The sequence below is a fragment of the Dinoroseobacter shibae DFL 12 = DSM 16493 genome (genome assembly GCF_000018145.1).
Classification (GTDB): domain Bacteria; phylum Pseudomonadota; class Alphaproteobacteria; order Rhodobacterales; family Rhodobacteraceae; genus Dinoroseobacter; species Dinoroseobacter shibae.
Genome location: NC_009952.1, coordinates 488,611 through 544,801, shown reverse-complemented (window position 1 = coordinate 544,801; position 56,191 = coordinate 488,611). Strand labels below are relative to the sequence as shown.

The window sequence follows — 56,191 nt, the reverse complement described above, 5'->3', positions numbered from 1 at the left end:
CACGGACACCCGGAGCCGGGCAATATCGGCCTCTTCGGGATAAACGAGGGTCACGGACTTTTCCTGTCCGGTCGCCTCATCGCGATAGGTCACCCTACTCCCCATACTCACGACATTTTTCGGCATCTTGGAGGGTGCCACGATACGCGCGCGCGCGATTTCGTCGAACAAACGGTCCGCAAGTGCGGGCTGACGCCGCATCATGCCGTCCGCCAGCCCCTCGAGATGCTCGAGATCATCCGCATTGATGACAATTTTCGGAGAACGTTTGGTCTGCTTTTTCGTAGCTTGAAGTGATGTAGACATCTGAAAATGTCCTTCTTGTTTAACTGTGGAATGTGGAGTCGGGGTTGAGGTCAGGTCGCGTGGTCAACTGCGATCACGGCAAGTCTGCCAATGCGACCATTCCCGAAGAGCAGAGGGGCACGCTGCCCCACCTGCATACCGATCAATGTAGCGCCCAAGAGCGACGCTACCGGAATGAGAGCACTCGTTGGCCCCTTGCGCACGCGGTGGACCAGTTGCCCCCTTAGGGGGTCACCACCATCGATCGCGTAGGTAACGCGAGATCCCCCAACCACGAGATCGCCCTGGTGCAGGTTTTCCGAGGGCCGTGTGTTCATCACCTTGTTGGCAAGCACGTAGACCAACAGTTCCGAGGCTGGCGGTATCGCGCACACACAACTTTCCAGATGCTCTTGCAACTGCCGGTAATCCGCCGCAGGCAAGCGGGTCCGTCTATCCTGCAAGGCGCCGGATGAAGGCTCAAGCTCTACTTCCGGGTGATCGAGATCGAACATGATTTCTCCTCGGGGCGAACGCCCGCTGTCACGATTTTTGCAAGTGAGGAGACCCCGGGAAGTGTGTTAGGCGCAGGCGCCTAGTCCCCCCGGGGAAGCGGGCGGTTCAGCAGTAGAAATCGGAAATGATCTACGTGTTCCAGCATGCATCGAACGTAGGGACTGGCATCGCTGTCGTCAATCTCGGTTGCTTTGCACCGGCACGTTTGCGCGGTCCTTGGCCAATGGCCCAGGATCCACACAAACCGCGGTAATTTTGGCAGCCCAAGCTCTGACAGGCGCCGAGTCCAGAGTCAGCCCGTTTGCACCATCCGCTTCGAAAATCATCCACCCGAAAGCCCGAGAGAGCACTTCATAGCGACCCTTGCCCGAAAGCGCATCATGATCGCTGGTAGGCTCTGCCGAAAAGGCTTGCAGGGAACCTCACTCGCGCCTGAAGACGACAGCCGTCAAGGTTTTGCGCTTGGCAACCGAGACCGGTACTGGCACTGGCGGCAGGAGCGTCAGACTGTTCAAACCGACCCCTTCGGCAAGGCCACCATGGCTTGTCGGACCGTTTGATCTGCCTTTTGCAGCATCTCGAAGGCCTCGAAACGTTTTTGATGCAGCGCCAAGATCTCGGCAGACGACGGGTCGAAGCGTGCTTTGACAGACGACATCGCGGACATTGCCGATTGGATTGTCGGATACGCCCCAGCCGCGACCGCTCCCAACATCGCGGCGCCAAGCAACACGGGTTCGGCCGAACGTGTCGACAGCACCGGAAAACCGCTCGAGTCCGCCAGAAGCTGCTTGATCGTATCGCTTTCCCCGGCACCGCCGCTGACCACGATGGTCGAAGGTCGCACTCCATGCTGGCCTTGCGCCTGCATGATCTGCCTCAGCCCGTATCCGACGCCGAGGACCGCGGCGACATACGTAGCAAGGAGGTCCTCGAAATCCGCAGACAGCGTCAGGCCCAAGATCGCGCCCGTGGCCCCCGGGTCTGCAAACGGGGCGCGGTTGCCGAGGAAATCCGGCACCACCACGCGCGCACCGGCGAGCAAAGCAACTTCGCTTTTTTCCGAGACGCGGCGGTCAACTTGGCGCAGGAGATAGGTTTGCAATGACAGCCCCTCGGCCCGGGCGGCTGCCTCGGCCTCGGCGCTGGCGGGATGGACGGTCACGAGATGCGCAATGGCTTCGCCCGCTGCGGATTGGCCCCCTTCGGACAACCACATGCCTGGCACCATGGCAGAGTAATAGGGCCCCCAGACACCGGGCACCCTGTGCGCTTCGGGCGATGTCGACATGGTGCAGGCCGAGGTGCCAAAGACGTAGGCCATCGTGGCCTCGGGACCGCGCTCGGGATCGGCACCGACCGTGCCGATCCCGCCCGCGTGCGCATCGATCAATCCCGCTGCAACAGGTATCCCGGCCAAAAGGCCCATCTGAGCGGCGGCGCCATGGCTCAGGCCTTGGGCCAACGCAGATCCAGGAGGCACTATCTCAGTCCCGATGCGGGAGAAGTTCTCCGACGCCAGTTCCCGCAAACCGATTTCTTCGAAATAGCTGTTATCCCATCGATCCTCATGCGCGAGGTAGGTCCATTTGCATGTCACCGTACAGCAAGAGCGTGCCAGTGACCCGGTTGCGGCCCAGGTAAGGTAGTCGACAAGATCAAAAAACTGCCCGGCAGCCGCGAAGCTCTCAGGCATGTTCTCCCGCAGCCAAAGCAGTTTCGGGGTCTGCATCTCCGGCGAGATCGCACCACCGACAAATTCCAAAACGGGATACTCCTTGGCGTTTATCCGAGCGGCTTGATCGGTGGCACGCTGGTCCATCCAGACGATGACATTGCGCGCGACATCGCCCGAGGCGCTGACACTGAGCGGGCGCATGTCGCCGTCCAAGGCAACCAGGGAACAGGCCGCGTCGAAGCCGATGCCGCGGACCTCTTGCGGAGAGATCCCCGCGTCGGAGATTGCCCCACGCACGCAGCTGCAGACCGCCTGCCAGATATCATCGGAGGACTGCTCTGCGATGTTGCCAAGTGCGCGCCACATCTGGATGTCGTGCTTCCTGCTGGCAAGAAGGGTCCCTTCGAGATCAAAAACCCCTGCGCGGGCGCTGCCCGTGCCGACATCGACACCGATAAAACAGGTCACAAGTCCACCGCGTTTGGCAAAAGGACGAGGTCGCGGATCGTCACGTTGGAAGGCCGCGTAAGCATGAAAACGACGCAGTCGGCAACGTCCTTGGGTTGCATGAGGCTGCCTTCGGCCAAGGCCTGTTCCATCTTGGGCTTGGGCCAGTCATCCAACAAGGCCGTCACGACCGGTCCGGGCAGTATCGCGCCGACGCGCACACCGTGTTTGGACATCTGCCGCCGGACGCTGTGGGTGAAGGCTTGCACGGCATGTTTGGAGGCGGTGTAAATCGGCTCCCACACTACGGGGATGACGCCTGCGACCGAACTCGTCAGGATGACGTCGCCCGAGCCCTGCTTCGCCAGGTGCGGCAAGACCGCATGCACAGATCGGAACGCGGCATTGATGTTGAGGTTCAGCACATGATCCCATTCGTCGGGATCCCCTGCGAGGACATCGCCACCGACATAGGCGCCCGCGTTGGCATGGAAAGCGTCCAACCGTCCGGCTTTGTCCAGAATTCGGGACAACATCTGCGCCACGCTCGCCTTGTCCATCAGGTCCGTCACGATCGGAACGGCCTGCGCGCCGAGCTCGGCGCGGACCTCTTCCAAAGCCGTTGCGTTTCGATCTATGATGGCAACCTTGGCCCCCGCGTCGATGCACGCACGCGCGCAAGCCAAACCGATCCCCGAGGCGCCCCCCGTGATTGCCACGACCTTTCCAGACAAATCCGTCATATCTGCGCCTTTCCGTTCAAACCTGGTTTCCGGGCTTACCCATAGAAGAGGTGCATACCCCGCCAAATGACTGCCGCCGGACTGCCCTGGATACTATCGGTATGCTCCAGCGAGTCATCGGCAGTCTCTTCCGCGCTCGGCCTTGTATCTACTGCGCATGGTTCAAAGGCGGCGAGAGTACATACCGAGTTGCCCAGTCTGACCGACCGAACGCTGCGCTGGCTAAGACCACCTGTCAGAGCCAGGACATCAGAACCAGCGACTTGCGCCACGGCGCTTATCCGGAATTCAGGCGGCATCGGGATTTCCTTGTGTCCAGGCCTGCTGGAACTGACCAGAAAAGCAAAAGATGGGCAGAATTGCGCACCAGCGGGATTTCCGCTTGAGACCCGCCGTTATGAAAGCGATTTCCAGCCAAACGCATTCACGGCAATGCCCCCCGTTCTGGTTTACCTTCGAGATGACGCGTTCCGCAGCCCGGCGCAGAGCGCAACTGCCCTTGTGGACGCAAGGGCTAGTCATATGCTGGAATACCCACCTTCGATCATCATGACCGCGCCATTGACCAGGTCCGAAGCGGGCGACGCCAAGTACAATGCCATATCCGCGATCTCGATCGGCTCCCCAAATCGCCCGAGTGGCGTGCGGGCAATGAAAGGGTCTTTTCTCTCCGGCGCCGACCACAGTTCCTTGCCCATTTCGGTCAGCACCACGGTGGGGCAGATGGCGTTGACCTGCACATTATGCGGGGCCGCCTCGGTCATCAGGGATTTGGTCAGGGCATTGAGCCCCCCCTTGGAGGTCGCGTAAGCCGCATGGTCTTTCAAGGCGATCACACCTGTCTGCGAGGATATGTTGATGATCTTGCCCTGTTTGCGCTGCATCATCCCGGGCATTACTGCCTTGGATAGAATGAATGGCGCGGTCAGGTTGACGGCCAGCGTGCGTTGCCAGTCGTCGAGATCATAGTTTGTCACCGGGCCGGTCACGGCAATGCCAGCCGAATTCACGAGAATGTCGATCTTGCCAAAAGCGGCAAGGGCTCGGTCCGCGACGTTCTGCGTTTGATCCGGATCGGCCAGATCGCCGGTGATCGCCGCGAACTGGCGCCCCGTGGTCTTGATCTGCGCGCCGAGATCCGTCAAGCGGTCCAAGTCACGTCCTTGGCCGACAATATCAGCGCCGGCATCGGCGAACACCTCGGCAATGGCTCTGCCGATCCCGGATGAGGCCCCGGTGACAAGGGCGGTCTTGTCTTGCAGGCTGAAGCGGTCTTGCCAAGGCATTGTCTATTCCAGGTTTGTGTGATTGGCGCGCATGGCCTCAGGCGCGACCTCCATAAGGGCACGCAAATCGAGCACGAGGATTTCGAAGAACAGAAACATGTATACCTCGTAGAGCGAGCCCATGGGCAGGATCGAGGTGGTCTTGTCTCCCTGATCTGCAGCCATCGTCTGAGCCGGCAAGGTCACACAAGCATCGACACTTCGCGGTACCGCACCGCCTGGTTCCGCGGTGATGCAAATGGTAGCGGCTCCGCTCAATCTGGCGACCTCGACCAGCGCTGCGACGGTCGCAAACTGGCCGGGACCGGCGCTGACGAACAACAGATCGCCCTGTCCCACCGGAGGCGCCGTCATGTCGCCAACGACATGTGCGTCGCAGCCCAGGTGATAAAGCCGCATGGCAAGCGCCTTCATCATCAGGCCTTCACGACCGACGCCGTAACACAAGATGCGCTTCGCACCTGCCAACGCCTGCGACAATGTCGCGACCTGCGCCAGCACCTCGGCCGAAAGACCGGGACGAAGCTCGTCCAGCAATCGATCTGCAAGCCCGTCGAGAGCCAAGGTCATGACGCCCCCATCTTGATCTGGATCTTGACATCGGTTGGTCGTGCTTCCACCGCTCGGTCAAAAGCCGCGATACTGTCTTCGAAGGGAAAGGTTGCAGAGATCAAGGGCTTCAGATCGACCTTGCCCGATGCCAACAGGGCGATGGCGCGGTCATACATGTTCGCATAGCGGAACACCGTTTCCATTCGCAGTTCCCTAGACTGGGCCAGAACGATGTCCACCGGCACCGGATCGACCGGCATCCCGACCCAGACAACGCAGCCGGCGGGCGCTGCGGCTTCCAACGCTGCCTGGATAGACGCGGCCGCACCCGCGCATTCAAAGACGACATCGGCCCCCCAACCCTCTGTCGCCTCTTGCAGAACCTCCGCCGGGTTGTCGCGAGGGATCAGGATCGGGTGGATATTGTCATAGCCCGCAGCAATCGCCAGCTTGTCTTCCACAAGATCGGATACGAACACCTTCGCACAACCACCGGCCAGAGCGGCAAGTGCGACCATCACGCCGATGGGCCCTGCACCGGTGACCAAGGCCACATCCCCGGGCTTGATCCGGGCCTTTGCAGCGGCCTGCATCCCAATGGCGAAAGGCTCGACCATCGCTCCTTCGGCAAAGCTCACGTGATCCGGCAGTTTGAATGTGAAGGCCGCGGGATGCACCACCGAGGGCGTCAGGCAACCGTGCACAGGCGGCGTTGCCCAGAACTGTACCGCGGGGTCCACGTTGTAGACGCCAAGCTTGGAGGCCTTGGAACTGCCATTGGGGATGCCGGGTTCCATACACACCCGGTCGCCCAACGCCAGATGCGTGACCGCCGCGCCAATTTCCGTGACAATGCCCGCCGCCTCATGACCAAGAACCATTGGTTGCTTCACAACGAAGGGGCCGATCTTGCCATGCGTGTAATAGTGCACGTCGCTGCCGCAGACCCCGACAGTATCAATCGCGATGCGGACATCCTCTGGACCAAGCTCGTCGGGAAGATCGATGTCGCGCAGCGCCAGCTTGCGCGCTGCTTCTAATACGAGTGCTCTGGCCATGTGCGCTCCTCCGTGTGGGTCATTTTGCGCGATCTTCCAGCAATGCGACGGCTGTGTATTCGTCGGTGACCAGCGTGTCGACAAAGCCACGGGTCAAAGCTGCGTTGATGACGGCAACCTTGTGCAAGCCACCCGCCGCGAGAATGACGTTGTCGATCTTCGCCATATCATCCAATGACATCCCGATGACGCGCTGGTTCAACGGGTGGTCGATCAATTCGCCCTTAGCATCCAGAATATGCCCGGTGATGTCCCCCACCCCGCCCAAGGCGCGCAACTCATCGGCTGTAATCCCGCTCGGCAAGGCATCCTGCACCAGCAGGGAGCTTTCCAGATCGCCGGTTGCGAGGGCAATGGCCTGGCAAGAGCGGATCTTCTCGAGCATGTCGCGGATCACGTCCTGTTCGACGAACAAGGTGCGGCTTTCCGCGCTGCCCGCGTATAGGGGTGCAGTGAAAAAGCTGTGTTCCGCATTGCAGAGATCCGCAAGGCGCGTCGTGATTTCGTATCCATTCACATCGGAGCCGCGCGACACGCCCCCCATGATCGACACGATCTCCAGATCAGGACGATCCAAGGGTTGCATGTGCCGGGTCGCCATATTGAGCGTGTTGCCCCACGACATGCCGAAATGCGTGATCTCTTTGTCGCGCAGCAACTCCCCCAGTAGTCCGCCAAGCCCTGCGCTGACCAACTGGGTCACCGAACGCGCATCCTGGGGGGACGGCACGACAACCGCCTGTTTCAATCTGAACCTGCGTTCCAGATTCCATTCCAGTTCGGCTGCTGCGGCGAAGACGGAGTCGATGTTGACGCGCAAGATGCCACGGCGACGTGCCTCGCTCAGTGCTCTGTTGACCCGAAGCCTCGTGACGTTGAATCGCTTGGCGGCTGCGGCCTGGGTCATGCCTTCGAATTCACACGCCCAAGCAAGGCGCACCAGGAGCTGCTCTTCCGGGTCGATCTGGTCCAGTTTGATCGTGCGTGACATGCGCTTCGCTTCTCTTGGCTACTCGTCGCCCAGGCGCGCAGCCAGAACAGGGAAAACCGATGTGAAGATCATTTGACCGCTCCCATCGTCAATCCGCGGACAAGTTGCTTGGATGCGATCAGCGCGAAGATCAGCACCGGGATGACGATCAAGGTGGAAGTCGCCATGATCTTTCCATAGGGCAGATTATAGCCCTCCATGAACGACACAGCCATGGCCGGGGCTGTCTTTGCCTCCGAGCGGGTCAGGATCAGCCCGAACATCAACTCGTTCCACGAGAAGATGAACGAAAAAATCGCGGATACCGCCACACCCGGCATGGCCAAAGGCAGGCAAATCTTCCGCATGATTGTGAACTGGCTCGCCCCTTCCAGTCGGGCGGCTTCGTCCAGATCATAGGGTATCCCGCGAAACTGGTCCGTGACGATCCAAATCACGATTGGCAGGTTGAAGGTGAGGTAGATCAGGATCAGCGTGATATGCTTGTCCAGAAGCCCGAGGTTCCGCGCGATCAGGAAGAATGGCAGCGCAAGAACGATGGGCGAAATCATCCGGTTGGTGATGAACCAGAACCACAAGTCCTTCTTGCCGCGAAACTCGAACCGCGCCAGAGCAAAGGCCGCGGGCACGCCAAGGACGAGCGCAAGAAACGTCGTGCTGATTGCGATGATCAACGAGTTGATCAACGTGCGCAGAACGCCGTCTTCGAACAGCGCTTCGCGGTAGTTGCTCAGCGTCGGCTCGAAGATCCAGACGGGCGGGGCTTCCAGGGCGACAATCTGGGTTTTCAGGGAGGTCGTGACCATCCAGTAGAACGGAAACACGCATACGGTGATGATCAACACCAGTAGCGCGATCTGCGAAAAGAGGGAGCGGGTCGATGTCATGGCTCAAACCTCCTTGTAGAAGACGCGGATGTAGATTTGCGCCAGCACGATAGTGATGATCAGCAGGATGATCGCCTGTGCCGAAGCGAGGCCCTGATCAAAACCGCGAAAGCCGACACGCTGGATCATCAGCGATATGAACTCGGTTGAGGACCCGGGCCCTCCGCGCGTGAGCGTGAAAACCATGTCGAACAGTTTCAAGGTATCCGCGGTGCGCAGGATCAGCACAGCAACAAGTCCTGGCAGCAAGAAGGGCAGCTGCACGTAGCGCAACACCGTCCATTTGGATTTTGTCTCTAGGCGCGCAGCCTCTTCGACCTCGCCCGGGACCATGGTCAGACCTGCGAGCAGAACGAGCGCCACAAAGGGGGTCCACTGCCAGACATCCCAGAAGATGATCATTGCAAAGGCGTTTTCCGGATCGCCAATCCAGTTGATGTCGGCGCCGCCCAGAAGTTGGTTGACGACTCCGAATTTCTGGTTGAACATCACTTGCCCCAAAAGCCCGACCACTGCATAGGTCGTCGCCATCGGCAGAACCAGGCTGAGCCGCGCCAGCGTTTTGACCAGGGTCAGACCGGGTTGATGGAGAACCAGCGCGATGCCAAGCCCGAGTGCGATCTGCAACGGAAGGGCCGTCCCGAGCAAAAAGAACGTGCGCCCCATCGCCTGCCAGAACACCTCATCCGTCAGGACCGTCCAATAGTTCTCCAGACCGATGAACTCGACCCGCCGCAGCTTGGTCAGGTTGTAGAAGTGTAGCGATGTCCAGAGGGCGTAGAGCAGCGGGGCAATCCCCACCAAGGCCAAGCCGATCACAGCGGGTCCGATAAATGCAAAAACAGTTTTGCGGGGGACTTGGCCGCTCATGCTCTTCTCCAGGGTTGGTGGGCCTATGGGATTTCGGGGCATCCCTCAGGATGCCCCGAAACGCGGTGTCGTGGTTACTGGGCGAGCGGCTTTTCGCCCGAGTAGTAGCCGGCGGCGTCAAGCACCTCTTCCATGCGGGTGCCGATTTCCTGCGCACCCTCTTCGGTGGTGACTTCGCCGAGCATCATCTTGGTGCCCCACTCCTGCACGATCTCGGTGATCTCAGGCCATTCCGCAAAGCGCGGGCGGAACTCAGGCACACCGTCCTGCCAGCTTTCCACCAGCGCCGGGACGAACTTGAACTCTTCCAGACCGTCTTGCTGATAAACGGACTGGCGGGCCGGAACGCCACCACGCTCAAGGTATTCGCGCGCGTTTGCCTTGGATGTTGCCCACTGAATGAACAGATATGCAGCAGCCTGCTCAGCCTCGTCCGCCTGCGAGGCCACCGCGAGAGAGAAGCCGCCCAGAGCCGGTTTGCGACCGGCAGGCCCCATCGGCTCGGGCGCGATCTCGACGCAATCCGCGACCCGCGATGTCTCGGGAGAAACGACCGAAGAGTAGAATGCAGACCATTCGGTGATCATCGCCACATCGCCCTGCGAGAACGCGTTCACCGTTTCCGCATGATCATAAGCGACGATGCCATCGGGCATGTACTCCATGAGCTCCTGGCGGAACTTCAGGCCCGCCTGGCTTCCTTCGCTCATAAGGTTGGACCGGAATTCCTCGTTCAGGAAGGAGCCGCCAAAGGGCCACAACATCCGTGCGAAGCTGTCTGCGGACTGGGTTTCATTCCGCTTGGACTGCAAGGCAAAAGCGTACTTTCCATCCTTGGTCAGCGCCGGGCCATAAACGTCCTTCAGTTCTTCCCATGTCGACGGCGGCCCGTCGAAACCTGCCTCTTCGAGCATGCAGCGGTTGTAGAACATCAAGCCCGAATAGTTGTCGAACGGCAGGCCATAGATGGTGTCGTTCCAGCCGCCAAAGGCGTTGAGCACAAGAGGAAAGAAGTCGTCGATATCCAGGTCCGGGTCAACCGCATCAGGGAACTTGGCCTGGACATCGGCCAGAGGCAGGATCCATTCGTTCTCAGCAAAGCTCCCGATCCAGACAAGATCGATCAGCGCGACATCAAGGTCGCCACCCGCCACAAAATCGCGGACTTGTTCGCCAAGCGCGTTCTCATAGGGGTGCTTGATCACGTTGACCTTGATGCCGGTCTCCTCTTCGAAGGCAGGCAACATCGCCTCGATCGCCTCGTAGCCGGGGCGCAACAGGAACACGACATCGACGGTCGTGCCCGCGTAAGGCGCGGCTGCGTCCTTCAAGCTCCAACCGTGGCCATCGGCCATGGCGCCGGATGCCATCACGCTCGCGACGGCGGCAGAGCACAACAGATTTCTCAGAGTTTTCATGAGTATGGATTCCTCCCTTGGCGGAACATTTGGATTGCCTTCCAAATGGATTTACGTGCTTACAAAAGTAACATTGCAGTTGCCTGTCAATACAAAAGTTTCTAGCCTGATACATATGATGGCGGGCTTCTCATGGCCCGGGGAGCAGGAGGTTCGCGCCGTGGCAGGCATCAAGATCGACAAAATCAATAAGTTCTACGGGACGACCCAGGCGCTTTTCGACATCAACCTCGACATAGAGGACGGTGAGTTCGTCGTCTTTGTCGGCCCGTCTGGCTGCGGCAAGTCCACGTTGCTGCGCACGCTGGCGGGACTGGAAGGCGTCAGCTCCGGCCGTATAGAGATTGGTGGGCGCGATGTCACGACGGTCGAGCCTGCCGATCGCGACCTTGCGATGGTATTCCAGTCCTACGCGCTCTATCCGCACATGACCGTGCGAGAGAACATGGAATTCGGGATGAAGGTCAACGGGTTCGAACCGGACCTGCGCAAGGAACGCATCGCGGAAGCCGCGCGCGTGTTGCAACTGGAAGATTATCTCGACCGCAAGCCCGGTCAGTTGTCCGGGGGGCAGCGCCAGCGGGTTGCGATCGGGCGCGCGATCGTGAAGAACCCCAGCGTTTTCTTGTTCGATGAGCCTCTTTCGAACCTAGATGCTAAGCTGAGGGTGCAGATGCGGGTGGAGCTTGAAGGACTCCACAAGCAGTTGGGCGCGACCATGATCTACGTCACACACGACCAGGTCGAAGCCATGACCATGGCCGACAAGATCGTGGTCTTAAACCGCGGCCGCATTGAACAGGTCGGTTCCCCCATGGACCTCTACCACAAGCCAAATTCTCGATTCGTCGCGGAGTTTATCGGCTCGCCAGCGATGAATGTCTTCTCTTCCGATGTGGGATTACAGGACATTTCTCTCGATGCATCGGCGGCCTTTGTGGGCTGCCGCCCCGAACATATCGAGATCGTTCCTGACGGCGATGGTCACATCGCCGCCACGGTGCATGTCAAGGAGCGCCTCGGGGGCGAGAGTCTGCTCTACCTCGGTTTGAAAGGTGGCGGCCAGATTGTCGCCCGCGTTGGTGGCGACGATGAAACAAAGGTTGGTGCAGCTGTCAGTTTGCGCTTCTCGCGACACAGGTTGCACCAGTTTGACGAGGCGGGCAGAGCCATTTAACAGCGCGCCATGAATACCCCGCGAAAGCTCCGCCTACCGCAGACCTGCACGGACCTGTTTGGCGATGTGGATCTGGTCATCTTCGACTTCGACGGAGTGATCGCTGACAGCGAGGTTATCTCCCTTGCCACTCTACAAGCGTCTCTAAAGGCCTTCGGGATGGACCTCACGATTGAAGAGATCCGCCAGAAGTTCCTGGGAAAATCACTCAAGACGATTTCGACCTATGTGGATCAACACAGCTCATCGCAGGCCGCAGCGGACTTTGGTAATGCCTGGCAGGCAGAGCTTTACAGCAGGTTCCGCGCAGAACTGAAGCCGCTGCCGCATCTTGAGAAGCTACTGTTCGAACTCGCCGAGACCGCCACGCGGTTCTGCATCGCGTCCAGCGGCACGTTCGAAAGGATCAATGTCGCCCTGTCTGCCATGAGCATGTCGGATTGCTTCGATCACGTCTTCAGTTCAGAACAAGTCTCGCGCGGCAAACCGGCGCCGGACCTGTTCCTCATGGCGGCCGAAGCGCTGGACGTAAGTCCGTCCAGGTGCCTGGTCATCGAAGACTCTCTCTACGGGATTCGCGCAGCCAAGGCCGCTGGCATGCGCGGGGTCGGCTTTCTCGGTGGCGCACACCTGCAAGGCATCGTCGAGCAACACGGGAAAACGTTACTGGAGAACGGCGCGGATATGATCCTCGCCTCCCATCAAGACATCGCGGCGCGCCTGGCACCCAAGCGCACGCAGCAGAACTGACTACCAGGCGATCAGGCAAAGCTGCTTACCGCAGCACAACAGCCAAAAACGCCTAGCCCAGTTCCTTCAGCAACCATTCAGCGCGTGCGATATGGGTCCGCGCGATCCCGAGCTTGCTTTCCAGCCGGGCCTTTTTCTTGGCCGAGCTGGCGGCCGCGATCTCGGCTTCCAGCTCGGTGGATTTCACGCGGAGCTTTCGCAGGACCTTTTCCACATGGCTGGGCGTGATCCTGCTGGCCTTTCCACTGTCGAGGCGGGCGTTATAGTCGGTTACCTTGTCGGCGAGTTTTTTCAGCCCCATCCTGTTTGCCCCTCTCTTCGCCACTCGGTCTTATCCTGCACGAAGTTCATGACTGCTCCGTGACACGGTCGTCTGCGCGTGACGCGATTGGGACCTCGCGGGGCGTGGTCATCGCCTCAGCCAACTCATCTTCGTCGAGCGACAGCAAACTTTCGACTTCGGCGACAGCACGATCGCGTTCCACGTAATAGCTGCGCGCAGCTTCGATCAGCGCACGCATCGCACTGAAGGCATATCCGGAGTCGTTCATGAAAGAGGTGGCAGCCGCCGGCGTGAGCACGCCCTTTCGGATCAGCGCATCGACGCGCCGCGACGTGGACAGCGCATCCTCTTCGATCCGGGCGCGCTCCTGTTCGAGCCAGAGTGTGCTGCGATCCTCCGGCGCGGCGCGGTCGAGTTTGCGGATTTCCACCGCGATCCGGGCGATCTGCGTGCGCAACTCGTCATAGAGTTCTGTCGTCGCCCCCTGGGGGCGGACTGTGTAGCGCAGGACGTTCTTGCGCAGGTGCTTGACCGCTTTCACCGCGCGCACGATCTCGGCAGACACGTCGCGCAGGGCATAGATGCGCTCGGCGATATCCGGGGGCGTTCGCTTGTCTCCGGCACGGGTGGTGTACTCGACAATCCCCGAATAGAGCGTTTTCACCCGGCGATCATAGCCCTCCGTCAGATCGAGATCGAGAGGTTTGCGGCACTTGCGAACCAAAGCGCCCACATCCTCGGCGGCGTATACCTCGTCGCGATGCAGGTTCAGTCCATGCAGGATCAACTCGGCGGCATTGTCATAGAGGTGCAAAACCTCCTTGCGCAGGGCGACCTCCAGCGTTTGGGGAAACTCATCCACCGCCTCGTTCAGGTAGCGCGGGAGGCTGATATCGGGCACCGGCTCGACGATGCGGCGTTCGAGAAAGGCGATGAGCCGCGACAGGAAAGGCAGCATCAGCACCACGCCGAGCACGTTGAATATCGTGTGAAACACCGCCAGCTTCATGGTGAAATCCGTGGCGGCGATACCCACAAGGTCACTGATCCAGTCAACGCTCTGGCGCAGAGGGTCGATGAGCACGAGCGCCACACCAGCGGTGACCAGGTTAAAGATCAGATGGGCCAGCGCAAGGCGCTTGCCTTGGTAGTTCGCACCGATCGCGCCGATCATCGCGGTGATCGTGGTGCCGATGTTCGCACCGATTGCCAGGGCCAGCGCGTTATCGTAGCTGATCTGTCCCGCGGCGAGAGCGGTCAGGATCAGCACCATCGTTGCGTGGCTCGACTGCATGACCACGGTGGCGGCGGTACCGATTAGGGAATAGACCGCAAGCCCCAACAGCCCGGACAACGCAAAACGCGTCAGGTCGATCTCATCCTTGAATGCATCGAACCCTTCTTTCATGTAGTGGATGCCAAGAAAAAGGAACCCCAACCCCCCAAGCGCGTAGCCGATCCCCCGCGCCACCTTGGACTTCTGGAACACCAGCACGATGCTTATGGCGATCATCGGCATGGCATAGGCCGCGATATCGACCTTCAGCCCGAGCCCGGCGACCAACCAGGCGCCGGTGGTGGTGCCGATATTGGCCCCGAAAATGATGCCCACCCCGCCGACGAGCGTGATCAGGCCCGCGCTCAGGAAGGAAATGGTGACGATGGACACCAGCGAGCTCGACTGCAGCAGCGTGGTGGCCACGATCCCGAACGACAGCGCCCGGGGCACCGAGTCGGTCGTGCGCTCCAGCAGTCGTTCTAGCGTACCACCGCCAAAAGACTTGAACCCATCCTCCAGCATCAGCATGCCGAAAAGGAAGATCGCGACGCCGGCCGCGATTTCCTGGGCGTCGGGGCTGACCCAGAAGGTCACCACGAGGGCCGCGATCACGAGCGGCAGGTAGAAGCGCTTCACGCTGGCGGCCTCCCTTCATCGCGTTGCAGCCTGGAAACATATCCTAACCCGAGGCACTCGCGTTGACCTGGGTCATATGCGCCGCCCCACCCTCAAGGAATATGGCGCCGCCGATCTTGCGCCAGAGGGGGCCTGCGCCGTGCTGCGAACCGACCATATCGAAAAAGCCGTTCAGCGAAACCGGGATGAAGTTTTCCGTTTCGGAACGGCCCTGATCTTCATCGTGGGCATCATGTTGTTTACCATCGTCCGGACCGAGGGCGGCACCGATGGCATCTTGATGGTCGCGGCCGCGATGATCGGTGGCTACATGGCCATGAATATCGGCGCGAATGACGTGGCCAACAATGTCGGACCCGCGGTCGGGTCCCACGCGATCACTCTGACCGGTGCCATCGTGATCGCCGCCTTTTTCGAGGCCGGGGGCGCCTTGATCGCCGGTGGTGACGTCGTAGGCACGATAAAGAGCGGGATCATCGACCCGGACCTGGTGGGCGACCGGGACACGTTCATCTGGCTGATGATGGCGGCCCTGCTGGCGGCGGCGGTCTGGCTGAACTGCGCAACGGCCATCGGAGCCCCTGTTTCTACCACCCATTCCATCGTCGGCGGCGTGCTCGGGGCGGGCATCGCCGCTTCGGGCTGGGGTATCGCGGACTGGTCCGTGGTGGGTCGGATCGCGGCGAGTTGGGTGATCTCTCCGGTGATGGGCGGGCTGGTCGCGGCCGGCTTTCTCTATGTCATCAAGCGGACGATTACCTACAAACGCGACGTGCTGGCAGCCGCAAACCGGATGGTTCCAATCCTGGTGGCCGGCATGGCGTGGGCCTTCGCGACCTACCTCATGCTGAAGGGCGTCAAGAAACTCATCGCGGTGCCATTGCCGCTGGCGGTCCTGATCGGGCTGGCGGTGGCAGCGGCGGTCTATGTCATCCTGCGCCCCCATATCGTCGCGCGGACGGCGGCCATGGAGAACCGCAAGGCGAGCGTCAACGAGCTTTTCACCGTGCCGCTCATATTCGCGGCGGCGCTGCTGAGTTTCGCCCATGGCGCGAACGACGTGGCCAACGCGGTCGGCCCACTGGCGGGGATCACCGAAGCCATTGCCGAGGGCGGTGTCTCGACAAGTGCGGGCATCCCGCTCTGGGTGATGGCGGTGGGCGCAATCGGGATCGCCCTGGGTCTCGCGCTTTATGGACCGAAGCTGATCCGTACCGTGGGCAGCGAGATCACCGAACTGGACAAGATGCGGGCCTTCTGCATCGCGATGGCGGCCGCGATCACAGTGATCATCGCCTCGCAATTGGGGCTGCCGGTCAGCTCCACCCATATCGCCGTGGGCGGGGTGTTCGGGGTGGGATTCCTGCGTGAATACATCAAGTCGAGCTACGCGCGGATGCTCGACGAGATCAGGGAGCACCACGCCGAGAGCGACCCGGAAGCGGTGGAGGCCTTCCTCGCGAAGTTCGAGGCCGCCGACGTTGCCGGAAAAGGCGAGATGCTGAGGGAAATGAAGGCCCAGGCCTCTGCTGATCGCCTTCTGAAGAAACGTGAACGGCGCGGACTGGGGCATGTGCACCGGGTCGAGCTGGTCAAGCGCACCCTGCTGCTGCGGATTGCGGCGGCCTGGATCATCACGGTCCCGATCGCAGCGCTGCTTGCGGCGATGTTCTTCTTCATGATCAGGGGCATGATGCTGCCTTGATGGCCTTCATGCGCATGTTGCGCCGGACTCAGGACAAGGCAGCCGCTGCTGCGGCCCGCACGTTAATCGTCGTGAAGAGTTTGCGCGTGGTGGTTGCAAGACGCCTCGTTAGTGCTCCGCAAGACGCGGGCAGCATGGCGTTGGGGCCGGAACGACCGGCGCGGCGCGGTCGATCGGTCTGATTTCCGGGCGCGCTTTCTTTATCAGATTGGCGGTCTGCCGAACCACTTAACACAGCCTAGCCGCCAGGTTTTTCCCCGAATTCGACATCACCAGCCCCCATGACACAAACGCTCCAGACTGGGCGGTTCAAGTGCAGAGCGATACAGTCGGCGTTCACGTCACGGGTTTTGAGCGCCCGCGACAATTGCCGTGGCGTCTTGTCGCCGTGAACCGTGACTTCGCCATGGTCGTCGCGCGTTACAACGCCACGGAATGGCGGGCCTTGGAAGCAGCGAAATAGCTATCGAATGCCGCTGCCACGACCCGTGCCAGCGGGGCGCCTTTGGAGGTCACGCGCAGGCCCGTCGCGCCGCATTGGACAAGTCCATCCCGCTCCATATCCCGCAGTGAATCACGCTCGGGTCCCCACCATCCGGCAGGCACCCCGTAGCGCGCACCAATAGCATCCGGGTCCACGTAACCGTCGCACATGATCCGTTCGATCACCGCGGCACGCATCAGGTCCTCGCCTGCGAAGGCGCGACCCTTGGCAACCGGTAGCGCACCGTTTTCGATGGCGCGCGCCCAAGCGCGGGTCTCAGGTTGGTTCTGGATATAGCCCTGCGGCGTCCGCCCGATAGAGGTCGCGCCCAGACCAACCAGGGTGGCCGCAGGATCGTCCGTGTAGCCTTGGAAATTGCGATAGAGCCGCCCTTCGGCCTGCGCCCGGGCGAGCCCGTCTTCGGGCTTGGCAAAATGATCGATGCCGATGGCGCGATACCCGGCCTCGGTCAGCGCACGCGCCGCAGCGGACGCTTGCGCCGCCCGCGCCCGTGCGTCCGGCAAGGACTCCTCCGGGATCATCCGCTGCGCCTTGGCGACCCAGGGGACATGGGCGTACCCGAAGAGCGCAATCCGGTCCGGGCCCATTTCGGAAACCAGGTCCACCGTGTGCAGCAGCGTCTCGACACTCTGGTACGGGAGCCCGTAGATCAGATCGAAATTGACTGCCGCGATGCCGTGCCGCCGGAACATGCCGACCGCCTTTGCAACCATTTCCGGCGGCTGGATACGGTTGATGGCGCGCTGCACCTTCGGGTCGAATTCCTGCACACCGAAACTGGCCCGATTGAAACCGAGTTCTGCCAGCCGCGCCACCATCGGCTCCGTCAGGGTACGCGGGTCGCTCTCGATGGCGATCTCGGCATCCGGCAGGATGTCGAAGGACGCCCGCAAGGCGTCCATGATCCGGGCAATCTGGTCCGGCGACAATGCGGTTGGCGTCCCACCGCCCCAATGCAGATGCGCCACCGGTACGCGCCCCGGCATCGCCGCCCGCACAAGAGCGATTTCCTTCAGCAGCGTCTCGACATATTCGGCAAGCGGGCCTTCGCGCTTGACGAGTTTCATGTTGCAGCCGCAATACCAGCACATTTCGCGACAGAAGGGGATGTGGACATAAAGAGAGATCGGCTCCGACGCATCGAGCGCGCTCAGCCATCCGCGATAGGTCACCTCGGGAAACGCGGGCTCGAAATGCGGCGCCGTGGGGTAGCTGGTGTAGCGCGGGGTCGCCACGCGCGCATATTTCTCGACGATTTCATCCACGGTCTTGTTCCTCATTCCGGTCGGCTCCTGCCCCTTCGACAAGAAGCGTGCACGATCCGACCATCCCCGTTATCCTCCATGTCTCGCATGGGTCCTACAAAGCCGTCCTTGACCTTCATCAAACCGCAGCCGTTGGCGACACACCATTATCAGGGCAGTGGACTGACCCCGAAAAGCCACGGATGCACCCCGATCAGAACGAGATAAAGCACGACCCCAAGGCCGAGCCTGAGCAGGCTTTCACCCAGAGGAAAGGCCCTGAAAACCGGCGTTTGCCGGGATTTCTGCAACAAGGGGCTCCATTGAGAGCCAAGCGTGCGCCGCGCGCGCCGGTCCACTAGGCGTCCACCCAGCAGAGCGAAGGCCGCAAAGGTGCCGAACAGTATCACATGCGCGAGATCACCGTTCGGAAACAGGTGAGCCCCAGCCCAGATTGCCAGTGCTAGAAGAAGTGGATGACGCGTCACCCGGACGATGCCCGGACGGTCCGGATCGAAGATGTCATTGCGCGCGCCACCGAAGGAGAACGGGTTGGGTCGGCCAAGTGTCAGAGCAATAATCACGCAGACAGGCAGCATCGCGGCGAGTACCAGGTGCGCCTGCCAGGGGGCCCAGTCCCAGAGTGGCACAAAGGGCGCGCGCCCGGCGGCGCCGATCAACCAGGCCAGTACGCCAAGAGACAGGGCCGAATAGGCCAGCGTGAAGCCGCGCGCCCCGAGCCGCGCTTCGAGCCAGGGCCGCATCGGCGGGCGAACCGGCACCCCGTGGGACAGAAAGAACACCGTGAAGGCGAGGATGAACTCGACCCAACCCATATGCATGCACCCCTTTTGCAACGCAGCACCGCAAGCCGCGCTGACCAGCAACCTGCCCGCGGCACGATAGCCCTCCAGCCGCAAAATGGCAGCGGCATAGATGTCGCGCATCAACGCCTCTGATGTGGCAGTTGACCTTCGCTGCCCGCCCCTCCTCTATGGCCGAAACCACATCGCAGGAGGCTCCCATGACCCAACTCACAACCCGCAGCGGCGCGCCCGCCTCGTCTCTGTGCTTCGGGTGCATGCAGTTCGGGGGGACGGCCGACAAACCCGCAAGCGCCGCCATGTTCGAAGCCTGCCGCGCCGCAGGGATCAACTTCTTCGACACCGCGCATGTCTATACGGAGGGTCGATCCGAGACCTGGCTTGGCGAGATGGTCACGGACCAGGCCGATGATCTGCTGATCGCCACGAAGGTCGGGTATGTCGGCGGCAGCGGTCGCGCAAATATTCGCACGACCTTCGACGAAAGCCTCAGGCGCCTCGGCCTCGATGCCGTCGACATCCTTTACCTGCATCGCTGGGACGCGGAGACGCCGCTTGAGGAGACCTTCGAAGCCCTTGCCGATCTGCAATCCGCGGGTCGCTTTCGCTACATTGGCGTGTCGAACTTTGCGGCTTGGCAGGTGATGAAGGCACAGGCGGTCGCTGAACAGTTCGGCACGCGCATCGACATCCTGCAACCGATGTATTCCCTGATCAAACGACAGGCCGAGGTAGAGATCCTGCCTATGGCCCTGTCCGAGGGGATCGCGGTCGCGCCCTATTCGCCGCTCGGAGGCGGGCTTTTGACGGGCAAATACGCCGAGGGCGGCACGGGGCGTCTGACCGAGAATGAAAAGTACGAGATGCGCTACAGCATGCCCTGGATGCATGAGGCTGCAGTGGCGCTGCGCGTGCTGGCGGCCGAGATAGGCGCAGCGCCGGCGACCCTCGCTGTGGCGTGGGCCGCCGCCCATCCGGGCGTGAAAGCACCGATCATCAGCGCCCGCGACGTGGCGCAACTGGACGCCTCGCTTGCCGCACGCGACATGGCTCTGCCCCCGGATCTCTATGCCCGCATCACCGCCCTGTCCCAGACCCCACCCCCGGCCACGGACCGGCTGGAAGAGGCACTCAGCTGATCGCGGCGACAGTTCATCCCGCGAGGGGGAAGGTATCGATCACCTCGAACCGACCATCCGCACGTTCACCCACAAGCGCCAGGCCGGATATCTCGAACGGAGCGGGCAGAGGCGGAAGAAGATCGGCCAGCACGACCTCCCAATCGGGCAATGCTGCCGCAGGGAGACGGTCGGTCAGGGTCATGTGGAACCGGTATGCCGACAGGACGTAGGGATAGCCCCAGTTCGTCAGGTTGGCCTCCAACTCCGGACGCAATCCGCTGCCCCGCCTTCGGGAAAATTCCTCCGCCGTGGGTGAGGCACGAAATGCATCGAGTTGGGTCACGCAAGCCGCCGCCAGATGGTTAAGACCCGTCGCATCCCCCACGGGCAGCAGCGCCAGAAACCGCCCCATCCGCCCGAGCGCCAGCCCATCGCAGCGCGCCGGCGACAGGCGCCGGGCAAGCGTGGAGACCGCCTCGGATAGCCCTTCCAATGCGCAACCTTCCCCGAGCCGGAAGGGGGGCTTCAGGGTCGCATGAAAGCCATAGCGGTGTGCCGTTGCGGTTACCGCGTCACGTTCCGGCACTGCCAAGGGCACCGAGGGGCACCCCGCCGTTACATCCCAGCCCAACCACGCAGCCCCGAACGCAGACAGCGCCCCTTGCGGAGGCACATGATAGATCGCGAAGCGCTGATATGACATTCAAGCGTCCTTTCCGGACCTGGGCTTGCATACAAAGACTTTTGAAAGTTCAATGGTCTTGCCAAGGTCCCGGACCAGTCCCTATTAGCCAGTATGGACCACGTGGCCTCGCGGCCAGGTTAGGTAACTTTCTGCCTGCGGCGCGACGTCGTTGATTGCGCGCCAAAGTGCTCCGGCAACGCGGGCTAACGCGCAAGTGCTCCGCTGAGGGCCGGATAAAGCGCCAGGTAACGAGCGTAGATCTCTTCATAGGCCTGCACGGCTTTCGGATTCGGCTCTATCACGCGACCGGGTTTGACCATCGCCGCGATACCCTCGTCTATGGTCGCGAAGTATCCCGCGCCATGAGCGGCGAGGATCGCCGACCCAAGCGTCGGCCCGTCGGTTGAGGCCGGGATACGCACCGGGATGCCCGCCGTGTCCGCATGGATCTGCATGAAAAGGTCGGAGTTGGTCGCCCCACCGCCCGCAACCATTTCACTGCCCTCGTATCCGCCCTTGGCGAAGGAATCGAGGATCGCGCGGGTGCCCATCGAGATACCCTCCATGATCGCACGGAAGACGTGATGCGGCTCATGCGCTAGGGTCAGCCCGGTGATCGCCCCACGCGAGCGCGCGTCGGTGTAAGGTGTCCGGTTGCCCTGGAAATGGTCCTGCACGACCAGCCCTTCGGACCCCGGCGGCAGCGCAGCGGCCTTGCGGTTCATCTCGTCGATATCGAACTCGCCACCCACGAAGCGACGTAGCCAATTGATGATCGAGCCGGTGGAGGTCTGGCCGCCTTCGACGATATGACGACCCGGGTAGACGATATCGGCATAGGCCCCCCACATGCCCGGCGCGTGGAAGGGCTTCTCCGTCACGCCGAATTGCAGGTGCGAAGACCCGGTGATCAGGCACAGCTGACCCGGTTGCGACACACCGAGGCCGATCATGCCGATCAGGGCGTCCGCTCCTCCTTGCACAAGCTTGGTCTTGGGTGTCAGGCCCAGCGCCTCGGCGGCATCGGGCGTCAGGCTGCCAACTACCTCGCCAGGGGCCGCAACGCGCGCAGGCCATTTCTCGACCAGATCGGGCATGCCCAGTGCGGTCACGAGGCTTTCCGCCCAGCCGCCATCGCGGTTGGCATAGTGCCAGCGCAACCCGACATTGTTGAGCGATGCGCAGCGCTCCCCGGTCAGCCGAAGCGTGAGGTAATCCTGATACTCGCAAATCGTCGCGGCGGCATCGTAGACATCCGGCTCATTGCGCTTGATCCAGAGCGCCTTGGGAATCATCCACTCGGCCGATACCGGTCCGGCCCCGTCCGAATTCAGCCGAAGGCGCGCATCGCCCGTAGCGAGGACCGCTTCCGCCTCCTGGTCGGCGCGCACATCCATCCACAAAAGCGCAGGGCGCAGCGGCTTGCCCGCCTTGTCGAGCGCGACAACGGTGCAAGAGGTCGTGGCATAGGCCATCGCATCGATCTGCTCCCCCGCAAGGCCGGCCTCGGCCAGAGATGCACGGGAGGCCTTGCACAGGCAGATCCACCAGTCCTCGGGGTTCTGTTCGGCCCGGGCACCTGGGGAAAACGTCGTCTCGTAAGGTTCCGCATGAGAGGCGACACACACGCCGTTTATATCGTAGATTCGGACACGCAGGCTTTCGGTTCCCCCGTCCGCCGCCAGAAAATACGCCACGCTCCTATCCTCCCTCGGTCTGCGCCGTGTCACGGTGCCGCGATAATCGACGCGACCTCCTCCGTCGCGTCCCAGTGCGGCATATGTCCAGCCTCCAGCATGTGACAGGCCACGGCAGGCGGCAAGTGAAACGCGTGATCGCGCGGAATGATCTGGTCGGAGAGCCCGAAGATCGCCCGGACCGGTATCTTGCCTGCCAGGCTGCGCAGCGGAGCGATCGTGTCGATCCGCTGCACATCAGCGCGCGCCGCCGCCGCCGCCAAGGCTGAAAGCCGATCTCCCTGCAACTCCCGAGACAGGGCCTCCAGGGCGTGATTGTCCAACTCTGCCGCTTTCCGACCGAGGAGCCGCATTAGATGGGCCAACTCGCCAACGCTGGGCGCGGCCGCCATGCCGGACAGAAAGGCACCGTTGATCTCGATCCCGCACCCTGCCGGAGCAAGCAGCGTGAGCCGGGCAACCCGGGACGGAACGCGCTGCGCAGCCCGGGCCGCGACATGCGCGCCAAGAGAGTGCCCCACAAGCTGAACCGGCTCCGGTTGGCTTGCAAGGTCCGCAGCAAGCCAGTCGGCAAGCGCCTCGATACTTCCGGCGTCAACCCGATTGCGCCCGTGTCCGGGCAGATCAGGCGCACTCGATGTAATGCCCGCGCGTTGCAGGCTGGCCCGCAGGGCGGCCCAGTTCGAACCGAGTCCGGCGAAGCCATGCACGCAATAGACGGATGCCGTCGCCCCGGGCGCTGCCTGGATCACCGCTGGTGTCGATGCACCTTCCGTCAGCATAACGCGCACATCGCCCGCTTCTATTCGCCCGCGACGTCCTGTGCCGGTCACCTGGGAAAGCGCAATATGGTTCTCTCTGGCGATCCGACGCGCCAATGGCGTGGCCCGAAGACGCGCTGCATCAGGTGAGACGAGCGCTTGCGCCGCGGTGCCCGCCACTTCCGAAGGAGCGGCCCCGGGGGAAGATGCAGCGGCGTCCGGCTCTTCCACACTGTCCCACGCATCGCGTGTTTCAATCACCGCAATCGGCGTGCCGACTTCAACCACGTCACCGGGGCCGACAAGTGTTTCCACCAGTATGCCATCGCCCAACGCCGGGTATTCCACCATTGTCTTGTCGGTCTCGACCTCGAGCAAAGGATCGCCGCGCTTGAAGCTCTGTCCGGGCTGGACCAGCCAGTCAGCGATGGTCGCTTCTTCCATCGTCTCGCCCAGTCGCGGCATCGGCAGCGTCAACCTGGCCGGAGAACTCATGCGAACATCTTCCGCGCAATGTCCACGATCAACTCCGGCGTTGGCACCGAATTCTGCTCCAGCAGCGGTGACACCGAGATCGGAATATCCTCCCCCGCAACGCGCACCACGGGTTCTTCGAGGAAATCGAAGCATTCCTCCGTGATCCGCGCCGACAGTTCGGCCGCCACCCCACAGGTCATCACCCCTTCGGAAACCACCATTGCGCGCCCGGCGGCTTCAACGAGGGGGCGGATCGTGTCGAAATCAAGCGGGTTGAGTGTGCGCAGATCGACAACCGTGACATTGATGCCATGGGCACCGGCCAAGGTTTCGGCAGCCTCCAAGGCATGGTGCACCTGCCGCGAATAGGTGACGATGACCAGATCGTCGCCCTCGCGCAGAACCGTCGCCTCGCCCCAGCCGGCAGGCGCGGCATCGGGGTCGAGGGCGCCCTTCATGGTGTAGAGACCCTTGTGTTCGATGAAGACAACGGGGTCGGGCTGCTGCAACGACTGGCGCAGCAGGTGATACGCGTCCTCGACCGTGGCAGGCATGGCAAGCCGAAGGCCCGGCGTGTGCATGATATACCCTTCGAGGCTTTGACTATGCTGTGCGCCTGCAGATCGCCCCGTGCCGCCCTGGGTCCGCAGCACCATCGGGACACCGATCTGTCCGCCGAACATGTAGCGGATCTTGGCCGCCTGATTGGCAAGCTGATCCATCGTCATGCCGATGAAATCCACATACATCAGTTCGGCGACCGGGCGCAGACCAGTCATCGCAGCCCCCACGGCCGCACCGACGATGGCTGCCTCGGAGATGGGCGTATCGATCACCCGCTCCGGCCCGAACTCCTTGATCAGGTCCTTGGTCACCCCATAGGCCCCACCGTAGCGCCCGACCTCCTCGCCCATGACGATGACGTTTTCGTCTTTGGTCATGGCTTCGGACAACGCGAGGCGCAGAGCGTCGCGATAGGTTGTCTGCTGCACGGCCATTATCGCGGCTCCTGTGCCAGAATGCGGTCGAGACGGGTGCGCACGGGCTCCGGCTCCGGCTGCGACGGGGCATAAACATCACGGAACATCGACTGCATCTGCGGTTCGTTGCCTGCAACGGCAAAGTCGATGGATCCGTCCATTTCGGAGGCCACCCTGGTGTCCAGTGCATCGAGCTCGGCCTCCGACATCAATCCGTCGGAGATCAGTTTGTCGCGTGCTCGAAGCACCGGGTCCTTCTTGCGGCCCTCTGCCTCTTCGGCTTCATCCCGGTAGGGCGACTTGTCTTTGCGGGCGTGGCCGAAGAACCGATAGCAATCGATCGACAGAAACGCGGGTCTGCCCTCACGGGCGCCCGCAATCAAGTCCGCCGCGGCATCGGCCACATCCTCGACATCCAGGCCATCGACCGTGCGCGCCGCCAGACCGAAGGCCGCGGCACGTTCGTGCAGGTTGGGGTTTGCCGTGGCCTGATCAATGCGCGTCCCCATCCCGTACTGGTTGTTGATGCAGACGAAGATCACCGGCAGCTTCCACAACGCGGCCATGTTCATGCTTTCGTACAAGATGCCCTGGCCCGTTGCGCCATCTCCGAAAAAGGCGACCGAAATGGCGCCGCTCTTCTTGTGCCGCGCAGACAGGCCTGCCCCGACGACCGACGGAATACCGCCCCCAACGATGGCATTGGCCCCAAGATGGCCCAGCCCCATATCCGCGATGTGCATGGAGCCGCCCTTGCCGTGGCAATAGCCGCTTTCCTTGCCCGCGATCTCGGCCATCATGCGGTCAGGATCGGCCCCGCGAGCGAGAAAAATTCCGTGACCGCGGTGATGGGTTGTGAACGTATCACCGTCGCGCATATGTGCGCAGACCCCGACGGCGGCGCTTTCCTCGCCAATCGACAGGTGGAGCATGGAGCCCGCCGATTTGCCGCGCACAAACAGCTCTCCGACACGCTCCTCGAATGTCCGCACCCGGCGCATGTCTTCATAAAGCTGCGGCAGCGTCGTGTTCTTCATTCTCGTGGTCTCCCGGGTTCGGTCAGATGAGGCCGTATTGACGCGCCTTGTTGCGCAAAAAGGGCAGGCCGTTTTCCATCACCTCCGCCTCGCCTGAGGCAACGGGCCGCCAGACCGAAAGCCCTTCGGCGATCTCCGCGTGCATGTTGATGAAGCTCTCCATTGCCAGACCGCCCTTGAATCCGACCGCCCGGAGGGCGCTGAATATCTCGTCCCAAGCGATGGTACCGGCCCCGGGCGTGCCCCGGTCGGACTCCGACAGGTGGATGTAGCGCAGGTGCTCACGCGCATCGATGATGCCTTGCGCGATGCCCTTTTCTTCGATGTTCATGTGATATGTGTCGAGATGGATGAACATGTTCTCCGCCCCGATGCGCTCGATCATCTCGACGGCCTGCCAGCCGGTGTTGAGCAAATGGGTCTCGTATCGATTGACCGGCTCAATCCCGAACAGCAGCCCGAGAGATCTGGCATGTCGCGCGGCCCGTGTCAGGGCATCTGCGACATTGTCCAACTCGGCCCGCGTCGGGGGCTTGCCCGATCGCTCCCCGATGCCGCCATAGACAACGCCGGACAACGCCTCAGCCCCCATGGCCGCGCATTTGTCCAGCGCAATAGTCAGGAAATCGACAGCACCTTCGGGATTGCGCGATGCCCAGACCTCCTGCGGCAGGCCAAGCGAACAGACCGCGCGCATCCCGGCCGCCTCGAGCACCGACCGGCTGTGTGCGGCATCGACGTTGGGCGGGTCCAAAAGTGCGATTTCCAGAAAATCCATGCCATAGGCCCTGGCCTTCGCGACCGCCTTCTCGCAACCGGCCTGGTCCCATGTCATGGTCCACATGCTCGTATGAACGCCGAAACCCTCCATTACACCCCCACATGCTCACTTGCTGTGACCAACTTGGTGGCGAGCCCCTCATCGATCAGCAGTTTCTTCACGAAGCCGGCCCGCAGCACTGCAAGGGTTGCCGTCAGCTTGCCCGCGCCACCGGCCAGCAGAACCGTGTCCATCGCGCCCATGTCCTGCGGTTGCACACATGGCGTGCAGCGGTTCAATTCGATATCGGCCACGGAGCCATCGGCCTTGTAGAAAACGCCGCAGCAATCCCCGACGACATCGGCATCGCGCAATTGCTGGATCTGCGCCGGGGTGAAGATATCGCTGTCGAACAGGATCGCGCCCTCGCGGCATTCTCCGACGCTCATCAAAGCATGGTCGGCCTTGCGGGCGACACTCATCGCTTCGCGGACCAGACGCTGTGACATGATGCCAGCGCAGGCATCTGCACTGTCGGTCACGAACGGCGCTGGCATCAGGATCGCGCGACCGCCGGTCTGGGCGGCCAGTCGCACGCAGACGTCGCCCGGTGCGGTGTGCGAGGCGTAAGTCACCGACCCCATCAGCGACACGAATGTCAGGCCCGGATGGCGCACGCCGGTCAGATTGTCCGCCATGGCAGACAGGGTCCGCCCCCAGCCCAAACCGATGGTGGCCTGACTGTCGGACGCGGCAATTCGGGAAAGGTACCCGCTGGCCAGGATGGCAACAGCGTTGCGCGACAAGACCTCGTCGCCGCTATCTGCGCCGATCGGCGCCACCTGCACCTCTTGCAGCCCGAAGGCCGTGACCAGTCTGTCGGCCAGCGACAAGGCCCGTGATGTGCGATGCTCGACCGCGACTCGCACCAGCCCCTGGTCGCGCGCATCCGCAAGCATGCGCAGCACCTTGAACCGGGAAACCCCCAGCCGCTTGCTGACCTCCTGTTGGCTCAGATTGCCCACATAATACAACCAAGCCGCCTGTGCGATGTCATCATCTGCCTGGCGTTTCTGCATCAACATGGCGCGTCCGGGGCCTCCCAGCTTCTTGCAGCAAAATGGCTTGACCGAGGCTTTCGTGCTTATATAGTCACAAACGTGCAGTCAATGCACAAGTGTTGAATTGGCGTCCAGCACTGCTGCTGTGTATGGTAAGGCGGACGTTCAAATCGACTTTTTGCCTGGGCTGACGGCACCCCCGCAGCCTCGGTCAAGGACCCGCAAATGCGGGCACAGGGAGGATTAGATGAAGACCAAATTCACACTTCTGGCCAGCGTGGCAATGGCGTCGTCGGCACTTTTTGCGACACAGGCGGTGGCAGACGGCCACTCCAAGGATATCGCAACCGTGGTCAAGATTGCCGGCATCCAGTGGTTCAACCGCATGGAAGAAGGCGTCAAGAAGTTTGCCGAGGAAACGGGCATGAACGCGTTTCAGGTCGGCCCCGCCCAAGCAGATCCGCAGCAGCAGGTCGCGCTGATCGAGGACATGATTGCCCAGGGCGTCGACGCGCTTGCCGTCGTGCCGATGTCCCCCGAAGCACTTGAGCCGGTCCTGGGCCGCGCGATGGAAGCAGGCATAACCGTCATCACTCACGAGGCGGCGGCCCAGCAGAACACGACCTATGACCTTGAGGCATTCGTCAACGAAGACTTCGGCGCGAACCTGATGGAACAGCTTGCCACCTGCATGGGCGGCGAGGGCGAATACGCGGTGTTCGTCGGATCGCTGACCTCCCAGACGCACAACCAGTGGGTAGATGGTGCCATCGCCTACCAAGAGGCTAACTATCCGAACATGACGCTGGTCGGCGACAAGAACGAGACCTTCGACGACGCCGAGCAGGCCTACACCAAGACGCAGGAGGTCCTGCGCGCGTTTCCGAACATCAAGGGCATGCAAGGCTCTGCTTCGACGGATGTCGCGGGCATCGGGCGCGCCATCGAAGAGCGCGGCATGGAAGACGCCACCTGCGTTTTCGGCACCTCCCTGCCCTCCATCGCCGGTCAGTATCTTGAAACCGGCGCGGTGGACGGCATCGGCTTCTGGGATCCGGCGGTTGCAGGCGAGGCCATGAACAAGCTCGCGGTGATGGTGATGAACGGCGAGGAAGTCACCGACGGCATGGACCTTGGACTGCCGGGCTATGAGAGCGTTTCGCTCGATGGCAAGGTCATCTACGGCCAGGCATGGGTAAATGTCGATGCGGAAAACATGAGCGAATACCCGTTCTGATCCCCTGACCAAAACGGGGCGGCGAATGCGCCGCCCTCATCCTTGCGAATGCCCTCAAAGCAAGTTGGTTGTTCATGTCTTCAGACCATGACACCGCGTTCATCGATCTGCGTGCGATCACCAAGCGCTACGCGGGTGTGACGGCGCTCGACTCGGTCGACTTCACCGTGCAGCCCGGCGAGGCGGTCTGCCTTGCAGGTGAAAACGGCTCCGGCAAATCGACCCTGATCAAGATAATCTCGGGCGTCGAGCCTGCGACCGCAGGCACCGTTCAAATTGCTGGCCAAGAGCATGTCACCCTCAACCCGCGGATTTCAGCGGCGGCGGGCGTGATGGTGATCTTTCAGGATTTCTCTTTGTTCCCCAACCTGAGCGTGGCCGAGAACATCGCATTCACCACGCAGCTTTCGACTCGCCAGCGCCTGTTCAAGTTCCGCGCGGTGCGCGACATCGCCCGCGCCGCGCTGGACCGGATCGGCGTTCAGATCGACCTCGACGCACGGGTCGAAACACTGCCGGTGGCGCAGAAGCAACTGGTCGCGATCTGCCGCGCGTTGGCATCCAAGGCGCAGTTGATCATCATGGATGAGCCCACCACCGCGCTCACCGAGAAGGAGGTCCGGCGCCTTCAGGGGATCATCCGGATGCTCAAGGAGGAAGGCGTCGCGGTGATCTTTGTCAGCCACAAGCTGGCAGAGGTGCTGGAGGTTTCCGAAAAGGTTGTGGTTCTGCGCAATGGCAAGAAGGTTGCGGAAGGCCCGGCCTCGGAGTTCGACACTCAATCCCTGACCTATCATATGACCGGCCGTGACGTACCCGAGGTGCCGCCCAGCGACGTCGCCGCAGGCGCGCAAACGCTCATGCAGGTGCAGGGACTTGGCAAGGCGGGCTCCTTTTCCGATATCAGTTTCGATCTCAGAACCGGAGAAGTGCTGGGGATCACAGGGCTTCTGGGCTGTGGTCGCACTTCGGTTGCCAAGGCACTCTTCGGTCTGGTCACCCCGGACGCAGGCAGCATCCTGGTCGACGGCAGCCCTGTGCCCCTTGGCGATCCGCAGGCCGCGTCGCTGGCCCGGATCGGCTATGTGCCCGAAGACCGCCTGACCGAGGGCTTGTTTCTGAGCCAGTCCATTCTGCGCAACGTCGCGGTCGGGCGGCTCGATGCGCATACGAGCGGCGGTTTTCTCGACATGACGGGGCTTGCAAAGGAAGCCTCCGACTGGCTGCGCCGGCTCAAGGTCAAGGCCCCGGATGTCGAGGCCCCGGTTCAGTCCCTCTCTGGTGGCAACCAGCAGCGCGTTGCCCTCGCTCGGTGGTTGTCGCGGGCACCAAGGGTGCTCATCCTGAACGGGCCTAGTGTTGGTGTCGATGTGGGCTCGAAGGCAGACATTCACGACATCATCCGCGAGCTCGCGCGGGAAGGCATCGGAGTTATCGTGATCTCAGACGACTTGCCCGAGCTTCTGGCCACCTGTCACCGGGTCCTCGTGATGCGGGAGGGCCGCATCATCGACGCCCTCGAAGGCACGGCGCTTACCGAAGACGACCTTGCCCACAGGCTTGCCTCATGACCGATTGGCTCCCCAAGGATTTCTGGACCCGCAACGAAACGCTGGTGGCCGGTGTGATCATGCTGTTCTGCTTTGTCGCGACCGTTTCGGACCCACGATTTCTGACCATCACCACCGTTTCCGACCTGCTGCGCGCTTCCATTGTAATCGGGATCCTCGCCGTCGGCGCGATGCTGGTGCTGGTGTCCGGTGGGATCGACGTTAGCTTTACCGCCATCGCCGTGTTCGCGATGTACTCGTCAACCGTGTTGTCGCTTACCATCTGGCCCGAGATACCCTGGCCCGTGATCTTCGTGATTTCAGTTGTGTTCGGCGCTGCATTAGGGGCGATCAACGGATTCTTCATTGCCTTTCTGGGTCTTCCCACGCTGATCGTGACACTGGGCACCCTGTCGATCTTTCGCGGCTTTCTGCTGACCTTCATCGGATCACAGCGGATCTCGGACCTGCCCCCGTCGATGCGTGATTTTTCACGCGGCGTGATCGCGAGAGGCACCACCGAGGCGGGGAATTTCTATTCGATCCCCTGGGCGGCGCTGGCGCTGCTGTTTGTGATCGTGCTGACCTGGTTCATTCTCAAAAAAACCATGCTGGGGCGGTCGATCTATGCCATCGGCGGCTCGGTCGAAAGCGCAAGGCGCATCGGCATTAACGTCAAGTGGACCCAGTTTTTCGTCTATGTCTATGTCGGGGCCCTGGCCGGTCTGGCCGGGATTATTCACGGCTCCGTGGGGCGCATGGCCGATCCATTCTCCCTGGTCGGGCTCGAGTTGTCGGTCATCGCGGCCGTGGTTCTGGGCGGTGCGCGCCTGATCGGCGGGTACGGCACGCTCACGGGCACGATGCTCGGCGTCGCGTTGATCGTGATCGTGCAGAACAGCCTGATCGTCATCGGCATCCCGACCACATGGCAATCAGTCACGATCGGCATCCTGATCCTGCTCGGAACGGGCGTTCCTGCCTATCGTGCCAAGCGGGCGGCGGCACAAGCTGGATGAGGTTTTCCTGCCAATGAACACATCTGTGAAAGACTTCACCGCCAGCCCGGAGTTCCGGTTGCTGATCATCATGGTTTTTGTCTTCGGCTTGATGTCAGTCCTGTCGCCGGATCGCTTTCTGTCATCTCAGAACCTGACCTCGATGGCGTTTCAGTTTCCCGAGTTCGCGATCCTCGCACTGGCCATGACCATCGCCATGATGACCGGCGGGATCGACCTCTCGGTGGTGGGCATCGCCAACCTGTCGGCGGTTGTCGCCGCACTGATCCTCACCCATTTTTCGAATGCCGAAATGCCCGCCGCGCAATCCGCGATCTGGCTCGCAATCGCGATCACCGCAGCGCTGTGCATCGGGGCGATTGCCGGTTTGATCAACGGATCGCTGGTGGCATTCTTCGGCCTTCCGCCCATTCTCGCCACCCTGGGATCCGGTCTTGTGTTTACCGGTTTTGCCATTGCGATGACCGGTGGCAGCGCAGTCATGGGCTTTCCCGACACGGTCGCCTTGATCGGAAACGCGACCTTGGCGGGTGTGCCTGTCCCTCTCATCCTGTTTGCGGTTCTGGCGTTCCTGCTGCACCTGGTCCTGACCCGCACCGCCTTCGGATTGCGCGTGACGATGTACGGGGCCAATCCGCTCGCGGCGCTTTATGCCGCCATCGACATCAACCGCATGCTGCTCAAGGTCTACGTGATCGCCGGGATGTTCGCGTCGGTTGCCGGGCTCATCATAATGAGCCGTGCCAATTCAGCGAAGGCCGATTACGGGTCTTCCTACCTGCTGCTGGCGGTTCTGATCGCCGTGCTGGGCGGGGTGAACCCCTATGGTGGCTATGGTCGCGTCATTGGCGTGGTGTTGGCGGTGCTGTCTATGCAGTTCCTGTCCAGCGGCCTGAACATGCTTGGGGTGTCAAATTTCGCACGCGAGTTGATCTGGGGCGCGCTGCTAATCCTCGTCATGGTGATCAACACCCATGCCGTGACCGCCCTGCGCAGTAGCCTGAAGCCACCAAAATAAACCATCCGTCCAGAGCGGGAGGAGGACATGATGAAAAAGATACTTAACAAGCCGGAAGACTATGTCGACGAGATGCTGGCGGGGCTGATCGCCGCGCATCCGGAATACTACCGCCTGCACGGCGATACCGGCAAGGTCGTGGCCCGCGCCAACCCGGGCAAGGACGGCAAGGTCGGGATCGTGACCGGCGGTGGGTCCGGCCACCTGCCGGTCTTTACCGGCTATGTGGGCGAAGGATTGCTCGACGCCTGCGCGATCGGGGATGTCTTCGCCTCGCCCTCAGCCGAACAGATGGCCGATGCGATCCGCGTGGCCGACAGCGGTGCTGGCGTGCTACGCCTATATGGCAACTACGGCGGCGATGTAATGAACTTCGATATGGCCGGAGAGCTGGTGGAGTTCGACGACATCACCTGCACCACGGTGCTATTGGCCGATGACGTGGCCTCTGCCCCGCCAGCAGAAGCCGAAAAACGCCGCGGTGTCGCGGGCATGGTCTACGCCTTCAAGATCGCCGGGGCCGCCGCCGAGGAAGGCCGTGACCTGGATGGCGTTACCGCGGTGGCCCAGAAAGCCGCGGATGCCTGCCGCTCCATCGGTGCGGCGCTGTCCCCCTGCACGGTGCCACAAGCGGGCAAACCCACCTTCGAGATCGCCGAAGACGAAATGGAAATGGGCATGGGCATTCATGGCGAACCCGGCGTCTGGCGCGGCAAGCTGCAGACCGCCGATCAGATCGCCGAAGAGATGATGGACAGGCTTCTCGCCGATATGCCAATTGGCAATGGCGACCGCGTGTCCGTGATGGTGAACTCCCTCGGAGCGACACCGCCCGAAGAACTCTACATCCTCTACCGCAGGGTAAAGGCCCGGCTCGAAGCTGCGGGCGCACGCATCGTCATGCCGCTGGTCGGGCGCTACGCCACGTCGATGGAAATGGCGGGCGTGTCCTTCACCCTGTGCAAGCTGGATGACGAACTTGAGAAGTTGCTTCTGGCACCGTGCGACTGCGCGTTCTGGAGGGTTGGATGACGATCACCCGCGATACACTTCTGGGCGCCATTGACCGCATCGCAGCCGCGATGGAGCGGGATTTCGACCTACTCAACAGTGCCGATGCGGCCCTTGGTGATGGTGATCTGGGGGTCACCATGACACGTGGCATGCGCGCGATCGTGGCGATGAAGGACGATCTGCCCGAGGATATCGGCATGGCCCTGCTGGGATGCGCCCAGGCGTTCACCAAGTCCTCGGGGTCGTCCTACGGCACGCTCATGGCAACAGGGCTGATGAGCGCCGCAAAGGAACTGCGGGGTCAGCAGGAGATTGAATCGGAGAGTATTCCCGGTCTCATCGCAGGTGCGCGCGACAAGATGCAGGAACGGGGCAAGGCAGAGCTTGGCGGCAAGACGGTTCTCGACAGCCTCGACTACGTCGCCCGCACGACAGACAAGGCCGATGACAAGGCCAGCGCAGCAGCCGAGGCCGTGGACCGCGCGCTGGAGGATTTTCGCGACAAACCCGCCACGGTCGGCCGCGCCCGCATTTTCGGCGAAAAGAGTATCGGGCTGGACGATCCCGGGATGCTGGCGATGCAGTCGGTGGTCAGGGCCGCCGTGGACAAATAGGCGCTAGGGCGCCTGGCGCTCAGGGCATCAGGGCGATCTCGCCGACCGCCCGGTGCAGCCTTGCAGAACCATCTCGACCCGGTCGCGCACAGACACGCGCGGCAAGACCCGTCCATCGTATCCCAACGCGTCCAGAGCGTCCGTTATACGATGATACTCCTGCACCGCCGCGTTGAAATGGTGCCGGCGCTCGGCGTCTTGGCCAAAGATCTCTTCCCACGGCGGCACCACGAAAACACGGCCCGCATAGGCACGGGCCGCACCCAGTGTCTCCCGGATGGACGGGCCGCCCGAATGCTCCAACGCGACCGCGGCGTCGAAGATGCCCCGGTCGAAGAATACAAGACCCTCATGCTCCGTAGCCCGTTGCAGATCCGATTGCGCCATCTCGACGGCGCGCCGCGCGAACGCCCCCATGTCCAACCAAGGCAAAGCAGTGCCACCCTTGGCAATTTCATCTGCGACGATGCGTCGACCCGGTTCTTCCACGGTGGCGAAACCCTTGGCGCTCAGCGATTGCAGGAGTGTTGATTTTCCACCACCAGAGCACCCGGTCAGCAAGATAAACCTGCGGCTCAACGTGTCATCCCCAGCCCTCTCTTGGCAACACCCGCCCAAGGAGCGCGCCGTGGCGAAACGGGTTCACACAAGGCCTTCGCCACTCAGACCAATGGGTCTTCGCCGCCATAATGGCGGTCCGGGTAATCGGCATGCAACGCCTGGTCGGCGGGGCTGAACCGCGGGCGGGCGAAGTTGTGCTGGTGCCAGTACGGATAGACCAGCGGAAGGCGACTGACATCGTTAAGACGCTTCAATTCATCCTCAGACAGGACGACATCGACCGCGCGGAAGTTGCGCTCGAACTGATCGACCGTCCGCCCGCCGACGACCAGGGACGCTACCGCAGGCCGGGTCAGCAACCAGGCCAGGGCGATCTGGGCTGCCTCGACCTGATGGGCCTCGGCGATCTCAACCAACACATCGACGATGCTCCAGAGCCTTTCCATGTCGCGGATCGGAGGCTCGTTCCAGCCCTCGGCCTGCCGCGAGCCTTCGGGCGCCTGCCTCCCGCGACGGTGTTTGCCCGACAACAGCCCGGCCGCCAGAGGCGACCAGACCAGAACCCCCAGCCCTTGGTCGACCGACAGGGGCAGAAGCTCGTATTCCGCTTCGCGCGCCTCGATCGTGTAGTGAATTTGCTGAGTGACGAAGCGGCTGGAATGGCGCGGCGCAGCGGCCAGCGATTTCATCACATGCCAGGCCGAATAGTTGGAACAGCCTGCATAGCGGATCTTGCCGTGCCGGATCAGGGTATCGAGGGCCTCCATCTTTTCCTCGACAGGGGTCAGACCATCCCATTCGTGCATGTAGTAGATGTCGATATGGTCGGTGCGCAGCCGCTTGAGGGAACGCTCGCATTCCCGGATCAGGTGCCAGCGCGAGACACCTTCGTCGTTCGGACCATCGCCGATGGGCATACGCGCCTTGGAGGTCACGAGGATATCGTCATATCGGCCTTCCAAAACCTCGCCGAGGATCTCTTCGGACAGCCCGGTGGAGTACATGTTCGCCGTGTCGAACAGGTTGACGCCGTGGTCGATGCAACTGTCTACGAGGCGTCGCGCGTCGGCTACATCCTGGCTGGCCGTGCGGCCGAAATCACCGCGCCCGCCGAAAGTGAAGGTCCCCATAGTAATGACCGAAATCTTCAGACCGCTCCGACCCAGCGTTCGATATTTCATGATCTCTCTCCCTCCCCGTTCCGCTCTTCGGGATGACGTGGCCCGTAACTTGAGAAAGCCACCATGACTTCAGCAATCTCGGCATCCGACAGGATATGCGGCGCGCCCCCTATGCTGCTGAACAGGTAGGTGCGTGCCAGTGTCTCGAGCTCTTCCAGCCGCCAGCGAGCCTTGTCGACGGTTTCGCCTAGGACCGTCGCGCCGTGATTGGCCATTAGGCACCCATGACGGTCGGCCATGATGCGTGCCATGTTTGCGCACAGTTCAGGGCTGCCGAAAAGTGCGTAATCGGCAAGGGGCACATCATTGCCGCCGAAGGCTGCGATCATGTAGTGGCAGGCCGGGATCGATCGGCGCTGCACTGCAAGGACGCTGCAATAGGGCGGATGCGCATGCAGCACCACCGGCATGTCCGGGCGCGCCTGGTGCATTCCCTGATGAAACGGCCATTCAGATGATGGTTGCGCACCGTTGCTGTCGGGCAATCCGTCCAGCGGGATCGTGACCAAAGCGTCGGGTGTCAGGTATTCATAGGGCACACCCGACGGGGTGATCAGGATACCGCTGGCGATACGCGCCGAAATATTGCCTGACGTCCCCTGGTTGAGATGTCGTGCGTTCATCCAGAGGCAAGCATCGATCAGCGCCTGCCGCGTGGCGGTCGTATCTGGCAGCGGGGTTGCAGGTGTCATGGTGCCGTCTCCAACAGGTCTTCTGCGATGCGCTTGCTGGTTACCAGATGGGTGACAAATCCCCCCTTGATTGCGGCCTTTGCCGGAGCTGCGCGCCCCGGTCCTGCGGCAACCAAAAGCGCCATGTCCTTGCCTCGCATCTGATCAAGAGTCACTCCGATCATGCGGTCCTCGACCTCGGCCACCACCGGTTGTCCCTTAACGTCGATCAGGCGTCCGCAGATCACGCCAACTGCGCCTTTGGCGCGGTAGTCCGAGATACTGTCCGAGGTCACGATACCGCTCCGCACCACATGCGCGTCGGCATCACAGGTCCCACAAGCCAGCACCGTCTTGTTGCAACTCGCCAGCGCCTCCAGCTGTTCCCGGACCACCGGCTCGTCGCACAAAGCATCGCGCAGCGCTTTGTTCGAGAGTACGAGGGGCACATGCAAGTTGATGCATTCCCCCCCCAGACGTTGCGCCAACATCGCCGTGCAAGCCTCGGCGGCAAATCCGAGTGCCGCGGGACGTGACCCCAGAAGTTGAATGACCCTCAGATCGGGTACCGGGGCGTTAGGCACCTGCTGCGCCATCTGATAAATGGTCGCCCCCCAGGACACCCCCAAACGGTCGCCCGGCTCCAGCAAACGTGGCAGCCAGTCCGCCGCGGTCCGGGTCACCCGTGCGACGCTGGCCGCGGCTCCTTCGGGATCGAGCGGATCGTCCGGCACAACCAAGGCATCGGTCAGCCCAAAGAGCGCACAAAGCTCTGCCGCCAGGCGGTGCCCTCGGAAAACATCGCTGTCGAGATGCACCCGCACCCAGCCCCTCGTGCGGGCTTCATTAAGGTAGTTCACCACCGATGCGCGGCTGATCCGCATACGTTCGGCAATTTCGGTCTGGTTCAACCCGTCATGGTAGTAGAGCCATGCCGCTTCGACAAACAGGGCGTCGTCACGCGATGCCATTCGCATCGGGTCCGCAGCGCCGCCTTTCAGCTTGCCGAGAGGACTGACCGAAAGGGGCACGAGCTATTCGGCTGCCTTGGAGAACTCGGGGAACAGACTCGCCAATCCCTCTGCGGATGCGTTGCACACACCACGTTCGGTAATGAGCCCCGTAACCAGCCGGTTCGGCGTCACGTCGAAGGCCGGGTTACCGCCACTTGTACCGTCGGGTGTGACCTGCACCATGCCGATCTCACCGGTCCCGGTGATACCTTGCACGTGGGTCACCTCGAAGGCGTCGCGTTCTTCGATCGGGATCTCGGCCACGCCGTCCCTGACAGTCCAGTCGATCGTCGGCGAGGGCAGCGCCACATAGAACGGCACGCCGTTATCCCGCGCCGCCAGCGCCTTGAGGTAAGTGCCGATCTTGTTGCACACGTCGCCCTGGCGGGTGGTACGGTCGGTGCCGGTTATCACCATGTCCACGAGGCCGTGCTGCATCAGGTGACCGCCCGCGTTGTCGGTGATGTAGGTGTGCGGCACGCCGTGTTTGCCCAGCTCCCATGCGGTCAGCGCCCCTTGGTTGCGGGGGCGTGTCTCATCGACCCAGACCTGCAAGGGGACACCCGCATCATGGGCGTGATACATGGGACTGGTCGCAGTGCCCCAATCCACCGTGGCCAGCCAGCCGGCGTTGCAATGGGTGAGCAATCGCACCGGTTCGCCTTCGGGCTTGCAGGCGGCGATTTCGCGGATCAGGGCAAGCCCGTGCTCCCCGATCCGGCGATTGATTTCGACATCTTCGTCCGCGATGTCATGGGCCAGCGTCAGGGCGGCAGCGGCCCGATCAGCTTGGGGCAATGGACGCAGCGCAGCGCGGCAACGATCCAGCGCCCAGCGCAGGTTGATCGCCGTAGGGCGGGTTTTCTCCAGAAAGCTCCAAGCCGCATCCATATTCGCATCCGAGGGGTCCTCGGCCATGGCTAGCGCCATGCCGTAAGCCGCCGTAGCCCCTATCAGGGGCGCACCGCGCACGCGCATCTGGTAGATCGCATCCGCGAAATCCTGCATCGTGGCGACCGGAACGACGCGAAAGTCATGGGGCAACCAGCGTTGGTCGATAATTTCGAGAACGTTTTGTTCGTGGTTCCACCACAAGGAACGGTAGTGTGTGCCGTCGATTTTCATAGGACGTCCTTTCTATTGAAGTCCCGCGCAAGGGCGCAGACGGCCTTTGCATCGGCAAGCGTTGCGGCCGAATGGATCAACTCGGCCCCCATCAGCAGATTGCGCGCCTCCAGCGGTGCGCGCACCCGCACATCCGCGATGTCCTCGAAATCGGCATTATGCGCCAGCGAGAGGCACCGTCGATGCATCTCGATCCCGCACACCGCCCAGGCATCGCGCCAAATCTCTGCCAAAACGGCATCACAGGCCGGAGTGCTGTCCTGCCCCTGATCCTCGAACAAGGTTTGGGGATAGAGTATGCCTGTCCGCTCGCTGCGCCACAGATCGCGGAACTCGGCTTCAAAGACGGAACAGGTGTCCGCAATCACGCTGAGGATCCACTCTTGATAGGTCGCAAGGTCTTCACCGCGATGGGCGGGCTGGCTGAAATAGGCCATCAGGAAGTTGGCGCAGAGCATCCCGATATCGAAGCCGAGCGGCCCGTATTGTACAAACTCCGGGTCAATCACGCGGCTATCGCTGTCGGTGGACATGATCGAGCCGGAATGCAGGTCGCCATGGACCATCGTTTCGGTGTTCGACACGAAGCGTTGCAGCGCTTGCTGCACCTTGACCTTCAAGCCGACATCGGCGCGCAACCTGGCGATGACCGGTTCAAGTCCTTCAGTGTGACTGTTCATCTCGGCATCGAAATACGGGTCGGTAAAGACCAGAGCCTCTGTGATGGCTGGGATCTCCACATTCCCTGCAAACAGGGCGACATCAGCCTTCTTTTCGGGGCTCGGCATCGACAGCTCGGATCCACGAAACGCTGTTCGGGCACAAAACCGGCCCAGAAACGCGGCCAGCCCCGCGACATGCTCCCCGGCGATCAGCTTGCGCCGCAAGATCACATGGGGGGACAGGTATTCCATGATGATCAGCGCCTGCGCCTCGTCGAAATGGTACACCGTCGGCACCGCGCCCGGGTCGCGTGCGGCCTGCCGCGTCAGCGCGTGATACTCGAAATAAGCGCGATAGAGAGGCAACGGCCAACTGTCCCCAACCAGACGGACATAGGGCAGCGCCTGCTTGACGATCACTTTTCCGCTGGGGCCACTGACGATGAAAACGAGGTTGAGATTGCCATCTCCGACCTCTTCCACCTGCCAAGCCCCCGGATCATTTCCCACACGGGACGCGAGCGCCGAGACGCCCCGGAGCCGCTCTGGCAGTGTCTCCACGGTTAAAGCTTCATACGCCGTGCCTGCGCCCATAGGCGGCCTCCCCTCGGTTGCTCTGACGCGCTGTCGAGTTGTGCGTAGTCCTCAGTTTATACTTATGTCAAATTATTTGACAAATGTATTCACGCCCGCCTACCGTCGCGCGACACGGGGGAGGAGACGCGTGGCTGATCATGCGCTCATAGTGAACGGTTTGCAAAAATCGTTTGGCAAGAACAACGTATTACGCGGCATCGACCTGACTCTGGATCCAGGGTCCGTGACTGTTCTGATGGGCGCGAACGGCGCTGGAAAATCCACGCTGGTGAAAGTGATATGCGGCCAACACCGCGCCGATGGCGGCACCATGCGCCTTGCTACGAACGCGTTCGACCCCGAGGATGCCGCCGACGCGATCCGGCAGGGGGTCGTGACGGTCCACCAATCCATCGACGACGGCGTAATCCCCGATCTCGATGTGGCGAACAACCTGATGCTGGACCGGTTGGCGGAACACTCTCATGGCCTTTTCGTGCGCGAGCGCCACCTGCGTACCGAGGCAGCCAAGGTGGCCGCCGCGATGGGTATCGAGGTGAACCTGAGGGCCCGGGTGTCTGACCTGTCCGTCGCCGACCGGCAAATGATCGCCATCGCCCGTGCCATGGCCCGCGCGCCCAAGGTTCTGATCCTCGACGAACCGACCTCATCGCTCTCGGCGACCGAAGCGGACCGGCTGTTCGAGCTGATAGACCGCCTGCGCGCTCAGGGCGTGGCGATCCTGTATATCTCGCACCGAATGTCGGATATTCGCCGCATCGCAGACCGCATCGTGGTCATGCGCGACGGCATGATTTCAGGTGTTTTCGAGACTGAACCGCTCGACCTTGAAGCCGCCGTGACGGCGATGCTGGGCCACCGCATGACCGAGGTCGACGCCGAGGTGCGGCAAGGCACACATCCGGTACTGGAAATCAAAAATCTGCAGTTGTTCGAAGGTGCCTCCCCGATCACCTTGACCGCCCATGACGGCGAAGTTGTCGCCCTGGTCGGATTGCTGGGTAGCGGCAAGAGCCGCCTCGCCGAGATCCTCTTTGGCATCGCGAGGCCAATACGGGGGAGCATTCGTATCAAGGGAAAGGACTACAGCCCGCGTTCGGTCAAAGATGCAATTGCACAGGGTGTGTTCATGTCCCCCAAGGACCGTGGCACCAACGCCGTGATCCCGGCATTCGATATTGCCGACAACATGACCCTGCCGTTTCTGCAGGGTATGAGCGTCGGGTCGTTCCTGAAATCTCGCCAACAGCGCGGCACCGCGCAAGGCATGGTGGACCGGCTGGGTATCGTGTGCCAATCCGTCAGGGACGGCATCGGCACATTGTCCGGCGGCAACCAGCAGAAAGTGATGATCGCCCGCTGGTTGCTGGAGCCCGCGCAGGTCCTATTGCTCGACGAGCCCTTCCAAGGCGTGGATATCGGCGCGCGCCGCGACATCGGTCACCATATTCGCGCCACCACCCAAGGACGCGCCACCCTCGTGTTTCTAGCGGAAATCGACGAGGCACTCGAGATCGCCGACCGGATCGTAGTGATGAGCGAAGGCGCAATCGTCGGCGAACACACGAACCGGAACATCGACCTCGCCGCGCTTGTCGCGGATATCTCGGGGGCCACATCGACCGTGACAGGCACATCTCCATGAACGACCGACTTCTCGACATCGCCATTCGCTATGGCTTCCTGATGCTCCTGTTCGGGTTGATCGTGTATTTCAGTCTCGCCGCGCCGGGCTTCCTCGGGCCTTTGTCGGCGGCCTTCGTGCTGCAATCCGTGGCGATCACCGGTATTCTTGCCCTTGGGGTGACCTGCACCCTGGTGGTCGGCGGATTTGACTTGTCAATCGGCGCGGTGGCGACATCGGCGCTGATGCTGTCGGCCTATTCCATGGTGATCCTCGAACACCCGGCAATCGTCGCGGTTCTGTTATGCCTCGCGATGGGGGCCCTGGTCGGGTTCATCAACGGATTGCTGATCGTGAAATTCCGGGTGCCCGATCTGCTGGCGACGCTGGGCATGATGTTTCTGCTGATCGGTCTGCAACGCATTCCGACCCAGGGTAATTCCATCGCTACGGGGATGACCCTGTCCGATGGTACCGTGGCCGAGGGCACCTTTTCGGCGGCCTTCCTCTGGCTGGGGCGTCACCGGTTCGATGTGGTTATCGAGCGCCTGCTGCCGATGCCGGTGGTGATCTTTGTCGGGATCGCCGTTTTGATCTGGCTGTTTCTGGGCTTCACCCGGCATGGACGATTGATGTACGCCATCGGGTCCAATGAACGCGCCGCCGGTCTCGTCGGCACCCCGGTCAACCGCTACAAGATCGCGGCCTACATGATCTCGGGCGTAACCGCGTCCATCGGGGGTATCCTGCTGGCTGCCCGTCTGGGACGGGGCGACATTGCCAGCGGCAACAACCTGCTGCTCGATTCCGTGGCGGCCGCGTTGATAGGGTTCGCGGTTCTGGGCGCAGCCCGACCCAACGCTTTCGGCACCGCCATGGGCGCGCTTTTCGTGGGCATCCTGCTGCAGGGTATGACGATGATGAACGCGCCCTACTACACGCAGGATTTCGTCAAGGGCGCGGTCCTGGTCGCCGCCCTTGTCTTCACTTTCTACCTGTCCTCGCGCCGCAGCGGCCCGGGGCATTGATCATCAGCGATAGGGAGGACTCGATATGCTGAGACGTCACTTCATGGCCTTTGCAAGTGCGGCAAGTCTTGCGCTTGGCGCGGGCGCCGCAACCGCGCAGGAGGCACCTGCCCCATTGGACACTCCCGAAGAGGTCACTATCGCGCTGGTGCGCTACCTGTCCACCGGCGATTTCTTCCAGGCCTACCTGTCAGGCGTCGAAACGCAGGCCGCGGCACTTGGTGTGAACCTGCGCGTGTTCGACAGTCGCCAGGATGCCGCCTTGCAGGCAGACATGGTCGACCAGGCCATCGCGCTTGGCGTGGACGGGATCATCATCCAGCACGGTCTCACGGAATCCATGCGGGAAGCCGCACAGCGCGCGGTGGATGCGGGGATCAAGGTTGTGGCGTTCGACGTGAATGTCGAGAACGCGGCTATTCCGCAGGTCGAGCAGTCCGATTATCTGCTCGGCAAGTTGGCTCTGGAACAGGCGATCAAGGACAATGGCGACAGCTTTGCCGCTGGCTATGTCTACGTCCCGGGCATCGCGCCGCTCGACCGCCGCCACGCGGCCTGGGAAGAAGTGAAAACTGCCAATCCAGGCATCACCGAAGAAGCGCGGATCGGCACGCTCGACAATCCGATCGCGAATGCCAATGCCAACCAGGCACGCGCGGCTCTTCAGGCCAACCCGAACATCTCGGTCTTCTTCGCCCCCTATAACGAGTTCGCCAAAGGCGTGAAAATCGCCGCGGACGAATTGGGCCTGAGCGGCGAGATGAGCATCTACTCGGCCGATATTTCCACCGCGGACATCGCGCTCATGCGCGAGCCGGGCAGCGCTTGGAAGGCCACGGTTGCCACCAACCCGGCCGTTGTCGGGGAAGTGTCCGTGCGCGCGCTTGCCCTGATGCTGGCCGGCGAGGATCCCGGCGCGTCTGTGATCGTGCCGCCGACTCTCATCACGCAGGCTTTTCTCAACGACAATGACATCCGCAACATGGAAGACCTCGGTGCCAAGATGCCTCAGTTTCAGCACGCGGATGTTGCGATGGCCGATTGGATGCCTCTGCCCGCACGCTGACACAACCCGATCTGCCCCGCGACCGACGGGGCAGGTCAAACAGGTCTCGCCGGTGACGACCACCTGTCGACCGACCCGATCCCTGCACCCGCCACAACAGTCCCGGAAGTCCCGGAAGCCCCGGTTCACGGTCGCGCGCCAACGACTTGGTCAGCTTGACGGGACTGTTTTCCGCACCCAGTCTGAGCCCCTGACAAAAAGGGCTGGTAAAGACCGTGCCAAAAGCGCGCTGGATGCAGATCGCCGAAAGACATGCAGGACTTGGCGCTGTCATGAGGCGGGCGTCCTCAACATGGTGGCGTCCGAAGGCCGGTCATAACGGTCCTGACCTACGCCACCTGCTGGCCGCAATAGCAGCGCTTCTGTTCATCGGCACGTCGCAAGCCATGGCTCAGGAGGAAGACCTTCCTGAACAAGTCAGGTTCCTCGTACTCTACTCCAGTTCCAGCACGCTCTACGCCAACATCGCAATTCAGGAAGGCATCTCTTCGGCGCTCACCCAGGCGGATGCGCGGTCGCGGTTCGAGGTTTACGGCGAGCACCGCGACCTGCAGAGGTTTCCTGGTGCCGAGGAGGATCGGCATTTCATCCACAAGGTGACCCGCAAGTACAGCGACGACACGCTCGACGCAGTCCTGACCGTGGGCCCCAAGGCACTGTCCCTCGCGATAACGCATCAGGACCGTTTTGCACCGGGACTTCCCATCGTTTTCGGCGGCGTGGACAGCGAAGATCTTCGCGGGTTCGATCTGCCGCCCAATGCCTATGGCGTCTTCGGCTCCTTCGATCTTGTCGGCACGCTGGAGCTGGCGCGGGCGCTCCAGCCTGATGCGACACGCGTCGCCATTTTCACCGGAAGCGCGGCCTTCGATCAAAGTTGGAAGGCCTCCGCTGAGCAACAACTCGCAGGTCTCGCGGAGCTTGACGTCACCCACCTGTCGGACTTGACGCTGGAGGAGTTTCGCGACGCCGCGGCGGCCCTCGACCGGGACACCATCGCGATCGTACTCACCATCTTCCGGGATGCAGCGGGGCGGCTGTTCACACCGGTTGAAGCCGCCGTTACGCTCGCCGAGGTTTCGGGTACGCCAGTTTACGGGGTCTATGACACCTATGTCGGATGCGGTCTCGTGGGCGGGCATTTCTCGACGTTTCAGTCGCTCGGCACGGCGCTGACCGAAACGGCGCTTCAGCTCGTCGATGATCCTACGAATGTGTCGCAGACTATCGAGGTGCCCGCTTCATCCGTGCTCGACTAGCGACAGATGCAGCGGTTCGATCTTGATCAAGACCGCCTCCCGCCCGGCGCTGAGATTCTATTTTACGACCCCGGCGTCTGGGAGGAATACTGGGCGGCAATCCTCCTGGCCTTCCCGATCATCCTCTTGCAGTCGAGCACAATCATCGGCCTCGGCGTTCTGGAAAAGCGCCGTCGCCGTGCCGCGGCCGAGCTTGCCCAGCAGCGGGCGGAGGTCGCCCGGCTTTCGCGCGTGTCCCAACTGGGCGAGTTGTCCGGCGCGATCGCGCATGAGCTGAAGCAGCCCCTGACCTCGATCCTGATGAATGCGGAATCCGGCAGGGCCCTGTTACGACAAAGCCCGCCGGATCTGCGTGAGATTGCCGAAATCCTGGAAGACATTGCCAACGATGATCGGCGCGCGGCGGGTGTTATCGACAACCTGCGCAAACTCCTTGGCGAGGGGGCCCCTGACTTCCAACCTGTCGAACTCAACGACGTGGTGCGCGCGACCCTGCGCCTGATCCGGAGCGAGCTGATCGCGCGGAGTGTCAGGACAGATTTGAAACTCTGCGAGGCTGCCCTGATTGCGACAGGAAATGCGGAGCAACTTCAACAGGTTCTCTTGAACCTGATTTTCAACGCTACAGATGGCATGGCGGATCAACCGAGAAAGACACGGCGGATAAGCATCGAGACGACACTGCGTACCGACGGCATGCGCGAGGTGTCCGTCACCGATACTGGCCCGGGCCTGCCCGAGGCCGTGCGGGACGCCGCTTTCCAACCTTTCGTGACGACCAAGGCGCATGGAATGGGCCTCGGGCTGTCGATCAGCCGGACGATTGCAGAGGCTCATGGCGGTCAACTCCACGTCGACGGCGCGGCATCGAAAACCCGCGCCATACTGGCACTTCCAGCGCCATGAGTGCCCCGGAATCCCAGGAATGCCTTGTCCACATCGTCGAGGACGACGCCGCGATCCGGCGTGCGCTGCGACGAATGATCATGCGGCACGGGTACGAGGCCATTGAGCATGCCAGTGGCGAGGCGTTCATGGATGGCTTCGACCCCGACAGGATCGGATGCGTCATCGTCGATATGTAACTGCCCGGGATCAACGGCATTGCCTTTCAGGACCGGATCGCCGCGACATCCAAGAGCTGTCCCGTGGTCTTTCTGACCGGGCGCGGCGACATCGCGATGGGCGTGCGCGCGATGGAGTCCGGAGCTTTCGATTTTCTGACCAAGCCCATCGAATCCGAACGGCTTCTGACACGGTCCGCAACGCAATCGACCATGCATGCGACGCGCAATCCGCGCTGTCGGTAGAAGCGCGCTTCGAACGGCATCTGCGAAGACTTACACCGCGCGAACGCCAGGTCCATGATGCGGTGGTGGCCGGAGAGCCCAACAAGAACATCGCGATGGACCTGGGACTTGCGAAGAAAACCGTGAAGGTCCACAGGGCGCGGGTCATGCAGAAGATGGGGATGCGTAACCTCGCGGACTTGGTGCGTGCCGCCGTCACCCGCCGGATCGGCGCACCGTGATGTAGGCCCATTGGGCATCTATCGGGCAACGGCCGCGCATGCGTCGGTTTGGCCCATGTGTAGCGATGCTGGACTTGTCGCGATTGTCGACGATGATGACGCCGTGAGGCGGGCATTGGCGCGGGGAACCCGGTCTCTGGGCTACAATGCGCGGACCTTTGCCTCTGGCGAAGCCCTTCTCGGGGCCCCTTTCGAGGTCCCGCCGGTCTTGTTGCTTCTCGATCTGCATCTTCCCGGGGTTCGCGGCCCGGACCTGATCGCACAACTCAGAGCACGCGGCTTCACCCCGAGGATCGTTGTCATGACGGGGCGCGATAGCGAAGGTGCAAAAGGCAGTTGCCTGGCTGCGGGCGCAGACGCGTACATCAGAAAACCCCTGTCCCGCGCGGACCTCTCCGGGTTCCTCCCGAAAGTCTGAGGCGCATCCAGCACCCGATAGGTACATCGTCCAACTATGCGCCATCGTCGCCGTTCCGCATCCTGTGGGCAGTTCTGTGGTCGCCCGGCGCTGGCCCGCTTCACCCATCGCGGTGCAGCCCCGGCCCCATGTCCGACGCGTGTCCAGATCGGACTGTCAGCAGACAACAGGAAGGAGAACCTAAACATGACACAAGCAAGACTGGTGGTCGCGGCTTTGTCGGGCGCGAACGCATTGACGGTCACGGCGCCCGGCTTCGCCCCACGCGCAATCGCTTAGGATGCTGAGCCGCCCGCGCATTTCCACGAGAAGGGAAAGATGCCCTCGCAATTCACCATCGACATCCTGAACGAAGCACGCGAAGCGCTGCCGTTCGATGACACTCAGGATTTCGACGAGCTCGCCCGTGGCCTGATCGCCGCGCCCGAAACGCTCCAGATCGAGGCGGAGGCCGGCGGGTTCACCTGGGAGCTGGAGCGATTCAATTTCCTCAAGGAAGGTGAGAACTTCGACAGTATCCATCCCTCTCTCGAGCGCCAGGCCCGTCTGACCACGCAATTCGGCCTCTACGAGGTGATGGAAGGCATCTACCAAGTGAGCGGCTACGACCTTTCAAACCCGACCTTGATCCAGACCGACAGCGGCTGGATCGCCTATGACGTGCTGTTGTCCAAGGAAACCGCCGAGGCGACAATGGAACTGGTCAACCAGGAGCTTGGCAAACGTCCGATTGTGGCCGTGATCTATTCGCACTCCCATGCGGACCACTTCGGGGGCGTGCGTGCCCTCGTGGATGATGCGGCGATCGAGGCTGGCGAGGTCGAAATCATCGCGCCTGAAGGCTTTATCGAGCACGCGGTGTCCGAAAACGTCTATGCCGGCAACGCCATGACGCGGCGGAGGTTCTATCAGTACGCCTCGCTCTTGCCGGCCAGCCCCTTTGGCTATGTCACCAAGGCCTCGGCCAGGCTGCCTCCAGCGGCGCCACGGGCCTAATCGCGCCGACGATGGAGATCTCGGAGCCCCTCGAAGAGCACACGATCGACGGTGTGCGCATGGTTTTCCAACTGACCCCGGGCACCGAAGCCCCGTCCGAGATGAACACCTACCTGCCCGACGTGAAGGCGCTCTGGATGGCGGAGAACGTCACTGGAACGATGCACAACATCTACACCCTACGGGGGGCCCAAGTGCGCGATGCCTTGGGATAGTCCAAGTTCATCAACGAAGCGCTGCAGATGTTCGGCACCGAGGCCGAGGTCATGTTCGCCTCGCACCACTGGCCACGATTCGGCAACGAACGCATCCAAGAGGTGCTGCGCGCACAGCGAGACCTGTACGCGAACCTGAACAGCCAGGTGCTGCACTTTGCCAATCAGGGCGTCACGATCAACGAGATCCACAACGTCTACGAACCGCCCGAGAGCATCGCGAACAACTGGTTCAACCGTGGCTACCATGGCTCGGTCGAGCACAACGTACGCGCGGTGATCAACCGCTACCTCGGCTACTGGGATGCCAACCCGGCCACGCTAATCCCGCTGTCACCGGCGGATTCCGCTCCGCTTTATGTGGAGATGATGGGCGGTGCGGACGCGATCCTCGCCAAGGGGCAGCAGCTGTTCGACACCGGGCAGTATTTCCACGCCGTCGAGATCCTGAACAAGCTTGTCTATGCCGAGCCGGACAACGCTGCTGCCAAGGACCTACTGGCCGATAATTTCGAGCAGATCGGCTACCAGCAGGAAAACCCCGGCCTGCGCAACAGCTTCCTCGCCGGCGCCTATGAGCTGCGCTCCCCTCTGCCCACGGGCACTGCGACCGAAACCGCAACGCCGGACGTGATCCAGGCGATGCCCACGGGGCTGTTCCTGGACTACATCGCGATCAAGATGGACAGCCGGAAAGCGGGCGATACCGAGTTCACGATCAACATCGTGCATCCCGACATCGAGGAGGAATACATCCTCGAACTGAGCAACGCCACTCTGACAAATATCGAAGGCTACCAGGTCGAGACCCCCGACCTGACCCTCACGATCGACCGCGCGCAGCTAGTTCCGGTCATGATCGGCAAGGCGACCATCGACGCACAGATCGACGCCGGGAATGCTCAGGCCGAGGGCGATCGGTCAGTGTTGACGCAGCTGGCTTCGCTGCTGACCGACTTCGAGATGACCTTCGAGGTCATGCCGGGCACCGAAGGCGCTGCGGCCGTTCCGGGGCGCTATGACCCTGAGGCAGGCCCCAGTGGGGTCGAGGGCAACCCCTTCCAGGTCAAAACGGTCAATGCCGGGGAACTGCCCAACTGAGAACTGCCGCCGCGCCCAGCGCGCGGCGCCCAACCGAAGGGGGGCCATGGCCCAGCCCCTCGGCCCTCCACACGCAAGGTACAATGACTGCACCAAAATCCTGCCGACTGCTTCATTCCGGATGAAGCCCTAGGGAGAAGACGGAGCGGTCAGGCGCGCAAACTAGAGGACCCGCTCAGCCATGAAGCATGCCAGAGCTCTGTCACTGACAATCATCACCGCGACAATGGCCTCGGCGGCATTTGCGCAGGGGGAGGCCGATGCCGCGGCACAGGCGAACAACCCGCTCGCCGACACCACGTCGCTCAACCTGCAGAACCAGTATTTCGGCAACCTGTCGAGCATCGACCGGGACGCAAACGCCGTTCTGCTGCGCGGGGCCAAACCGTTTCGGCTGGGCGCTGCAAACGGCATCGCCCGCGCGACTCTGCCCATCAATACAGTGCCCCGCACCGGGGGTGGGGACCGCTCCGGCCTTGGCGATCTGAACGTCTTTGCAGCCTTTCTGTTCGACACCCGCAACCCAGCGATCAGTTTTGGGATCGGTCCGCAGTTCACCGCGCCGACTGCGACAGATGACGCGCTGGGATCGGGCAATTGGTCGGCGGGATTTGCCAACGTGCTGTTCAACGCATCCAGCCCGACCGTGCAATACGGCTACTTGTTGACTTGGCAGGCCAGTTTCGCAGGCGAAGACACCCGCGACGACGTCAACGCGGCCGCCTTTCAGCCATTCGTATTCTATCAACTCGGTGGCGGCACCTACCTGCGATCAACCGGCGTGATGACCTACGACTTCAAGACCGATGACTATGCCATCCCCATCGGCCTTGGGATCGGCCAGGTGTTCCAGCGCGAAAACGGGGTTCTGAACCTGTTCGTCGAACCGCAGTATACCGTGGCCTCCGACGGCGATGGCCAACCGGATTGGGGGATCTTCGCGGGTGTGAACTTTCAGTTTTGAGGACACCGGCGAAGCCGTCATTGTGCGCCTGCATGAGTTCAAGCGGGGTTTTCACCAGCATGGAAGTCTTCAAACGCCACCATGTGACTTGAGTTACCGGGTGACCATTTCCAGAAACTCGACGAGCGCCTGACGATCCGCAGCACTCGGCACGCGCTGTTCGGGCATACGGCTTCCTGGTGTATAGGCATCCGGGCCATACTCGAAGAGCTCGGATATCGTTTGGGCGGTCCATACGATATCAAGGTCTTTGAGAGCCTCAGAATACTGATACCCCTCGGCGGTCGCGATCCGGCGTCCAAAGATGCCATGGAGTGTCGGCCCGGCCCGCGCCCCATCATCGGGCGTCAGGGTATGGCAAACGGCGCAGGCCCGAAAGACTTCTGCACCGCGCGGATTGGTTAGGGTCGGATCGGGGGGGCCACTGCCCTCCCCCAGGGCGATTCCGTCCAACGACCAGCGCCGGATCAGGCCATCGTTGCCACCCGTCAAAAGCACGCCATCCGAAATGGCCAGTGCCCAGATTGGCCCTTGACCGGTCTCAATGGCCACCTGCACGTCGAGCGTATCCGGATCGACCAGCCATACGTCCCCCGTCATGGCCCCAACGGCCACAAGCCCTTCGGAGGCGGCAACGGACAACAGCCCCCGACTGGAGATGGTCGCCTCATCAAGTTCTGTGATTGCAGTGACTTTCCGCAGAATGCCATCGGGAGACGCGACGAATAGGGCTGCGCCATCGGTCGCGAGCGCTGAAGCGGCTGCAGGCAGGCTGATCTGGCCGGCATCTGTCCCGTCCGGGTTCCACAACCGCAGCCTCAGATCCGCGCCCACGCTGGCCAAGCCACCGCGGTACCCGATGAGGCCGGTGATTTGTCCCTCATGCGCCTCGATGTAGCTGGGACTTCCAGTGCCGGACCAAAGGGCGATCCGCCCATCCCATCCAGCCGATGCAAGACCGTCGCCGAGGGCGACCATCGCGCCGACGGGCAGCGGGTGCCAGATCTCGGATTGCAGGGGCTCCGGGCTATCCCCCCAGATAACGACACGGCCATCCTGTCCCCCGGAGGCAAAGCGACCGCCTTCAAGCGGGACAACCGCCGTGACCGCCCCTTCGTGGTGACGGGTGATCTGCATGGCTGTGAAACCATCCCAGACAATGGCCCGGGTATCGAAGGATCCGGAATAGATGCGACCTGCCTCGTCCGTCGCCAGGGCGCGCACAGGTCCACCATGACCGCGTAGATCTTGCGCCAAGACAGGGGCAGAGGCCAGCGCGACCGCACAGAGGGTCGAGGCGACCCTCATCTTGCCCCCCTGCCCCACGGCAGATCAGTTGCTGATCAGGTTTTGTTCACCGGGCGATACGCGCGCGCCCTCTGTCGTGAAGGCCGAGGTGCTGTCGGTCTGAAAGGTGCCGTTAAGGACATTCGCCGCAATGAAGGCAATGCCGAGAACGACGCCACAGGCGAGAAGGAAGGCTTTCATCAGTCAGGCTCCTTGTAGTTTTCTTGGTGATTGGTATTTTGAGGATGAGGCTACCAGATTGGCCCAAAGGGCTCCTGCCATCTCGACGTAAAGCTTGCCCAGAGGGCCCTCCGGATCGCGGACCACGATGGGCTGGCCGCTGTCGGATGCGGCCCTCAAGTCCATTGTGAGCGGCACTGCCCCCAAGAACGGCACATTCAAACGCTTGGCTTCAGCTTCCGCTCCCCCGGTACCGAAAAGTGCGTGCTGTTTGCCGCAGTCGTTGCAGGTGAAATGCGCCATATTCTCGATCAAGCCAAGGATCGGCACATCCACCTTTTTGAACATCGCAATGCCACGACGCGCATCGATCAGGGCCAGGTCTTGTGGGGTCGAAACGATCACGGCACCCGCCAGCTTCGTGCCTTGGGCGATCGCGAGTTGCGCATCGCCGGTGCCGGGCGGCATGTCGACGATCAGAACATCCAGGGCACCCCAGTTAACCTCCGCCAGCATTTGCGTGATCGCCGACATCACCATGGGACCGCGCCAGACCATCGCCGTCTCGGCATCGACCATCATACCCATGGACATGGCCGATATTCCGTTGGACTGCATCGGCAGAAGCCTGCGATCCTTGCCCATGCGAGGTTGCCCATGAAGAGCAAGCAGCGTCGGGATGGAGGGGCCGTGGATGTCCGCGTCCAGAATGCCCACCTTCAAACCGTTTGCACGCAGACCCAAGGCAAGGTTTACGGCAGTGGTCGATTTGCCAACCCCTCCCTTGCCAGAGGCAACGGCCACCACATGCGCGACCTCGGCCAACACCGCGGGCTTCGCGGCATTTGGTTGTTTGAGGACCGGTGGAGCAGCGGCTGCATCATTGGTCAGGGTAACAAAGGCCGTCTCAGCCCCTGGTATGGCGCGCAAGGCCGCCTCGGCCTTGGATCTTGTCTCGCCGAGAGACGCGGCGCCCGCGGCCGTTGTCATTATCGATAAACTGATACGACCACCGGACAGAACCGGCCCCGACACCTGCGGAGCGCCAAGAAAGGGCGTGCCGTCAGGCATCGTCAGCCCTGTCAGCGCCTCACGGGCAGCATGCAGGATCGGGTCATCTGCCATCGGTCTTCAAACTTTCGGTAGCGCCAATCTTTGCCTTCGCACGGGCAGGGAGACATGAACGGATCGCCCGGCGCAGAAATGTACCGCGCCGGGCGAGCCAAGCGTTCATTCCGCTGGATGCGGAGTTTTGGCGGGGCCGCCGTCTTGGGCCGCTTCGCCTTTCTGGACCTCTTCCACCCAAAGGGAGTGGTGTTCTTTCGCCCAGTTCAGATCTACTTCGCCGGTACCCATCGCATCAAACGCGCCTTCCATCCCGATCGAGCCAATGTAGATATGCGCGATGATGATGAAGGACAGGACAGCCGCAACGATCCCATGGATCAGTTGGTAGAACTGCCAATCCGCCTGTGTACCAGCCAAAGCCGGAAACAGCATCATGAAGCCGGTGAAAGACAGGGCAGCGCCGCCCAAAGTGGTCGACCAGAAGATGACCTTTTGACCCGCATTGAACTTTTTCGCAGGGGGATGAACACCTTTCTTGAGAAGACCGCCACCCTTGGCGACCCACTCGGCATCCACCTTGTCCGGGATGTTGTGCGAGATCCAGACCGCGAAAGACATGATCAGACCCAGCATGAAGGCCCATCCCACATAGTTATGCGCGATTTTGCCCCAAACCGAAATCGTGGAGAATGCAGTCTCTCCGAGCCAGGGCAGGACCATCGTGCGCCCAAGCACCAGGTTGAGACCGGTGAGAGCAAGCACGATGAATGAACCCGCCATCAACCAATGCGCAAACCGCTCTACCGCTGTGAAGCGCAGGATACGGACGCCGGACAGCTTGCTATCCACCATGATCTTGCCACGGATGAGATAGAAGCCCGTCAACACGACCAAAGCACCCACAACACCAAGGATCGAAAGGATTCGCACCGTGCTGGTGTGGGTATCAGCCCAGGAGGCGTTACCCGGTTTGATCAGACCGCTGGACAGCTCGTCTGGGATCGAAACACGACCCGCGACCATCTGATCGTCCCGCAGAGCCTCGAACAGGGAGTCCTCCGTGACCGCTTCTGCGGTCGGGTTGATTTGCTGAGCTTGCGCAGGTGCATGGAGGGTGCCGCCCATGATGCCCAGCACCACGAGCACACCGAAAACGGCCACGAAGCGTTGTGTGAGTGTTTTCATATTCATTTTGCTATCCCACTCAGACCGTTACCGTATCGCCATAAGCGCTACGCCAGCCCCATGCCCCGGAACCGTAGCCCCGGGTCACCACGCGTTCCTTGTAGATCTCGGCAATGATGTCCCCGTCGCCGGCAAGCAGCGATTTGGTGGAACACATCTCGGCGCACAGGGGCAGTTTCCCCTCGGCCAGGCGGTTGGAGCCGTACTTGACGTACTCGGCTTCGGTCATGTCCGCCTCCGGGCCGCCTGCGCAGTAGGTGCATTTGTCCATCTTGCCGCGCGTACCGAAATTCCCCACCTTGGGGTATTGCGGCGCGCCGAAGGGGCACGCGTAGAAGCAGTAGCCACATCCAATGCAGGTGTCCTTGGAGTGCAGCACGACGGCGTCATCGGTGGTGTAGAAGCAATCCACCGGACACACCGCCGCGCAGGGCGCGTCGGTGCAGTGCATGCAGGCCATCGAGACCGATCTCTCGCCCGGCAAGCCATCGTTGATCGTCACGACCCGGCGACGGTTGATGCCCCACGGAACCTCATGCTCGTTCTTGCAGGCCGTCACACAAGCGTTGCATTCGATGCAGCGGTCCGCGTCGCACAGAAATTTCATTCGTGCCATTTCAGTGTCCTCCCTTAGGCCGCTGCAATTTGGCAAAGTGTGACTTTGCCTTCATGCATGCCTGTTACCGGGTCATATCCATAGGATGTGACCGTATTGACGCTCTCGCCCAAGACGATGGGGTCGGTGCCCTCGGGGTAGTTGCCCCGTTGGTCTTCACCCTGGAACCAGCCCGCGAAGTGGAACGGCATGAAGGCCACGCCCTCCGCCACGCGTTCGGTCACCAAGGCCTTGACGCGGGTTTTGCTTTCGTTTTCCGGGCCATAGACCCAGACCCAACCGCCGTCGGAAATGCCCCTGGCTTCTGCGTCCGCCGGGTTGATCTCCACGAACATGTCCTGCTGCAATTCGGCGAGCCAAGGGTTCGACCGGGTTTCTTCACCACCGCCCTCATACTCGACCAGACGGCCGGAGGTCAGAACGATCGGGAAGCTCTCGGACAGATTGCGCTCGACGGCAGAGGCCTGCATCGTGTGGCCGATGTTCGGCACACGGAACTGGCGACCATCATCGCGGGTCGGGTAGTCGGCCACGAGGTCCGGGCGCGGCGAATAGATCGGCTCGCGGTGCACCGGGATCGGGTCGGGCAGGTTCCACGCCACGGCGCGGGCCTTACCGTTGCCGAAGGGCACGCAGCCGTGCTCGATCGCGACACGCTGGATCCCGCCGGACAGGTCGAGCGACCAACTCACATTGGCCATCGCCTCGGGATCGTTGCCGCCGATGCGCTGGATGGTGGCCAGCTCTTCCGCGGTCAGATCGCTGTCCCAGCCGAGGCTCTGAAGGATACCATAGGTGAACTGCGGATACCCGTCCTCGATCTCGGAGCCAACCGGATACGACCCCTCCGCCAACAAGGTCTCGCCGTCCCGGTCGAGACCGAAGCGGGGACGGAAGCCACCGCCGCCCTCTTTGACCGGCACGTTCGGGTTGTAGAGGATATGCGTGCCGGGATGCTTGAACTCCGGCGTCCCCCAGCAGGGCCAGGGCAGACCGTAGAAATCGCCGGCCACGTCGCCCGCATCCGCGGGCGCGCGCAGAGTGACCAGGTCGAACTTGTCCTGGTTGGCCATATGCGCCTTGAGCCGTTCGGGGCTCTGCCCGGTGTAGCCGGTGGACCAGCCACCGCGGTTGATCTCGCGCAGGACGGATTCGGCCGTGGGCTCCATCGAGAACTTGCCCTGAACCATCTCGTAGTTCTTGAACATCTCGTCCGCAAAGCCGAGCTTTTCGGCCAGCCGGTAGATCACGGCATAGTCGTTGTCGCTCTCGAAGATGGGCTCGACGACTTTCTCGCCCCATTGCACCGAGCGGTTCGAGGCCGTCCGGCTGCCATCGCATTCGAACTGTGTCGAGATCGGCAACAGGTAGGTGTTGTCGGGACGATCGTGGAGGGCAGCGAATGTCGTGGGATGCGGGTCCGCGACGACCAGCAGATCGAGCGCGTTCATCCCCTTGAGGCTGTCGCCCATCCGCGGCACCGTGTTACCGCCGTGACCGAAGACGATCATCGCCTTGATGTTGTCGCGCTGATCGACGTCCTCCGCGTCAAGGGTGGTCGCATCGAACCAGCGGGTCGACGGGATCCCGGCCATTTCCATGTTCGCCTTGCGATCGCGCGCATCGCGACCGCCTTTGGCCGGCACCTCGTCGAAGCGCGCCTGCAGGTAGTCGTAGT

General features: G+C 62.0%; 57 protein-coding genes and 1 pseudogene (2 of these 58 running past the window's edge). 23 read left to right on the top strand and 35 right to left on the bottom strand.

Annotated features, from left to right (window positions below):
- From rnk to DSHI_RS02770, 11 genes are all read right to left on the bottom strand, one after another.
- Window positions 1–306, bottom strand: partial view of a nucleoside diphosphate kinase regulator gene (rnk, locus tag DSHI_RS02820; protein ID WP_012177235.1) — the 5' portion only. It extends 126 nt beyond the left edge of the window; 306 of the gene's 432 nt are visible here — the first part of the coding sequence; the start codon lies at window positions 304–306; its stop codon lies off the left edge, out of view.
- Between the two features lie 50 nt (window positions 307–356).
- Entirely contained in the window at window positions 357–800 is a 444-nt protein-coding gene (locus DSHI_RS02815; RefSeq protein WP_012177234.1) for a hypothetical protein, read from the bottom strand.
- 512 nt (window positions 801–1,312) lie between these two features.
- Window positions 1,313–2,947: an FGGY-family carbohydrate kinase gene (locus tag DSHI_RS02810; protein WP_012177233.1), complete on the bottom strand. Its 1,635-nt coding sequence runs from the start codon at window positions 2,945–2,947 to the stop codon at window positions 1,313–1,315.
- Window positions 2,944–3,669: an SDR family oxidoreductase gene (locus DSHI_RS02805; protein ID WP_012177232.1), complete on the bottom strand. Its 726-nt coding sequence runs from the start codon at window positions 3,667–3,669 to the stop codon at window positions 2,944–2,946. The genes DSHI_RS02810 and DSHI_RS02805 overlap by 4 nt, the downstream gene beginning before the upstream one ends.
- 518 nt (window positions 3,670–4,187) lie before the next feature.
- The gene (locus tag DSHI_RS02800; protein ID WP_012177231.1) at window positions 4,188–4,955 is read right to left on the bottom strand and encodes an SDR family NAD(P)-dependent oxidoreductase; all 768 of its coding nucleotides are present in this window, start codon (window positions 4,953–4,955) and stop codon (window positions 4,188–4,190) included.
- A gap of 3 nt (window positions 4,956–4,958) precedes the next feature.
- Complete coding sequence (locus tag DSHI_RS02795) at window positions 4,959–5,525, bottom strand: SIS domain-containing protein (protein WP_012177230.1); 567 nt, start codon at window positions 5,523–5,525, stop codon at window positions 4,959–4,961.
- A complete protein-coding gene (locus tag DSHI_RS02790; RefSeq protein ID WP_012177229.1) occupies window positions 5,522–6,565 on the bottom strand; it encodes an NAD(P)-dependent alcohol dehydrogenase in 1,044 nt (347 codons plus the stop codon). Before DSHI_RS02790 ends, DSHI_RS02795 begins: the two co-directional genes overlap by 4 nt.
- 19 nt (window positions 6,566–6,584) lie before the next feature.
- Entirely contained in the window at window positions 6,585–7,556 is a 972-nt protein-coding gene (locus DSHI_RS02785; RefSeq protein ID WP_012177228.1) for a sugar-binding transcriptional regulator, read from the bottom strand.
- A 68-nt stretch (window positions 7,557–7,624) separates the two neighbouring features.
- Entirely contained in the window at window positions 7,625–8,443 is an 819-nt protein-coding gene (locus DSHI_RS02780; RefSeq protein ID WP_012177227.1) for a carbohydrate ABC transporter permease, read from the bottom strand.
- 3 nt (window positions 8,444–8,446) lie between these two features.
- Window positions 8,447–9,313: a carbohydrate ABC transporter permease gene (locus DSHI_RS02775; RefSeq protein ID WP_012177226.1), complete on the bottom strand. Its 867-nt coding sequence runs from the start codon at window positions 9,311–9,313 to the stop codon at window positions 8,447–8,449.
- Between the two features lie 74 nt (window positions 9,314–9,387).
- A complete protein-coding gene (locus DSHI_RS02770) occupies window positions 9,388–10,731 on the bottom strand; it encodes an ABC transporter substrate-binding protein (protein ID WP_012177225.1) in 1,344 nt (447 codons plus the stop codon).
- A gap of 160 nt (window positions 10,732–10,891) precedes the next feature.
- Between DSHI_RS02770 and DSHI_RS02765 the strand changes: the two genes are divergently transcribed.
- Together DSHI_RS02765 and DSHI_RS02760 are read left to right on the top strand one after the other, a co-directional pair.
- The gene (locus tag DSHI_RS02765) at window positions 10,892–11,908 is read left to right on the top strand and encodes an ABC transporter ATP-binding protein (RefSeq protein ID WP_012177224.1); all 1,017 of its coding nucleotides are present in this window, start codon (window positions 10,892–10,894) and stop codon (window positions 11,906–11,908) included.
- A gap of 9 nt (window positions 11,909–11,917) precedes the next feature.
- On the top strand, window positions 11,918–12,658 hold the full coding sequence (locus DSHI_RS02760) for an HAD family hydrolase (protein WP_012177223.1): 741 nt from the start codon (window positions 11,918–11,920) through the stop codon (window positions 12,656–12,658).
- Window positions 12,659–12,710: 52 nt separating this feature from the next.
- Here DSHI_RS02760 and DSHI_RS02755 read toward each other — a convergent pair whose 3' ends face one another.
- Both DSHI_RS02755 and DSHI_RS02750 read right to left on the bottom strand, forming a co-directional pair.
- Window positions 12,711–12,959: a hypothetical protein gene (locus tag DSHI_RS02755; protein ID WP_012177222.1), complete on the bottom strand. Its 249-nt coding sequence runs from the start codon at window positions 12,957–12,959 to the stop codon at window positions 12,711–12,713.
- A gap of 46 nt (window positions 12,960–13,005) precedes the next feature.
- Window positions 13,006–14,856, bottom strand: a complete 1,851-nt coding sequence (locus DSHI_RS02750) for a Na/Pi cotransporter family protein (RefSeq protein WP_012177221.1) — start codon at window positions 14,854–14,856, stop codon at window positions 13,006–13,008.
- 76 nt (window positions 14,857–14,932) lie between these two features.
- Between DSHI_RS02750 and DSHI_RS02745 the strand changes: the two genes are divergently transcribed.
- A complete protein-coding gene (locus DSHI_RS02745) occupies window positions 14,933–16,561 on the top strand; it encodes an inorganic phosphate transporter (RefSeq protein WP_012177220.1) in 1,629 nt (542 codons plus the stop codon).
- 420 nt (window positions 16,562–16,981) lie between these two features.
- Here the strand turns inward: DSHI_RS02745 and hemN are convergent, their stop codons facing one another.
- Window positions 16,982–18,346 (bottom strand): oxygen-independent coproporphyrinogen III oxidase, encoded by a 1,365-nt coding sequence (hemN, locus tag DSHI_RS02740; RefSeq protein WP_012177219.1) that lies wholly within the window; start codon window positions 18,344–18,346, stop codon window positions 16,982–16,984.
- 134 nt (window positions 18,347–18,480) lie between these two features.
- Window positions 18,481–19,257 carry an NnrU family protein gene (locus tag DSHI_RS02735; protein WP_012177218.1) on the bottom strand — a complete coding sequence of 259 codons (777 nt, stop codon included), beginning with the start codon at window positions 19,255–19,257 and terminating at the stop codon, window positions 18,481–18,483.
- Between the two features lie 77 nt (window positions 19,258–19,334).
- Between DSHI_RS02735 and DSHI_RS02730 the strand changes: the two genes are divergently transcribed.
- Complete coding sequence (locus DSHI_RS02730) at window positions 19,335–20,273, top strand: aldo/keto reductase (protein ID WP_012177217.1); 939 nt, start codon at window positions 19,335–19,337, stop codon at window positions 20,271–20,273.
- Between the two features lie 13 nt (window positions 20,274–20,286).
- Here DSHI_RS02730 and DSHI_RS02725 read toward each other — a convergent pair whose 3' ends face one another.
- From DSHI_RS02725 to DSHI_RS02695, 7 genes are all read right to left on the bottom strand, one after another.
- On the bottom strand, window positions 20,287–20,958 hold the full coding sequence (locus tag DSHI_RS02725) for a DUF1045 domain-containing protein (protein WP_012177216.1): 672 nt from the start codon (window positions 20,956–20,958) through the stop codon (window positions 20,287–20,289).
- A gap of 185 nt (window positions 20,959–21,143) precedes the next feature.
- A complete protein-coding gene (locus DSHI_RS02720) occupies window positions 21,144–22,637 on the bottom strand; it encodes an FGGY-family carbohydrate kinase (RefSeq protein WP_012177215.1) in 1,494 nt (497 codons plus the stop codon).
- A gap of 29 nt (window positions 22,638–22,666) precedes the next feature.
- Complete coding sequence (locus DSHI_RS02715; protein WP_012177214.1) at window positions 22,667–23,863, bottom strand: acetoin dehydrogenase dihydrolipoyllysine-residue acetyltransferase subunit; 1,197 nt, start codon at window positions 23,861–23,863, stop codon at window positions 22,667–22,669.
- 26 nt (window positions 23,864–23,889) lie between these two features.
- Window positions 23,890–24,873, bottom strand: a complete 984-nt coding sequence (locus tag DSHI_RS02710; protein WP_012177213.1) for an alpha-ketoacid dehydrogenase subunit beta — start codon at window positions 24,871–24,873, stop codon at window positions 23,890–23,892.
- Window positions 24,873–25,892 carry a thiamine pyrophosphate-dependent dehydrogenase E1 component subunit alpha gene (locus DSHI_RS02705; protein ID WP_012177212.1) on the bottom strand — a complete coding sequence of 340 codons (1,020 nt, stop codon included), beginning with the start codon at window positions 25,890–25,892 and terminating at the stop codon, window positions 24,873–24,875. The genes DSHI_RS02710 and DSHI_RS02705 overlap by 1 nt, the downstream gene beginning before the upstream one ends.
- A gap of 22 nt (window positions 25,893–25,914) precedes the next feature.
- Window positions 25,915–26,727 carry a sugar phosphate isomerase/epimerase family protein gene (locus tag DSHI_RS02700; RefSeq protein ID WP_245533041.1) on the bottom strand — a complete coding sequence of 271 codons (813 nt, stop codon included), beginning with the start codon at window positions 26,725–26,727 and terminating at the stop codon, window positions 25,915–25,917.
- Window positions 26,728–26,762: 35 nt separating this feature from the next.
- Entirely contained in the window at window positions 26,763–27,737 is a 975-nt protein-coding gene (locus DSHI_RS02695) for a sugar-binding transcriptional regulator (protein WP_012177210.1), read from the bottom strand.
- A 223-nt stretch (window positions 27,738–27,960) separates the two neighbouring features.
- Between DSHI_RS02695 and DSHI_RS02690 the strand changes: the two genes are divergently transcribed.
- From DSHI_RS02690 to DSHI_RS02665, 6 genes are all read left to right on the top strand, one after another.
- Window positions 27,961–28,950, top strand: a complete 990-nt coding sequence (locus DSHI_RS02690; protein WP_012177209.1) for an autoinducer 2 ABC transporter substrate-binding protein — start codon at window positions 27,961–27,963, stop codon at window positions 28,948–28,950.
- A gap of 74 nt (window positions 28,951–29,024) precedes the next feature.
- Complete coding sequence (locus DSHI_RS02685) at window positions 29,025–30,521, top strand: sugar ABC transporter ATP-binding protein (protein WP_012177208.1); 1,497 nt, start codon at window positions 29,025–29,027, stop codon at window positions 30,519–30,521.
- The gene (locus DSHI_RS02680; protein WP_012177207.1) at window positions 30,518–31,519 is read left to right on the top strand and encodes an ABC transporter permease; all 1,002 of its coding nucleotides are present in this window, start codon (window positions 30,518–30,520) and stop codon (window positions 31,517–31,519) included. Before DSHI_RS02685 ends, DSHI_RS02680 begins: the two co-directional genes overlap by 4 nt.
- Window positions 31,520–31,532: 13 nt before the next feature.
- Window positions 31,533–32,537, top strand: a complete 1,005-nt coding sequence (locus DSHI_RS02675; RefSeq protein WP_012177206.1) for an ABC transporter permease — start codon at window positions 31,533–31,535, stop codon at window positions 32,535–32,537.
- Between the two features lie 30 nt (window positions 32,538–32,567).
- The gene (locus tag DSHI_RS02670) at window positions 32,568–33,569 is read left to right on the top strand and encodes a dihydroxyacetone kinase subunit DhaK (RefSeq protein WP_012177205.1); all 1,002 of its coding nucleotides are present in this window, start codon (window positions 32,568–32,570) and stop codon (window positions 33,567–33,569) included.
- Window positions 33,566–34,165 (top strand): dihydroxyacetone kinase subunit L, encoded by a 600-nt coding sequence (locus tag DSHI_RS02665; protein WP_012177204.1) that lies wholly within the window; start codon window positions 33,566–33,568, stop codon window positions 34,163–34,165. The genes DSHI_RS02670 and DSHI_RS02665 overlap by 4 nt, the downstream gene beginning before the upstream one ends.
- Window positions 34,166–34,192: 27 nt before the next feature.
- Here the strand turns inward: DSHI_RS02665 and DSHI_RS02660 are convergent, their stop codons facing one another.
- From DSHI_RS02660 to mtnK, 6 genes are all read right to left on the bottom strand, one after another.
- Window positions 34,193–34,744 (bottom strand): AAA family ATPase, encoded by a 552-nt coding sequence (locus DSHI_RS02660; protein ID WP_012177203.1) that lies wholly within the window; start codon window positions 34,742–34,744, stop codon window positions 34,193–34,195.
- A gap of 83 nt (window positions 34,745–34,827) precedes the next feature.
- Window positions 34,828–35,907 (bottom strand): aldo/keto reductase, encoded by a 1,080-nt coding sequence (locus tag DSHI_RS02655; RefSeq protein ID WP_012177202.1) that lies wholly within the window; start codon window positions 35,905–35,907, stop codon window positions 34,828–34,830.
- On the bottom strand, window positions 35,904–36,599 hold the full coding sequence (locus DSHI_RS02650) for a class II aldolase/adducin family protein (RefSeq protein ID WP_012177201.1): 696 nt from the start codon (window positions 36,597–36,599) through the stop codon (window positions 35,904–35,906). The genes DSHI_RS02655 and DSHI_RS02650 overlap by 4 nt, the downstream gene beginning before the upstream one ends.
- Entirely contained in the window at window positions 36,596–37,549 is a 954-nt protein-coding gene (locus DSHI_RS02645) for a sugar-binding transcriptional regulator (protein ID WP_245533040.1), read from the bottom strand. Before DSHI_RS02645 ends, DSHI_RS02650 begins: the two co-directional genes overlap by 4 nt.
- A 63-nt stretch (window positions 37,550–37,612) precedes the next feature.
- Window positions 37,613–38,716 carry an S-methyl-5-thioribose-1-phosphate isomerase gene (mtnA, locus tag DSHI_RS02640; protein ID WP_012177199.1) on the bottom strand — a complete coding sequence of 368 codons (1,104 nt, stop codon included), beginning with the start codon at window positions 38,714–38,716 and terminating at the stop codon, window positions 37,613–37,615.
- On the bottom strand, window positions 38,713–39,972 hold the full coding sequence (mtnK, locus tag DSHI_RS02635; RefSeq protein WP_012177198.1) for an S-methyl-5-thioribose kinase: 1,260 nt from the start codon (window positions 39,970–39,972) through the stop codon (window positions 38,713–38,715). The genes mtnA and mtnK overlap by 4 nt, the downstream gene beginning before the upstream one ends.
- Before the next feature lie 130 nt (window positions 39,973–40,102).
- On the opposite strand from mtnK, the gene DSHI_RS02630 reads away from it, so the two are divergent.
- The 13 genes from DSHI_RS02630 (at window position 40,103) to DSHI_RS02595 (ending at window position 50,177) form a co-directional block, all read left to right on the top strand.
- Entirely contained in the window at window positions 40,103–41,620 is a 1,518-nt protein-coding gene (locus tag DSHI_RS02630; protein WP_044027602.1) for a sugar ABC transporter ATP-binding protein, read from the top strand.
- Window positions 41,617–42,627 carry an ABC transporter permease gene (locus DSHI_RS02625; RefSeq protein ID WP_012177196.1) on the top strand — a complete coding sequence of 337 codons (1,011 nt, stop codon included), beginning with the start codon at window positions 41,617–41,619 and terminating at the stop codon, window positions 42,625–42,627. The genes DSHI_RS02630 and DSHI_RS02625 overlap by 4 nt, the downstream gene beginning before the upstream one ends.
- Window positions 42,628–42,652: 25 nt before the next feature.
- Window positions 42,653–43,693 carry a substrate-binding domain-containing protein gene (locus DSHI_RS02620; protein WP_012177195.1) on the top strand — a complete coding sequence of 347 codons (1,041 nt, stop codon included), beginning with the start codon at window positions 42,653–42,655 and terminating at the stop codon, window positions 43,691–43,693.
- 272 nt (window positions 43,694–43,965) lie between these two features.
- Window positions 43,966–44,952: an ABC transporter substrate-binding protein gene (locus DSHI_RS21255; protein WP_012177194.1), complete on the top strand. Its 987-nt coding sequence runs from the start codon at window positions 43,966–43,968 to the stop codon at window positions 44,950–44,952.
- 6 nt (window positions 44,953–44,958) lie between these two features.
- Complete coding sequence (locus DSHI_RS21250) at window positions 44,959–45,858, top strand: sensor histidine kinase (RefSeq protein ID WP_012177193.1); 900 nt, start codon at window positions 44,959–44,961, stop codon at window positions 45,856–45,858.
- Complete coding sequence (locus tag DSHI_RS21245; RefSeq protein WP_012177192.1) at window positions 45,855–46,037, top strand: response regulator; 183 nt, start codon at window positions 45,855–45,857, stop codon at window positions 46,035–46,037. Before DSHI_RS21250 ends, DSHI_RS21245 begins: the two co-directional genes overlap by 4 nt.
- Window positions 46,038–46,262: a response regulator gene (locus DSHI_RS21620; RefSeq protein WP_083768349.1), complete on the top strand. Its 225-nt coding sequence runs from the start codon at window positions 46,038–46,040 to the stop codon at window positions 46,260–46,262. It begins immediately after the preceding gene.
- Window positions 46,190–46,483, top strand: coding sequence for a response regulator transcription factor (locus DSHI_RS22950; RefSeq protein WP_083768413.1), 294 nt, complete (start codon window positions 46,190–46,192; stop codon window positions 46,481–46,483). Before DSHI_RS21620 ends, DSHI_RS22950 begins: the two co-directional genes overlap by 73 nt.
- 55 nt (window positions 46,484–46,538) lie before the next feature.
- Window positions 46,539–46,901 carry a response regulator transcription factor gene (locus tag DSHI_RS23095; protein ID WP_044027601.1) on the top strand — a complete coding sequence of 121 codons (363 nt, stop codon included), beginning with the start codon at window positions 46,539–46,541 and terminating at the stop codon, window positions 46,899–46,901.
- A gap of 318 nt (window positions 46,902–47,219) precedes the next feature.
- A complete protein-coding gene (locus tag DSHI_RS22695) occupies window positions 47,220–47,897 on the top strand; it encodes an MBL fold metallo-hydrolase (RefSeq protein WP_012177190.1) in 678 nt (225 codons plus the stop codon).
- 11 nt (window positions 47,898–47,908) lie between these two features.
- A complete protein-coding gene (locus tag DSHI_RS22690; RefSeq protein ID WP_012177189.1) occupies window positions 47,909–48,112 on the top strand; it encodes a hypothetical protein in 204 nt (67 codons plus the stop codon).
- A gap of 27 nt (window positions 48,113–48,139) precedes the next feature.
- Window positions 48,140–49,213 (top strand): alkyl sulfatase dimerization domain-containing protein, encoded by a 1,074-nt coding sequence (locus DSHI_RS22685; RefSeq protein WP_012177188.1) that lies wholly within the window; start codon window positions 48,140–48,142, stop codon window positions 49,211–49,213.
- A gap of 181 nt (window positions 49,214–49,394) precedes the next feature.
- Window positions 49,395–50,177 (top strand): hypothetical protein, encoded by a 783-nt coding sequence (locus DSHI_RS02595; protein WP_012177187.1) that lies wholly within the window; start codon window positions 49,395–49,397, stop codon window positions 50,175–50,177.
- Window positions 50,178–50,270: 93 nt separating this feature from the next.
- On the opposite strand, the gene DSHI_RS02590 is transcribed toward DSHI_RS02595, so the two are convergent.
- The 7 genes and pseudogenes from DSHI_RS02590 to DSHI_RS02570 all read right to left on the bottom strand — a co-directional run.
- The gene (locus tag DSHI_RS02590; protein WP_203426302.1) at window positions 50,271–51,314 is read right to left on the bottom strand and encodes a c-type cytochrome; all 1,044 of its coding nucleotides are present in this window, start codon (window positions 51,312–51,314) and stop codon (window positions 50,271–50,273) included.
- 24 nt (window positions 51,315–51,338) lie between these two features.
- Window positions 51,339–51,485 (bottom strand): annotated as a pseudogene (locus tag DSHI_RS23090) (hypothetical protein); the annotation flags it as partial.
- A gap of 24 nt (window positions 51,486–51,509) precedes the next feature.
- Entirely contained in the window at window positions 51,510–51,665 is a 156-nt protein-coding gene (locus DSHI_RS22205) for a hypothetical protein (protein ID WP_157865211.1), read from the bottom strand.
- Window positions 51,666–51,668: 3 nt separating this feature from the next.
- On the bottom strand, window positions 51,669–52,769 hold the full coding sequence (locus tag DSHI_RS02585; protein WP_050757784.1) for an Mrp/NBP35 family ATP-binding protein: 1,101 nt from the start codon (window positions 52,767–52,769) through the stop codon (window positions 51,669–51,671).
- A gap of 105 nt (window positions 52,770–52,874) precedes the next feature.
- Window positions 52,875–53,903, bottom strand: a complete 1,029-nt coding sequence (locus DSHI_RS02580) for a formate dehydrogenase subunit gamma (RefSeq protein ID WP_012177184.1) — start codon at window positions 53,901–53,903, stop codon at window positions 52,875–52,877.
- Window positions 53,904–53,916: 13 nt separating this feature from the next.
- Complete coding sequence (gene fdh3B / locus DSHI_RS02575) at window positions 53,917–54,513, bottom strand: formate dehydrogenase FDH3 subunit beta (RefSeq protein ID WP_012177183.1); 597 nt, start codon at window positions 54,511–54,513, stop codon at window positions 53,917–53,919.
- A 14-nt stretch (window positions 54,514–54,527) separates the two neighbouring features.
- A protein-coding gene (locus DSHI_RS02570; protein ID WP_012177182.1) for a formate dehydrogenase subunit alpha crosses the window boundary here: on the bottom strand, window positions 54,528–56,191 show its 3' portion. Its footprint extends 1,297 nt past the window's final position; only the last 1,664 of its 2,961 coding nucleotides appear in the window; its start codon lies off the right edge, out of view; its stop codon occupies window positions 54,528–54,530.

What these genes read in the sequence shown, in the direction of transcription:
- DSHI_RS02815 (WP_012177234.1), bottom strand. Translation starts at nt 800, where the DNA reads ATGTTCGATCTCGATCACCCGGAAGTAGAGCTTGAGCCTTCATCCGGC.
- DSHI_RS02805 (WP_012177232.1), bottom strand. Translation starts at nt 3,669, where the DNA reads ATGACGGATTTGTCTGGAAAGGTCGTGGCAATCACGGGGGGCGCCTCG.
- DSHI_RS02800 (WP_012177231.1), bottom strand. Translation starts at nt 4,955, where the DNA reads ATGCCTTGGCAAGACCGCTTCAGCCTGCAAGACAAGACCGCCCTTGTC.
- DSHI_RS02795 (WP_012177230.1), bottom strand. Translation starts at nt 5,525, where the DNA reads ATGACCTTGGCTCTCGACGGGCTTGCAGATCGATTGCTGGACGAGCTT.
- DSHI_RS02790 (WP_012177229.1), bottom strand. Translation starts at nt 6,565, where the DNA reads ATGGCCAGAGCACTCGTATTAGAAGCAGCGCGCAAGCTGGCGCTGCGC.
- DSHI_RS02785 (WP_012177228.1), bottom strand. Translation starts at nt 7,556, where the DNA reads ATGTCACGCACGATCAAACTGGACCAGATCGACCCGGAAGAGCAGCTC.
- DSHI_RS02780 (WP_012177227.1), bottom strand. Translation starts at nt 8,443, where the DNA reads ATGACATCGACCCGCTCCCTCTTTTCGCAGATCGCGCTACTGGTGTTG.
- DSHI_RS02775 (WP_012177226.1), bottom strand. Translation starts at nt 9,313, where the DNA reads ATGAGCGGCCAAGTCCCCCGCAAAACTGTTTTTGCATTTATCGGACCC.
- DSHI_RS02770 (WP_012177225.1), bottom strand. Translation starts at nt 10,731, where the DNA reads ATGAAAACTCTGAGAAATCTGTTGTGCTCTGCCGCCGTCGCGAGCGTG.
- DSHI_RS02760 (WP_012177223.1), top strand. Translation starts at nt 11,918, where the DNA reads ATGAATACCCCGCGAAAGCTCCGCCTACCGCAGACCTGCACGGACCTG.
- DSHI_RS02755 (WP_012177222.1), bottom strand. Translation starts at nt 12,959, where the DNA reads ATGGGGCTGAAAAAACTCGCCGACAAGGTAACCGACTATAACGCCCGC.
- DSHI_RS02745 (WP_012177220.1), top strand. Translation starts at nt 14,933, where the DNA reads ATGCGCCGCCCCACCCTCAAGGAATATGGCGCCGCCGATCTTGCGCCA.
- hemN (WP_012177219.1), bottom strand. Translation starts at nt 18,346, where the DNA reads ATGAGGAACAAGACCGTGGATGAAATCGTCGAGAAATATGCGCGCGTG.
- DSHI_RS02735 (WP_012177218.1), bottom strand. Translation starts at nt 19,257, where the DNA reads ATGCGCGACATCTATGCCGCTGCCATTTTGCGGCTGGAGGGCTATCGT.
- DSHI_RS02730 (WP_012177217.1), top strand. Translation starts at nt 19,335, where the DNA reads ATGACCCAACTCACAACCCGCAGCGGCGCGCCCGCCTCGTCTCTGTGC.
- DSHI_RS02725 (WP_012177216.1), bottom strand. Translation starts at nt 20,958, where the DNA reads ATGTCATATCAGCGCTTCGCGATCTATCATGTGCCTCCGCAAGGGGCG.
- DSHI_RS02715 (WP_012177214.1), bottom strand. Translation starts at nt 23,863, where the DNA reads ATGCCGCGACTGGGCGAGACGATGGAAGAAGCGACCATCGCTGACTGG.
- DSHI_RS02710 (WP_012177213.1), bottom strand. Translation starts at nt 24,873, where the DNA reads ATGGCCGTGCAGCAGACAACCTATCGCGACGCTCTGCGCCTCGCGTTG.
- DSHI_RS02705 (WP_012177212.1), bottom strand. Translation starts at nt 25,892, where the DNA reads ATGAAGAACACGACGCTGCCGCAGCTTTATGAAGACATGCGCCGGGTG.
- DSHI_RS02700 (WP_245533041.1), bottom strand. Translation starts at nt 26,727, where the DNA reads ATGACATGGGACCAGGCCGGTTGCGAGAAGGCGGTCGCGAAGGCCAGG.
- DSHI_RS02695 (WP_012177210.1), bottom strand. Translation starts at nt 27,737, where the DNA reads ATGTTGATGCAGAAACGCCAGGCAGATGATGACATCGCACAGGCGGCT.
- DSHI_RS02690 (WP_012177209.1), top strand. Translation starts at nt 27,961, where the DNA reads ATGAAGACCAAATTCACACTTCTGGCCAGCGTGGCAATGGCGTCGTCG.
- DSHI_RS02685 (WP_012177208.1), top strand. Translation starts at nt 29,025, where the DNA reads ATGTCTTCAGACCATGACACCGCGTTCATCGATCTGCGTGCGATCACC.
- DSHI_RS02680 (WP_012177207.1), top strand. Translation starts at nt 30,518, where the DNA reads ATGACCGATTGGCTCCCCAAGGATTTCTGGACCCGCAACGAAACGCTG.
- DSHI_RS02675 (WP_012177206.1), top strand. Translation starts at nt 31,533, where the DNA reads ATGAACACATCTGTGAAAGACTTCACCGCCAGCCCGGAGTTCCGGTTG.
- DSHI_RS02670 (WP_012177205.1), top strand. Translation starts at nt 32,568, where the DNA reads ATGAAAAAGATACTTAACAAGCCGGAAGACTATGTCGACGAGATGCTG.
- DSHI_RS02665 (WP_012177204.1), top strand. Translation starts at nt 33,566, where the DNA reads ATGACGATCACCCGCGATACACTTCTGGGCGCCATTGACCGCATCGCA.
- DSHI_RS02655 (WP_012177202.1), bottom strand. Translation starts at nt 35,907, where the DNA reads ATGAAATATCGAACGCTGGGTCGGAGCGGTCTGAAGATTTCGGTCATT.
- DSHI_RS02650 (WP_012177201.1), bottom strand. Translation starts at nt 36,599, where the DNA reads ATGACACCTGCAACCCCGCTGCCAGATACGACCGCCACGCGGCAGGCG.
- DSHI_RS02645 (WP_245533040.1), bottom strand. Translation starts at nt 37,549, where the DNA reads ATGGCATCGCGTGACGACGCCCTGTTTGTCGAAGCGGCATGGCTCTAC.
- mtnA (WP_012177199.1), bottom strand. Translation starts at nt 38,716, where the DNA reads ATGAAAATCGACGGCACACACTACCGTTCCTTGTGGTGGAACCACGAA.
- mtnK (WP_012177198.1), bottom strand. Translation starts at nt 39,972, where the DNA reads ATGGGCGCAGGCACGGCGTATGAAGCTTTAACCGTGGAGACACTGCCA.
- DSHI_RS02625 (WP_012177196.1), top strand. Translation starts at nt 41,617, where the DNA reads ATGAACGACCGACTTCTCGACATCGCCATTCGCTATGGCTTCCTGATG.
- DSHI_RS02620 (WP_012177195.1), top strand. Translation starts at nt 42,653, where the DNA reads ATGCTGAGACGTCACTTCATGGCCTTTGCAAGTGCGGCAAGTCTTGCG.
- DSHI_RS21255 (WP_012177194.1), top strand. Translation starts at nt 43,966, where the DNA reads ATGAGGCGGGCGTCCTCAACATGGTGGCGTCCGAAGGCCGGTCATAAC.
- DSHI_RS21250 (WP_012177193.1), top strand. Translation starts at nt 44,959, where the DNA reads ATGCAGCGGTTCGATCTTGATCAAGACCGCCTCCCGCCCGGCGCTGAG.
- DSHI_RS21245 (WP_012177192.1), top strand. Translation starts at nt 45,855, where the DNA reads ATGAGTGCCCCGGAATCCCAGGAATGCCTTGTCCACATCGTCGAGGAC.
- DSHI_RS23095 (WP_044027601.1), top strand. Translation starts at nt 46,539, where the DNA reads ATGTGTAGCGATGCTGGACTTGTCGCGATTGTCGACGATGATGACGCC.
- DSHI_RS22695 (WP_012177190.1), top strand. Translation starts at nt 47,220, where the DNA reads ATGCCCTCGCAATTCACCATCGACATCCTGAACGAAGCACGCGAAGCG.
- DSHI_RS22690 (WP_012177189.1), top strand. Translation starts at nt 47,909, where the DNA reads ATGGAGATCTCGGAGCCCCTCGAAGAGCACACGATCGACGGTGTGCGC.
- DSHI_RS22685 (WP_012177188.1), top strand. Translation starts at nt 48,140, where the DNA reads ATGTTCGGCACCGAGGCCGAGGTCATGTTCGCCTCGCACCACTGGCCA.
- DSHI_RS02595 (WP_012177187.1), top strand. Translation starts at nt 49,395, where the DNA reads ATGAAGCATGCCAGAGCTCTGTCACTGACAATCATCACCGCGACAATG.
- DSHI_RS02590 (WP_203426302.1), bottom strand. Translation starts at nt 51,314, where the DNA reads ATGCAGATCACCCGTCACCACGAAGGGGCGGTCACGGCGGTTGTCCCG.
- DSHI_RS22205 (WP_157865211.1), bottom strand. Translation starts at nt 51,665, where the DNA reads ATGAAAGCCTTCCTTCTCGCCTGTGGCGTCGTTCTCGGCATTGCCTTC.
- DSHI_RS02585 (WP_050757784.1), bottom strand. Translation starts at nt 52,769, where the DNA reads ATGGCAGATGACCCGATCCTGCATGCTGCCCGTGAGGCGCTGACAGGG.
- DSHI_RS02580 (WP_012177184.1), bottom strand. Translation starts at nt 53,903, where the DNA reads ATGAATATGAAAACACTCACACAACGCTTCGTGGCCGTTTTCGGTGTG.
- fdh3B (WP_012177183.1), bottom strand. Translation starts at nt 54,513, where the DNA reads ATGGCACGAATGAAATTTCTGTGCGACGCGGACCGCTGCATCGAATGC.